Raw genomic sequence first — 56,673 nt, forward strand, 5'->3', positions numbered from 1 at the left:
TCATCCTGCTGACCGCCACCTTCTTCTGGCTGTCAGCGCGCCGCCATCTCGACAAATATCCGCTGCTTCTGAAGATCGCCGTGCTGGCGATCCCCCTTCCCTGGGTCGCCATCGAACTCGGCTGGGTCGTCGCCGAGTTCGGCCGCCAGCCCTGGGTGATCGAAGGCGTGCTGCCGACGGCAGCAGCCGTCTCCAGCCTCGGCGCCGGCACCGTGCTTCTGACGATCATCGGTTTTGCTGCACTCTACACGACGCTGATCGTCATCGAGATGGGCCTGATAATCAAGGCGATCAAGCAAGGACCGGAGCCGGACGACGAGCCGGAAGCGATTCTCATTTCCGAAACCCTCGTCCCGGCCGCGGAGTGACCTGCCATGATCCTTCACGAACTCATCGACTATGAAACCCTGCGTCTCATCTGGTGGCTGCTGCTCGGCGTCCTGCTGATCGCTTTTGCGACGACCGGCGGCTTCGATCTCGGCGTCGGCACGCTTCTGCCTTTCGTTGCGCGGACCGATACGGAACGGCGCGTGACGATCAACACCATTGGCGCCACCTGGGAGGGCAACCAGGTCTGGCTGATCCTCGGCGGCGGCGCCATCTTCGCGGCCTGGCCGCCGCTTTATGCGGTCTCCTTCTCGGGCTTCTATCTGGCGATGTTTGCGATCCTCTTCGCGCTCATCCTGCGCCCGGTCGGTTTCAAATACAGGTCGAAGCGGGAAAGCGCCAGCTGGCGGAGCAGCTGGGACTGGGCGCTCTTCGTCGGCGGCTTCGTGCCGTCGCTGATTTTCGGCGTTGCCGTCGGCAATGTGCTGCAGGGCGTGCCCTTCCGCTTTGCCGACGATATGCGGATCTTCTACGAAGGCTCGTTCTTCGCGCTGCTCAACCCCTATGCTCTGCTCTGCGGCCTGCTTTCCCTAGCCATGCTGACGATGCATGGTGCGGCCTGGCTGGTGTTGAAGTCGAGTGGCCCGGTCGCCGAGCGCGCCAGAAGCTATGGCAGCATCGCAGCCCTTGCCGTTATCGTGCTTTTCGCACTCGGCGGTCTCTTCCTGTGGATCGGCGTAGATGGCTATCGCATCACCAGCGATATCAGCCCGATCGGCCCCTCCAATCCGCTGCTGAAGACCGTGGCGCTGGAGAACGGCGCGTGGCTTACCAACTACACCGCCCATTCCTGGATGATCATCGCGCCCGTCCTCGGCTTCGTCGGCGCGGCACTGGCCTTCATTGCCATGCGGGCAAGGCGCGAGGTCATGACGCTGCTCTTCAGCAAGTTGGCGATCCTTGGCATCATCTCGACGGTCGGCCTGTCGATGTTCCCGTTCATCCTGCCCTCCTCGCTCGATCCGCGATCGAGCCTGACGGTCTGGGATGCATCCTCCAGCCACATGACGCTGTTCATTATGCTGGTCGTGACGGTGATCTTCCTACCGATCATCTTCGCCTACACGGCCTGGGTCTACAAGGTTCTGTGGGGCAAGGTCGATGAGAAGTCGATCACTGACAAGAACAGCCACGCTTACTAGAGCGATTCAGTAGAACCGCTCTAACCTTTTGTTTTTGCGTAATTCCGGCAAAAGCGCTTCGCACCTTTCCTGGAATTGCTCTGAGGGAGACCAAACGATGTGGTATTTTGCATGGATGCTCGGCCTGCCGCTGGCCGCTGCCTTCGCCGTCCTCAACGCTATGTGGTATGAGCTGATGGACGACGCGGCCAGGAAGAAAGCTTCCGAGCCGCGCAAGTAGAAAAACAAAAGGCGCGGTTCAAACCGCGCCCTCTCTATTACTTCAGCCTTCCAGCCACTTCACCTGCTCGGGCGTCAGCTTGATGTCGAGCGCCGAGAGGCTGTCTTCCAATTCGGCGACGGTGCGCGGCCCGATCAGCGGAATGACCGGGAAAGGCTGGGCGATCACATAGGCGAGCGCGATGTGGATCGGATTGCGGCCGAGTTTGTTGGCGAGCTCGATGGCGCGGTCGCGGCGTCCGAAGTTGCGCTCGGAATACCAGACCCGGACGATCTCCTCATCGTCTCGCTTGTCGCGGCCGGCGCGATCGGTAAAGAAGCCGCGGCCCTGGCTCGACCAGGCAAAGTTCGGGATCTGCTTCTCGTTCAGCCATTTCTTCCAGTCGTCATCGGAAGCGGCAACGCAGCCGGCCCAGATCGGATCGAGCATCTCGGCGAGCGAGAAGTTGTTGGAAAGTGCTGCCGGCGCCGTCTTGCCGGTCTTTTCGGCATAGGCGATCGCCTCGTCGAAGCGCGTCCGCGTCCAGTTCGAGCCACCGAATATGCCGCGGATGCGTCCACGCTTGACCTCGGCATCCATGGCATCGACGAACTCGCCGACGGGCACGTCGGTATTGTCGCGATGCATGAAATAGATGTCGACATAGTCGGTCTTCAGCCTCGAAAGCGACTGGTCGAGCTGCTTTGCGATCATATCGGGATAGCAGAGCGGCGAATGCGCGCCCTTGCCGATCAGCACGATCTCCTCGCGCGGCACTTTGCGGCTCGTGTGCCAGTCGCCGAAGATCGCTTCCGTCTTGCCGCCGCCATAGACATAGGCCGTGTCGAAGGCATTGCCGCCGGCCTCATAGAAGGCGTCGAGCGTCAGCGAGGCGGCGGCGAAGTTCGGGAAGAACTCGAAGCCGAGTGTGACGACCGAGGCCGGCTTGGAAATACCGGGAATTTGACGCTGCGGAACACTGTTGCCGCGCGCGATCGCGCCACCGGCAATGTTTGCCGTGCGCTTGCTGGCTTTTTCCACGCCGTATTCAAGACCGACCGAGGCACGCCACTGGTCGAGTACACGCAGGTTTCCGATCGAATCTGCCCAGTTCATGCCGGGAGAGCTGAATTCCGTCTTGCCGGCGCGGATGGCATCACCGGCCGCATCCGCCTCGAACGAATAGAGCCAGCGATCCTCCCTGAGTTCTACGGTTTCTCGGCTGCTGCCCTTGAAGATCTCGATCTTGCCGACGCCGCCCTTGTGGCCGGAGGCAAACCAGAAGTCCTGGACCTCGATCCGGCCCTCGGACCCGATGATGCGCAGCACATTGTCCTGCTGCGCCATGATCGAGCAGGAGACTTCGGCGATGATCTCGTTCGGGAACTTGAGCACCGCAGATGCCCATTCATCGACGCCGCTCTCTCCGAGATGGGCGACGCCAGAAACCTTCTCCGGTTCGAGGAAGGCCTTGCCCTCTGCGGCGCCGGCAATGAGCCTGGCCATCGAGACCGGATAACCGCCGACATCGAGAATGCCGCCGCCAGCGGTATCGTTGGCGAAAAGCCGGTGTTCCGGCTTGTAGCTGCCCATATTGAAGCCGAAGCTCGAGCGGATGATCCGAACGGTGCCGATGACGCCGCTTTTGACGAGTTCGACCAGCTTCTCTGTCTGCGGATGCACGCGGTACATGAAGGCTTCCCCGGCAAAGACGCCGGCCTTTTTAGCCTCGTAATAAACCGCTTCGGCATCATAGGCTGTGAGCGCGATCGGCTTTTCCACCAGGATGTGCTTGCCGGCACGTGCCGCCTTGATCGCCCATTCGGCATGGCCGGTGTGGGGGACGGCGATATAGATCGCATCGATCTCCTTATCGGAGAGCAGCGCCTCGTAACCATCGACGATGCGGGCGCCGGGGAAACCTTCGGCAAGGCCCGGCTTTGCCGGATTGCGGGTGGCGATCGCCACCAGTCTGCCGGTGCGCGAATGAGCGACGCCGTCTGCAAAGGTGCGGGCGATGGTACCGGGGCCGATGATGCCCCAGCGGATCGGTTGATCTGAAGTCATGGAAAATCCTCTTCCGTCTTTCTGTCCTGGGATTTGGTTCAGCGAAGCCGCTTACCGGCGCCGTCGAAAAGGAATGTGCGGATTGCGGGAAGGCCGACCGTCAGCGTTTCGCGATTGCCGGCGACGCGCGATTCCGGCCGCTCAATGATCAGTTGCTCGGGGCCTATGGTGGCGTAGATGTAACTGGTATTGCCGAGATGTTCGGCGACGTCGATGGTGACGGTGAGGTCGGCATCGCCCGTGCCGGCATCGACGAAATGTTCGGGACGGATGCCGAGCGTCACCTTTGCGCCGGCTTCGATGGGATCGGCGACCGGCAGCGTCAGGCGCGTATTGGCGTCGCTTTCCAGCGCGATCACCGCCCTGCCCGGCTGCGTCTCAACCACCACGGCCTTGAGGAAATTCATCTTCGGCGAGCCGACGAAGCCGGCGACGAACTGATTGGCGGGATCGTCGTAAAGGTCGAGCGGTGCGCCGATCTGCTCGATATTGCCGGCGCGCAGCACGACGATCCTGTCGGCGAGCGTCATCGCTTCCGTCTGATCATGGGTGACGTAGATCATCGTCGTCCCGAGCTTCTTGTGCAGCCTGGAGATCTCGACGCGCATCTGCACGCGCAGTTCCGCATCGAGGTTCGACAAAGGTTCGTCGAACAGGAAGACCTGTGGTTCGCGGACGATGGCGCGACCGATCGCGACACGCTGGCGCTGGCCGCCGGAAAGCTGCTTCGGCCGGCGCTTCATCAACTCGGTGATCTGCAGGATCTCGGCGACATGGCCCACGCGCCGCTCGGTGTCGGCCTTCGGATTGCCGTTCATGCGCAGGCCGAAGCTCAGATTTTCCTCGACGGTCAGGTGCGGATAGAGCGCATAGGACTGGAAGACCATGGCAATGCCGCGATCGGCCGGTTCGACGTCGTTAACGACCCTGCCGCCGATCTGAAGCTCGCCTGACGTAATGTCCTCGAGGCCGGCGATCATCCTGAGCAGCGTGGACTTGCCGCAGCCGGAGGGGCCGACGAAGACGACGAATTCGCCGTCCTTCACCTCCAGATTGGCGCCGTGGATGATCTCAAAGCCGCCGAAGCGCTTGACGATGTTGCTGAGTGAAAGCTCTGCCATGCAGCCTCCCGATTATTTAATTGCGCCGGCCGCGATGCCGGCGATGAAATGGCGCTGAAGAGCCACAAAGATGACGAGGATCGGCGCCGTCAGCAGTACCGCGCCGGCCATGATGCCGCCCCAGGAGACCTTGGTGAGGCCGATCAGCGTTCCCAATGCCACAGGCGCCGTCATCATCCCCGGTCTGGAATTGATCAGCAGCGGCCAGAGGTAATTGTTCCACGAGTGCAGGAAGAGAATGATCGCCAATGCCGCCATGGTCGGGCGCGCCAGCGGCAAGGCGATGCGCAGGAAGATCTGCCATTCCTTGACGCCCTCGACCCGGGCCGCATCGAAGAGCTCGCCCGGCATCATCGAGAAGGATTGCCGCATGAACAGCACGCCGAGCGAATTGAACAGCGGCGGCACGATCAGAGCCACCCAGGTGTTTGCCAGCTTGAACTCACGCGCCACCATGATGAATTGCGGGATGACGACCACGGAGAAGGGAAGCGTGATCGTGCCGAGGATGATGGCGATGACGACGGAGCGGCCGACGAAACGGTAACGTGCCAGTGCCCAGCCGGCCATCGAAGTCAGCAGCACCGAGAGCACTGTATAGATCAGCGCCACGCCGATGGAGATCACCATCGCGCCGATGAAATCGGTATCGGCCTGCAGGTTTTTGAAATTCTCGACGAAGTTGGTCGATGGCCAGAGCACGATGTCAGGGCTGAAGATGCCGTTGTCGGGCATGGTCGAGAAGACGAACATCATCCAGAGCGGAAACAACCAGATGAGAGCAAGGGGCGCCAGTGCAGCGTGCAACGCGATCTGGCGCAGCAGAAGCGATTGGGATTTGGATTTCATTTCGGATCCCTCCCGACCCAGAGATTGAGAAGCGAGATCGCCACGGCAAGGGCCGCCATCGTGTAGGCGATCGCCGAGGCATAGCCGAAGTTCAGCGAGGTGAAGCCCTGGCGATAAAGCAGCAGGCCGAGGGTCTCGGTGCCGCCGCCAGGACCGCCGCGATTGGTGATGAGGAAGGGCTCGGTGAAGAGCTGCATGGTGCCGATCACCGAGAGCACCACGCAAAATAGGATGATCGGTTTCAGGAGTGGCAGGGTGATGTGGAAGAACTGCTGGACCTTGCTCACCCGGTCGAGCGTCGCCGCCTCGTAGACATCATCGGGAATCGACTGCAGGCCGGCGAGGATGATGATGGCGTTGTAGCCTGCCCAGCGCCATGTGACGGCGAGGATGATCAGCGCCATGGCGGCATTGGCATTGTCGAACCAGGAGACCGGGCTGAGACCGACGGCCGAGATCAGCTTGTTGATGATGCCGAAATCGAGGCTGAACATCAGCCGGAAGACGGCAGCATAGGCGACCTCGCCGACGACGACAGGCGCAAAGAAGGCGAAGCGGAAGAGCGGCCGCGCTTTCAGCAGCGGCGAATTGAGCATGACGGCCATAACGGTCGCAAGCGCGATCATCACAGGCACCTGGATCACCAGGATGATCAGCGTATTGTAGAGAGCGTTGTAAAAAGCCGGGTCATAGAAGAGCCGGCCCCAATTGGCCTGGAAACTATATTTCCACGGGTTGATGCGGGTGTTCTGAAAGGAAATCAGGAACGAATTGATGATCGGCCAGACCCAGAAGGTGGCAAAGATCAGCAGATAAGGGGCGAGGAACGCATAAGCGCTCCGGGTTCTGAACGGCATCGAGCCTCCTCCTCACAAAAACCAATGAATGGTCGCCCGCCTCGCACGGCGGGGGGAAGCCGGGCGCGCCAAGCGCCCGGCTTCGTCATTCACTGCGCGATCGGAAGGCCGGTCGCCGAAGCGATCTGGTTGGCGGCATCGTCGAGAGCCGCCTTCGCATCGGGATAGCCGCCGGAGAAGAACTTCGTCTGCGTCGCCTTGAAGATGGCTTCGGCATCGCTCTGGAAGGCGGTGCCGCGGCTCGGCACGATCTTCGGCAGCGTCGCCAGGATATCGGCCCAGACCTTCTGACCGCCCCAATAAGGCTGCGGTTCGTTGACGAAGGGATCTTGTACGGCCGAGAGCAACGATGGCACCAGACCGAATTCCTTCAGCATGGTCACCTGACCCTCATTCGTGCCGAGGGCGTAGTTGACGAATTTCCAGGCCGCTTCCTTATTTGCGGAGGTCGCCGAAATAGCGAGCGACGAACCGCCGAGATTGGCGGCATGCGGGCCATCGGCCGTCAGGCTCGGCATTTTGTAGACGCCCCACTTGCCCTTGAGATCGGGCGAGGTCGAGCGGACGGTGCCCTCATACCAACCGCCATACAGCTGGCTCGCGGCCTTGCCGGCGGTATTGGCCTGGATCTTTTCGTCCCAATTGGCCGCCGTCAGCGTGCCGGCATCCTTCATTTCCTTCACCTTTTGCAGCGAGGAGACGCAGGCCGGCTGGTTGATGGTGATATTCTGGCCGTCGGCCGAGTAATAGCCGCAGCCCTGTTCATTGGCGATCATGCGAAACCATTCGCTGTCGCCATTGAAGTCCGCCTGCGCCATCACGGTGCCGGGGTTGGCGGCGGAAATCTTCTTGCCGGCGGCAATAAAGTCGTCCCAGGTATTGATCGTGCTCGGGTCGACGCCGGCCTTTTCGTAGAAATCGCGGCGATAGAAGACGGCGACAGGGCCGGAATCCCACGGCATGGCATAGGCGACGTCGCCGACCTCAAGCTCGGTGCGCTTGAATTCAGGGAATTTCGCCTGAATGTCGGCCGTGTAACCGAGCTCCTTCAGATTGGCGAAGCAATCCGGGAAACGGCTCCAGAAGATCTCGGCCTCGAAGTTTTCGATGGTGACGATGTCGGGCAAGCCGTCGCCGCCAGCGGCGCAGGCAGCCAGCGTCTTATCGAAGACCTGACTGTTGCCAAGATCCTCGACGGTGATCTTGATATCGGGAAACTGTTTGTTGAAGCCTGGAAGCGTGGACTTCAATGCCGACGCGGCGACATTCCAGCTCCAGATGGTGAGATTGGCCGACTGCGCGTATGCGGAGCCGGAAGCAAGCACTGCGACAGCTGCGGTCGCAGCGAGAAGTTTGAAGCGCATTGAAAATCCTCCCTTTTCAATTGCCGATCTTTCACGAACGCGGTTAGACTATCTGTAAGGGAGCGGGTGTCTCCTAAAAAGGGAACATGAATTTGGCGGAAAGTAAGGTCGGCACACGTGCAATCTATCAGCCCGGCGCGAGCAGCATCGAGGGTTTGCCGACAGCGCTGCAGATGTTTCATGCCCATCCGCCTGTTATGGCCATGCCGCACTGGCACGCGCAGGTCGAGGTCAACTACGTGATGCGCGGCACCGTGCATTACCGGATGAGCGATCACGAATTCCGGCTGAACGCCGGCGAAATGTGCCTCTTCTGGGGTGGCCAGCCGCATCAGATGGACGAATCCTCGGACGATTCGCTCTATGCCGGCGCTCATCTGCCGCTCGTCTATTTTTTTCGGCTGCGCCTGCCGATCAGCGTTTCCAGCCGGCTTATGAAGGGTGAGACGCTACTGACCTCGGCAACGGATGCCGCCGACAACGAAAACTTCACCCGCTGGTTCCGCTACGTCAACTCCGGCGAAGCCGCCAAGGCCCAGCATGCCGTCGACGAGCTGCTGCTGCGCATCGAACGGATCGCGCTCGAACCTTATTCGATGACGTCGCAGGCGACCATCAATCTCGAGGGCGATCACCCGCATCCGCATTCCTCGCGCAGCGTCGCGCGCATGTGCGATTTCATCGCCGCCAATTTCCTGCACGACATCGATTCGGTCGATATCGCCCGCGCCGCCGACCTGCATCCGAAATATGCGATGAACCTGTTCAAGCGATCGACCGGCATGACGCTCAGCAAATATGTGACGCTGCTGCGGCTGTCGCGCGCCCAGGCGATGCTGATGAGCGAGGGCGCCAACGTGCTGCAGGTGGCGATGGACAGCGGCTTCGGCTCGATCAGCGCCTTCAACAAGTCCTTCCGCCATATCGCCGGCATGTCGCCGTCGGATTTCCGCCGCGATATCCGGCTGGTGACGACGATCCCTTCCGGGACCTTTCGGAACTAGCTCCAGATAGAGTCGCAACGCGGTGTCTGCGTGGTCCGCCTGCTGCTTTTAACTGGGCAAAAAGAACCGCCGCCTAAGGTGGCGGCAGAATGCGCACATTTTCTGTGCAAGTGCATGCACTATGCGTTTGCTAGAGAATTGATGCCTTCGCACCCCTCAATGAAATCAATTGTTTATAGATTGGCACACCCTTTGCTTCGATATTTGTAGAGTTGGTGGCTAGGGTTCCGGCGTCGCAAAGCGTGACTGGTCCGAGAGCTGCCACCGGCGAGGGAGACATCCCGCCGGGTGCACGGCGGGACAAAAGCCCGGGAGACCTCGTAAGCCAAGGGATTGGCGGCACGATGGTCATTGCCGATCCCTTTTGAAGAAAAGCAAAAGGGGAATTTCAATGCAGACTTTTTCGAAGATTCTATCGATTGCCGCACTGACGGCGTCCCTGGCGCTCGGACTCGGCTCCATCGCCAAGGCCGAACAGAAGACCGACTTCAAGGTTGCCTGGTCGATCTATGTCGGCTGGATGCCCTGGGGCTATGCTGCTGATCACGGCATCGTCAAGAAATGGGCCGACAAATACGGCATCAAGATCGAGGTGACCCAGTTCAACGACTACGTCGAATCGATGAACCAGTATACGGCAGGCGCCTTCGATGCCGTGACGTTGACCAACATGGACGGCCTGTCGATCCCGGCCGCCGGCGGCGTCGATACCACAGCGGTCATCGTCGGCGACTTCTCGAATGGTAATGACGCCGTGATCCTCAAGGACAAAGCGAGCCTTGCCGACATCAAGGGCCAGAACGTCAATCTCGTCGAATTTTCCGTCTCGCACTACCTGCTCGCCCGCGCGCTCGAAAGCATCAAGCTGACCGAGCGCGACGTGAAAGTGGTCAACACCTCCGATGCCGATATGGTCGCCGCCTACAAGACGGCAGATGTCACCGCCGTCGTTACCTGGAATCCGCTGGTCTCGACCATTCTCGAGGATCCCACGGCCAAGAAGGTCTTCGACAGCTCGCAGGTGCCGGGCGAGATCATCGACCTGATGGTCGCCAACACAGGCGTGCTGAAGGACAATCCGAATTTCGGCAAGGCGCTCGCCGGCATCTGGTATGAGACGGCCGCTCTCCTGACGGCCGACAGCGCCGACGGCAAGGCCGCCCGCGAGGCGATGGGCTCGGCATCCGGCACCGATCTGAAGGGCTACGAGTCCCAGCTTGGTGTCACCAAGCTTTTCGACAAGCCGGCTGATGCCGTTGCCTTCACGTCTTCGGACGGCCTGCCGAAGACGATGGATCTGGTCCGCAACTTCCTGTTCGAAAAGGGCCTGCTCGGCAATGGCGCGCCGTCCGCCGACGTCATCGGCATCGAAATGCCCGACGGCAAGGTTCTCGGCGACAGCGGCAACGTCAAGCTGCGATTCACCGAGACCTACATGAAGGCGGCCGCCGACGGTTCGCTCTGAGCGATGTCAAAGCAGCGGTGCGGTCAGGACCGCGCCGCCATCCTTCATCAGCGGAGCTTTCCCTATGCGCTGGATCAACACGAGGCCGAGCCGGGGCGCGCAGCTTGCCTTGACGCTGCTGCCCTTCGTGCTGCTGATCGTTGCCTACACGTTCGGCTCGGCGGCGCGGCTGGCGGAAAACGCCAACGACAAGCTGCTGCCCGGTCTTGCCGGTTTTGCCGATGCGATCGACCGCCTGGCCTTCATCGCCGATCCGCGCACCGGTCAATATCTGCTCTGGTCCGATACGGGCGCGAGCCTCATCCGGCTGCTCGCCGGCCTCGGCATTTCGACCATCACGGCGCTCGTGATTGGCATGCTGATCGGCATGCTGCCTTATCTCCGGGCGCTGCTCTCCCCCTTCGTCGCCGTCATCTCGATGGTGCCGCCGCTGGCGCTGCTGCCGATCCTCTTCATTGCCATGGGGCTCGGAGAAGCCTCGAAGATTGCGCTGATCGTCATCGGCGTTGCGCCGACGATGATCCGCGACCTTGCGCTGAAGGCGCTGGAGCTGCCGCGCGAACAGATCGTCAAGGCTGAAACGCTCGGTGGTTCCTCCTGGCAGATCGGCCTTCGTGTGGTGCTGCCGCAGATCCTGCCGCGGCTGATCACTTGCCTCAGACTTCAGCTCGGCCCTGCCTGGCTGTTCCTGATCGCGGCCGAGGCGATCTCGTCGGATTCCGGTCTCGGCTACCGCATCTTCCTCGTCCGCCGCTATCTCTCGATGGACATCATCTTTCCCTATGTCGTCTGGATCACGCTGCTCGCTGTGATCATGAATTATATCCTCGATCGCATCCGCATTGCTGTCTTCCCCTGGTCTGAGCTGGAGAAGCAGGCATGAGCGAGCTGGTGATCGAAAAGGTCTGGAAGGAATATGGCGACCAGATCGTCCTCGAAGATGTGTCGCTGACCGTCGCTTCGCGCGCCTTCGTCGCCCTTGTCGGCCCGTCCGGCTGCGGCAAGTCGACGTTCCTGCGCATGCTGCTCGGCCAGGAGCGGCCGACGCGAGGAACGATCCTGCTCGACGGGCAAGCCCTACCCCAGGAGCCGGGGCCGGATCGCGGCGTCGTCTTCCAGCGCTACTCCGTCTTCCCGCATCTGACCGTCCTCGGAAACGTGCTGCTCGGGCGGGAACTCTCGGCGTCCCGTTACAAGGCCAAGCTTTTCGGCGCCGCCCGCCGCGACGCCATCGACGAAGCCCGGCGGCTGATTGCCGAAGTCGGCCTTTCCGGCGCCGAGGACAAATATCCGGCGCAACTATCAGGCGGCATGCAGCAGCGCCTGGCGCTGGCGCAGGCCCTGATCATGGAGCCGAAAGTGCTGCTGCTCGACGAGCCTTTCGGCGCGCTCGACCCCGGCATCCGCGCCGAAATCCACACCTTGATGAAGCGCCTCTGGCACGAAACGCAGATGACCGTCGTCATGGTGACGCACGACATGCGGGAGGCCTTCACGCTGGCAACGCGCGTCGTCGCCTTCGAGCGCAAGCGCGACCGCCCGGAGGAAAAGGAGCGCTATGGCGCGACGATCACCAAGGACATTTCCATCTGGCCGCCCAGGCTTGCCGGCGCGCCCTCCATCTTCAGCCCCGACCGGGACGGCCCGGTCATTTCTCTGGGCCTTTGCCGGGACGACCTGGCTTCCAGTCCGTCAGGAGAAAAACCATGATGCATGTCAGACGTTCGCCCGAAGAAATTGCCGCCAACCGGCAGCGCTACGAGGAACATCAGAAGAGGGGGCTGGAATTTGCCCCAAAGGCCCTGCCGGCGCCGAGCCCCCTTCCCGCCCCCGCCATCGATGCGGCTGCGATCATCCATCAGGAAACCATCCCCGGCGGCTGGTACTGGTCGACCGCGCTGAAGCGCGGCGAGGCTCTCCGCATCGATCAGGGCGAAGGCGGATCGACCGTGGCGCTCGTCGCCTGGAACTCTGCCGACACCAGCGAACGGCTCAATCTCGTCGATACGGTCAAGGTGCAGTGGACAACCGCCCTCGGCAAGGGCCGCGTCATCTTCTCGGATATGGGCCGGGTGATGTTTTCGCTGATCGAGGATAGTTCCGGCGCCCATGACTGCCTGATGGGCGGCTCGACGGCAGCTTCGAACGCTGCAAAATATCCTGGCGTCAAGACCCGCAACACCCGCGACAATTTCGTGCTCGTCGCCGGCAAGCTCGGCCTCACCAGGCGCGATATCCCTGGGATTCTCAATCTCTTCGCTCCCGTCCGCGTCGATGATGACGGTGGCTTCCACTGGCGCGGCAAGCTTTCCAACAGCGGTGATTATGCCGAGCTGCGCGCCGAGATGGACATGATCGTCGGCCTCTCGAATTGCCCGCATCCGCTCGATCCCGACCCGGTCTATGCGCCGAAGCCGGTGATCGTCACGCGCTTTCGTGCGCCTGCGCCTGCAGCCGACGACCTCTCGCACACGGCAACCGCCGAAGCCCTTCGCGGCTTCGAGAACAACGCTTCGATGCTGGCCTGAGGGGGATGACGATGACCGATTTCACCAAGACTTCAGCTTCGCGCAGCCTCAAAAACGCCGTGCAGGACCATTTCATCCCGGCCGAAGCGCCGTGGTCCGGCATCGTGCGCAAGGGCCAGACCATCCGCATCGAGGACAGCTACGGCCAGCAGGCAATCGATACGCTATTTTATCGCGCCGATGACTTTGCCGAGCGTTATTCCAACCAGGATACGATGCGGGCGCAAGGTGGCGCCTATATCGGCACCGGCACGAAGATCATCTCGAACGAAGGCAACGTCATGCTTGTCATGACGGCCGACAGCTGCGGCCGGCACGATACATCAGCCGGCGCCTGCTCCTGCGAAAGCAACACGGTGCGTTTCGGCCACGGCACGAAATACCTGCATGCCTGCCGCGACAATTTCGTGATCGAGGTGACCAAGCACGGCATGAGCAAGCGCGACATCGTGCCGAACATCAATTTCTTCATGAACGTGCCGATCAAGCCGAACGGCGAGATGACCATTGTCGACGGCATTTCCGCGCCGGGCGACTACGTCGAGCTGATGGCGGAGATGGACGTTCTCTGCGTCATCTCCAACTGCCCGCAGATCAACAATCCCTGTAACGGCTTCGATCCGACGCCGATCCGGGTGCTGATCTGGGACGGCGAGGACTGATCGATGTTCACCAAGGTCCTTATCGCCAATCGCGGCGAAATCGCCATTCGGGTTATCCGGACATTGAAGAGGATGGGCATCGCCTCGGTCGCCGTCTACTCCGATGCCGATCGCTTCTCGATGCCGGCGCTGACCGCCGACGAGGCCGTCCGCCTCGGTCCGGCGCCCGCTGCGGAAAGCTACTTGAACGTCGATGCCGTCATCGCCGCCTGCAAGGCGACGGGCGCTGAGGCCGTTCACCCAGGTTACGGCTTCCTGTCGGAGAATATCGGCTTTGCCGAGCGGCTCGCCGCCGAGGGTATCGCCTTCATCGGCCCGCGGCCGAAACATCTCTCGGCCTTCGGCCTGAAGCACACGGCGCGCGAACTGGCGAAAGCGAGCGGCGTGCCGCTGCTGCCCGGCACCGATCTCTTGCAAAGCGTCGAAGAGGCGCTTTCGGCCGCAGAAACCGTCGGTTATCCCGTCATGCTGAAGAGCACGGCTGGCGGCGGCGGGATCGGCATGCAGCTCTGCGCCGATGCAGCAGGCCTCACGGCCTCCTTTGAAAGCGTGCAGCGCACCGCGCGCGCCAGCTTCGGCGATGCGCGCGTCTATATCGAGCGCTTCGTTGCCGAAGCGCGCCATGTCGAGGTGCAGATCTTCGGCGACGGCAAGGGTGGAGTGATTGCGCTCGGCGAACGCGACTGCTCGCTGCAGCGGCGAAACCAGAAAGTGGTCGAGGAGACCCCTGCCCCTGGCCTTTCCGCGGAGATACGGGCGCGGCTGCACAAGGCGGCTGTCGATTTGGGACGCTCGGTCTCTTATGAATCGGCCGGCACCGTCGAATTCATCTATGATCCCCAGCGCGAGGAATTCTATTTCCTTGAGGTCAATACCCGCCTTCAGGTCGAGCATCCTGTCACGGAAGCCGTTTTCGGCATCGACATCGTCGAATGGATGATCCGGCAGGCGGCCGGCGAGGACGTGCTCTCGGGGGCTAGGGGCCTGACGCCGAAGGGTGCGGCGATCGAGGTGCGTGTTTATGCCGAGATGCCGCATGCCGATTTCCGCCCGAGTGCCGGCCTGCTGACCGAGGTCGTCTTCCCTGACAATGCTCGCGTCGACGGCTGGATCGAGACGGGAACCGAGGTGACGCCCTTCTACGATCCGATGCTTGCCAAGCTGATTGTGGCGGCGAAAGACCGGCCGGCAGCAATCGAGAAGCTGAAGGCAGCACTTGCCGAAACCTCGATATCGGGCATCGAGACCAATCTCGATTATTTGAGAACTATCGCCGCTTCCGAATTGCTTGCCGGCGCCAAGGTGGCGACGACGGCGCTACGCGACTTCGCCTTCATTCCGGATGTCGTCGAGATTCTCGCGCCTGGCGCGCAGTCAAGCATCCAGGAACTGCCGGGCCGGCTCGGCCTCTGGCATGTCGGCGTGCCGCCAAGCGGTCCGATGGACGAACGCTCCTTCCGCCATGCCAACCGGCTGGTCGGCAATGCCGACGTGACGGCTGCGCTCGAACTGACGGTTTCCGGCCCGACATTGCGGTTTTATGCCGACCAGACGATCGCGCTTGCCGGCGCCCGGATGGCGATGACATGCGACGGCATAAAGTTGCCGCACGATGCGCCAGTACTGATCCGCGCCGGTCAGGTTCTGTCGATTGGTACGATCGAAGGACCAGGACAGCGGGCCTACCTCGCCGTCGCCGGCGGTTTTGCCGCACCCGTTGTGCTCGGTTCACGCGCGACCTTCGGCCTCGGCCAGTTCGGCGGCAACGCCACCGGTACGCTGAAGACGGGACATGTGCTGCATTTTGCCCGCCACGTGCCGACCGAACCGGTGATACCCGCGACGGAGCCCGCCGCCTTGACGCGCGAATGGGATGTCGGCGTGCTCTACGGCCCGCACGGCGCGCCAGATTTCTTCGAGGATAACGATATCGAGACGCTGTTCTCGACGGCCTACGAAGTGCATTTCAACAGCGCCCGCACCGGTGTGCGGCTCATTGGTCCGGCCCCGGTTTGGGCGCGCAGCGACGGCGGCGAGGCGGGGCTGCACCCCTCCAACCTGCACGACAATGCCTATGCGATCGGGGCGATCGATTTCACCGGCGACATGCCGATTATTCTCGGTCCTGACGGTCCGAGCCTTGGCGGCTTCGTCTGCCCGGTGGTGATTGCCCGCGACGAGCAGTGGAAGATGGGCCAGTTCAAGCCCGGCGACCGCATCCGTTTTCATGCAGTCGTGCGGCCGGAAGACCCGGTCGCTGGTCCAGCGGTACGGCGGGTCGCGGAAGAGACGGGTTCGCCGATCGTCGGCACCAGCGAGGACGGACCGGTTGCGGTCGTCTATCGCCGCCAGGGCGACGACAACCTGCTCGTCGAATACGGGCCGATGACGCTTGATATCGCGCTTCGGCTGCGGGTGCATCTGCTGATGCAGGCGGTCATCGAGGCTCGCCTTCCCGGCATCGTCGACCTTACCCCCGGCATCCGTTCCCTGCAGATCCATTATGACGGCACGCAGTTGACGCGCCGGCGCCTGCTGGGGCTGCTCTGCGAGATCGAGGCGACGCTTCCGGCAGCCCAGGAGGTCACGGTGCCGAGCCGCATCGTGCATCTGCCGCTGTCCTGGAACGATCCGGATGCGGAACTTGCCATGCGCAAATATCAGGAGCTGGTGCGCCCGAATGCGCCCTGGTGCCCGTCGAATATCGAGTTCATCCGCCGCATCAACGGTCTTCCCGACGAACAGGCGGTCCGCGATATCGTCTTTGATGCCAGCTACCTCGTGCTGGGACTCGGCGATGTCTATCTCGGCGCGCCGGTTGCGACCCCGACCGATCCGCGCCACCGTCTCGTAACGACGAAATACAATCCCGCCCGCACCTGGACGCCGGAAAATGCGGTCGGCATCGGCGGCGCCTATATGTGCATCTATGGCATGGAAGGACCGGGCGGCTACCAGCTCTTTGGCCGCACTATTCAGGTCTGGAACACTTGGCGGGAGACGCCGGCCTTTGCCAAGGGAAAACCTTGGCTGCTGAACTTCTTCGACCAGATCCGTTTCTTCCCTGTTAGTAATCAGGAATTGACGGAGGCGCGCGCCGCCTTCCCGCATGGCGGCTATCCGATCAGGATCGAGGAAACGGAATTCTCCTATGCCGCCTATGAGAGGGAATTGCAGGCTAACGCGGCGTCGATCGGCCGTTTCAAGGCAACACAGCAGGCCGCCTTCGATACTGAGCGCCAGCGCTGGGAGGAAGCCGGGCTCGACAGCTTCGTCACCGACGAAGGCACGGGCGAAAGTCCGGATGGGGATATTCCCGACGGCTGCTTCGGGGTTGCCAGCGCCGTGCCCGGCAATATCTGGAAATTGCTGGTCGAGCCGGGTGCCTCGGTTGCGGCCGGCGATACACTTGCCATCATCGAATCGATGAAAATGGAAATCAACGTCACCGCCCATGCGGCAGGCCGCGTCCGCGATCTGCGCGCTGGCCCGGGAAGAAACGTCAAAGCCGGCGATATCATCGTCGTTCTGGAGGAATGCTGACATGCTGCCGACGATCCTCGATCTCTCAAGCCTTCGCGCCGCCTATCAATCCGGCCTGACGCCGCTCGACGCCATCGAAGAGGTGATCGCGCGGCGTGCCGTCTCGAAAGATCCGGCAATCTTCATCACGCCGGTGCCGGACGAGGAGCTGCGCGCTGCCGCAAAAGCCCTGATGGCACGCGCGCCTGAGGCAAACAGTCTGCCGCTCTGGGGGGTTCCCTTCGCCGTGAAAGACAATATCGATGCCACCGGCCTGCCGACGACCGCGGCCTGCCCGGCCTATGCGTATCGGCCGGAGGCGGACTCCACCGTCGTTGCCCGTTTGAAGGCGGCCGGCGCCATCATCATCGGCAAGACCAATCTCGACCAGTTTGCAACCGGCCTCAACGGCACGCGCTCGCCCTATGGCGCGCCGCGTTCGGTCTTCGATGCGGCCTATATCTCCGGCGGTTCGAGTTCCGGATCGGCGGTCACGGTCGCCTCCGGCCTCGCGGCCTTCGCGCTCGGCACCGATACGGCGGGCTCCGGCCGCGTGCCGGCCGCCTTCAATAATCTGGTCGGCATCAAGCCGACGCCGGGTCTCTTGCCGAATACCGGCGCCATACCGGCCTGCAAGAGCGTCGACTGCATCACGATCTTCGCCGCTACCGTCGGCGACGGCGTCGCGATCCGCAAGGTCGCCGAAGGCTTCGATGCCGCCGATGCTTTCTCGCGTCGCGCCAAACCGGCGAACCTGCCGGTGTCGGGCTTGCGCATCGGCGTCCTGACCGATGCCGAGCGGGAGTTCTTCGGCGACAAGGAGGTGGAGGCGCTCTACGATCAGGCGATCGAGCGGGCCAGAGCACTCGGCGCAACCATCGTGCCGTTCGACTACGCGCCATTCCGCGAGGCCGCCGCCCTTCTCTATGACGGGCCGTGGGTCGCCGAACGCCTGGCGGCGGTCGAGACCTTCCTCGCAACGAACGCGGCCGATTTCGACCCGACGGTGCGGGGGATTATCGAAGGCGCCAAGGGCAAGACCGCGGTCGAGGCTTTTAACGGCCGATACCGGCTGGAGGAGTTGCGCCGCAAGACCGAGGCCGAATGGGAAAAGGCCGACGTGCTTCTGCTACCGACCGCACCGACCACCTACACCGTTGCGGACATGCTGGCCAATCCCGTCGTGCTCAACGGCCGCCTCGGCCGCTACACCAATTTCGTCAACCTGCTCGATTGCGCAGCGATCGCCGTTCCGGCCGGTTTCGGCAAAGACGGCCTGCCGGGTGGCGTCACCGTCATCGCGCCCGCCTTCACCGACGATGCGCTGGCCCCACTTGCCGATGCGCTGCACCGCGCGGCAGGTTCCGGCATGGGCATCGATCGGCAGGCGGCGATCCCCGAAGCAAGTCGTGTCGTGCCTGGCGATGACGGTTTCATCGAAATCGCGGTCGTCGGTGCGCATCTGACCGGCATGCCGCTCAATCACGAACTGGCAGGCTCGGGCGGGCGTCTGGTCAAGACCTGCCGCACGGCCAGCGATTATCGCCTCTTCGTTCTGCCCAATACCACACCAGCGAAACCGGGGCTGCTGCGCGAACCCGGCCATAAGGGTCAGGGGCTGGAGGTCGAGGTCTGGGCACTGCCGGCCGATGCTTTCGGCAGGTTCGTCCAGAAGATTCCGGCACCCCTCGGCATCGGTAAGCTCACGCTCGAAGACGGTTCCAGCGTCTCCGGCTTCGTCTGCGAGGCCCATGCGGTGAAAGGTGCCGAGGAAATCACCGCGCTTGGCGGCTGGCGCAACTATATCAGCGCCAAGCTGGCGAGCTGAGGAGAGCCTTGCATGGCGGCAAAGCTCATCCGGCGCCTGATCGATCTGCTGCAGGACGGTCTGATCGCCCGCAGCGAAGCGATCGGCGGCGCCGGCGTCAGCCCTGGCGGCTCTGAGAGCGTTCGGCAAGCTCGACGATGATGCCGTCGGGATCGCGAACGAAGGCGATCTTGTTCAGCATCTCGGAGTGGACGGCGAAGCGCGGCCGCTCCTTGATCTCGACGCCCGCCTGTTCAAGGCGGGCGAAGGCCTCGTCGACACTGTCGAAATGAAAGGTGAGGTGGCGGACGCCGGCCGTATCGTCAGGCACGTCGACCGCTCTCGACGCGCCGCCGGGCGGCGCAAAGACCTCCAGCATGCCGCCGCCTGCATCGAGGAACGCGACCTGCATGCCATTCGCCATCGTCTTGCGCAGCACGAGGCTGAGGCCGAGCAGGCCACAGTAGAAATCGACGGTGCGGTCCATGTCGCTGACCGTCATGCCGACATGCTCGAAGGATTTCAGCATCGGAGCGCCCTTCCCGATTCAGACGGTGGCCGCAGCACGCCATTCCCCTGCCGGCAGCCAGGAGCGATAGAGCGGATGATCGGCGGCGATCGGCATCGGCGTCGGTTGTCCGGTTCGCTGCGAGAAATAGGCGGCCGTTACCAGTTCCAGCGAATTGCGGGCATCCTGCAATGTCACCGGTGGGTCGGTGTCCTCGACGATCGCCTTGTGGAAGAGCTCGAACTGACGGGTGTAGCCATCCTCGCCAGGCACATAGGCGGCGAGCACTTCGTCGATCCGCGCCTGGTGTTCCTCTGTCCCGGCGACGAACGTCCACGGATCACGGCCCATCGTATAAGGTTCGATGATGCTTTCGGCGACGAGGTCATTGAAGCAGAAGCGCAACCGCGAGATCTCCTTGCGCGAGCCGAGCGTCATCGACAGCGTCGCCAGCGAGCCATTCCGCATCTTCACCGAAAGGGCTGCTGTATCCTCGACCTCGATCGGATTAACCAGCGTGGCGCCATAGGAAAACACCTCGGCGCAGGGACCGTGTACATAATTCAGCACGTCATGGGCGTGGATGGCGTGGCCGAGAAGGCCGCCGCCGAGTTCGCTCGCCCAGTTGCCGCGCCATGGCACGGCATAATAATCCGGGCCGCGCCACCAATGTGTCTCGATCGTCGTCAGGAACGGCTTGCCGGCCAGGCCGCGCTCGATCAGCAGTTTCAGTTTCTGCAGGCCGGAACCGTAACGATACTGGAAGATCGGCATCAGCTTCCTGCCGGGGTAACGATCGAGGATGCGCCCCATCTCGTCGACCTCGGCGATCGAGCCGAAGAGCGGCTTCTCGCAGATCACGTGTTTGCCGGATTCGATGCCCTTGCGGCAAAGTTCGAAATGCGAGCTCGGCGGCGTCGAAATGTCGATGATGTCGAGATCGTCACGGGCAAACAGCGCATCCGCATCCTGCGTGTATTCGCCAATGTCGTACTCCTCGCACAGCGCCCTGCCGCGTTCCTCGTCGAGCGAGCAGAGCACGGGGACTTCGAAAAGCTCCTTGTTCCAGCCGAAGCCGGCCAGATGCCGCGCAGCGATGCCTGCGCCGATGACACCGACGCGCAATTTTCTGGTCATGATATCCTCCTCAGCGAGCGCCGATGCGCGCGGCTTTCGCCTGGGCTTCGAGCGAAAGACGGCAGACTTCAAAAACGTGATCCTGGGTCATCGCCGTCTGTGTGCGGTTGCCGACGTCGGCGGTGAAAGCGTCGAAATAATCGAGCTTTTCGCCGCTGCAATCGATATGGGTCATTTCCTTGCCGTTGACCAGGAAGAGGTGATCCTTGCCTGGCCGGCCGGCAATATCGATATATTTGCGCAGTTCGATGTAGCCTTCGGTGCCGAGGATGGTCAGGCGCCCGTCACCCCAGGTCGGCAGCGCCTCCGGCGTGAACCAGTCGACACGGACATAGCCCGCCGCCTTGTCGGAGCGCAGAAGCACTTCGCCGAAATCCTCGAAGGCGGGCTTGTCGGGCATGCCGAAATTGCCGATCGAGCTGGCAATGACCTCGCCTGTGGTCGAGCCGGTATAGAACAGGAACTGGTCGACCTGGTGCGAAGCGATATCGACGATGATGCCGCCGAAGGCTTCGGGATCGAAGAACCAGTCCGGCCGGGTCGGCAGTTGAAGCCGGTGCGGGCCGACGCCGAGCGTCTGGATCACTTTGCCGATTGCGCCTTCGGCGACGAGCTTGCCGGCCTTGACCGCGGAGCGCACGCAGTGGCGCTCGGAAAAGCAGATCGAGAAGATCTTGCCGGTCTCGGCAACGGTCTTCTTGACGTCCTCAAGCTGGGCGAAGGTCGTCACGCCGGGCTTGTCGGTCATCACGTCCTTGCCGGCCTTCATCGCACGGATGGCGAGACCGGCGCGATCGCGCGGGATCGCCGAGATGCAGATGGCGTCGATCGACGGATCGTCGAACAGCTTTTCCCGGTCGATCTGCGGCGCGTCGGGATAGGTCTTCTCGAAGGCCTCGCGCAATGCCGGCACCGAGGTCTGCGGGCAATAGCCGACAAACTCGCCGCCTGCGGCCAGCAATCCCTTCACGTGATCGAACGTATGCCCATGGTCGATTCCGACGACGGCAAATCTCAACATCGCTGCAATATCCTCCTGGGATTTTCGTGTGGCCGCCTGACGACAGCCTTCCTCCATGTTGGGCAAAACAGATAACGAAAGCCGGCTCCTGTCAAGGTGAGATGGAGGGCAAAATCGGCACGGCCTGTATATAAATATTTGAAATTTAACAGTAATTTTGTATCTAAATAGTTATTTTGTGGGCTTTTGCAATTGGATTCCCGAGGAAGACCGCCGCTTGACCCGATCAGGCGAAAGTCTTTTTCCCCGACGCATCTTGCCCCATCTCCATGAATGTGATCGATTTCGGCTGCCGCCGGGCTGGAGGGCGGCAACACCCCGCAATGTTTTGAAGAGCGCTCCCGCTCGCCTGTGACGGAAGATCACCATGTCTCAACCTCTGCTCGATGTCGCCACTTCGGATGGTCTTTTTGTCGGTCGTATCTGGAATCCCGAAGTGCAGGGACCGAGCATTGTGATGTTGCGCGAGGGTATGCTCGTCGACATCACGTCGCGCGAGGCGCCGACGCTGAGCGCCCTGCTCGAGCGGCAGGATGCCGCCGCCTTCGTCCGCGCCGCAAGTGGCAAGGCGGTTGGCTCGCTGGCGGACATCGCCGCCAACAGTACCGGAGCTCCGGATCAAACGCGCCCGTATCTCCTGGCGCCCGTCGACCTGCAGGCAGTCAAGGCCTGCGGCGTCACTTTCGCCCAGTCGATGATCGAGCGCGTCATCGAGGAGAAGGCGGCCGGCAGTCCGGAACGCGCCGCCTCGATCCGTGAGCGGGTCAGCACGCTGATCGGCGGCAGCCTCACCAATCTGAAGGCCGGTTCGCCGGAGGCGGCCAAGGTCAAGCAGGCGCTGATCGACGAAGGCATGTGGTCGCAATATCTCGAGGTCGGTATCGGGCCGGACGCCGAAGTCTTCACCAAGGCGCCGGTGCTCTCCTCCGTCGGCTGGGGTGCCGATGTCGGCCTGCATCCGATCTCGACCTGGAACAATCCCGAGCCGGAAGTCGTGCTCGCGGTCAATAGCCGCGGCGAAATCAAGGGCGCGACGCTCGGCAACGACGTCAATCTGCGCGACGTCGAGGGCCGCTCGGCACTGTTGCTCGGCAAGGCCAAGGATAACAACGCCTCCTGCTCGATCGGTCCTTTCATCCGCCTGTTCGATGCCGATTACAGCCTGGATGATGTACGCAAGGCCGAACTCGACCTAAAAGTTACCGGCCAGGACGGTTTCGTGCTGCATGGCAAGAGTTCGATGTCACAGATCAGCCGCGACCCGACCGATCTCGTCAAGCAGACGGTCGGCGCCCATCATCAATATCCTGACGGTTTCATGCTTTTCCTCGGCACGTTGTTTGCGCCGACGCAGGACCGCGACGCGCCGAAGCAAGGCTTCACCCACAAGATCGGCGATGTCGTCGAGATTTCCTCGGCAGGCCTCGGCGCCCTCGTCAACACCGTGCGCCTTTCCACCGAATGCCCGCCCTGGACCTTCGGCATTTCGGCGCTGATGAGCAATCTGGCAAAGCGCGGACTGCTCTAAACTACTGGTTTCGCCGCCTGCCCTGCAGCAGATCGAGGACGGAGTTTGCCGCCTCGAGAACGTTCGTTCCCGGGCCGAACACGGCTGCAACGCCGTGTTCATGCAGAAATTCATAGTCCTGACGCGGGATGACACCGCCGCAGACGACAATGATATCACCACCGCCCTGTTCCCTCAGCCTGTCGATCAGCTGTGGTAGCAACGTCCTGTGACCGGCCGCCAATGACGAGACGCCGACGACATTGACCTTTTCGCTGAGCGCGACGCCGGCGGCTTCCTCCGGTGTCTGGAAGAGAGGACCGGCGAGCACATCGAAGCCGATATCGCCGAAGGCCGAGGCGATCACCTTGGCGCCTCGGTCGTGTCCGTCCTGACCGAGCTTGGCGACCATGATCTTCGGCCGGTGCCCCATGGCTTCCGTCACCTCCGTCATACGAGTCTTGAGCACGGCGAGTTCCGGCTCATTTTCATACGCCTGGCCATAGACGCCCTTGATCACCACAGGCGTGGCGGCATGGTCGCCGAAGGCATCGCGCATCGCATCCGATATCTCGCCGACCGTGGCGCGGGCCCGCGCGGCCTCAATGGCGGCTTCCAGCAGGTTGCCCTTGCCGCTCTGTGCGATCTCGGCCAGGGCCGCCAGGGTCTCGCGCACGGTTCCGCCATCGCGGCGCCGCTTGGTTTCCTCGATACGTCTGATTTGCGCTTTGCGCACCGCGCTATTGTCGATCTCCAGAATGTCGATCGGCTGCTCGTTGTCCAGCCTGTAGCGGTTGACGCCGACGATGACCTCTTCGCCCTTGTCGACGGCTGCCTGGCGGCGCGCGGCCGCTTCCTCGATCAACCGTTTCGGTAGGCCGTCATTGACGGCCTTCGTCATGCCGCCGAGCGCTTCCACCTCCTCGATCAGCGCCCAGGCTTTGTCGGCAAGCTCCTTCGTCAGGCTCTCGAGGTAATAGGAGCCTGCCAGCGGATCGACCACCTTGGTGACGCCGGTTTCGTGGCTCAGGATCAGCTGCGTATTGCGGGCGATGCGCGCGGAAAATTCCGACGGCAGCGCGATTGCCTCGTCGAAGGAGTTGGTATGCAGCGACTGCGTGCCGCCGAGCACGGCCGACATCGCCTCGAAAGCGGTGCGGATGATGTTGTTATAAGGATCCTGTTCCTGCAACGAGACGCCGGAGGTTTGGCAATGGGTGCGCAGCATCAACGACGAGGCCTTCTTCGGCTGGAACTCCTCCATGATGCGGGTCCAAAGCAGGCGGGCGGCGCGAAGCTTTGCCGCCTCCATGAAGAAGTTCATGCCGATCGCGAAGAAGAAGGAGAGCCTGCCGGCGAAATCATCGACATTGAGGCCCTTGGCGATCGCCGCCCTGACATATTCGCGACCGTCGGCCAGCGTAAAGGCGAGTTCCTGCACCAGCGTCGCGCCGGCCTCCTGCATGTGATAGCCGGAGATCGAGATCGAGTTGAATTTCGGCATTTCCCTTGCGGTATATTCGATGATGTCGGCAACGATCCGCATCGATGGTTCGGGCGGATAGATATAGGTGTTGCGGACCATGAACTCCTTGAGGATGTCGTTCTGGATGGTCCCCGAGAGCTCGGCGCGTGAAACGCCCTGCTCCTCGCCGGCCACGATGAAGGAGGCGAGGATCGGGATGACGGCGCCGTTCATGGTCATCGACACCGACATTTCGCCGAGCGGAATGCCGTTGAACAGGATCTTCATGTCCTCGACGCTGTCGATTGCCACACCCGCCTTACCGACATCGCCCTCGACGCGCGGATGATCGCTGTCATAACCGCGGTGGGTGGCAAGATCGAAGGCGACCGACAGGCCCTTCTGGCCGGCGGCGAGATTGCGGCGATAGAAGGCGTTCGATTCCTCTGCCGTCGAGAATCCTGCATATTGGCGGATCGTCCAGGGCCGGCCGGCATACATCGTCGCGCGCGGGCCGCGGGTGAAAGGCGAAAAGCCGGGAAGCGAACCAAGGTGCCCGGCGCCATCGAGATCCTCGGCCGTATAGAGCGGCTTGACGGCAATGCCTTCCGGTGTCTGCCAGGTCAGCGTTTCGGGCGAGGTGCGCAGTTCCTTTTGCGCAAGCTCCGTCCAATCCGACAGCGTCTTCTTCGTCATGCGTTTCCTCCGGCTTTTTTCATCCCCACCCTACCATTTCACAGGCTCCTCATGCGATAGAGCCCGAAGAGGATGATTTTAGGCCGAGCCGGCCTAAAATCTGAATCCTGTTCTACATTATATAGTTAGAGCATGATGTCGTCCGAAAACCGCTCACCGTTTCGGCATCATGCTCCAGGATAATTAATGCGGCAAATCCTTGATTTCTATTGCCGGCTTTGGGAACCGCCTCATGAAGACCATGCAGATCTATGCCTTCGACATGAACTGCGTCGGGCATATCAACCACGGTCTGTGGACGCATCCGCGCGACCGCTCAGCGCATTATACCGATCTCGACTACTGGACGGAGTTTGCCACGACCGCCGAACGCGGCAAGCTGGACGGCATCTTCCTGGCCGACATCGTCGGTGTCTACGATGTCTACAAGGGTAGCCCGTCGCCTGTCATCGAGACGGGCGCGCAGATCCCGGTCAATGATCCGATGATCCCGATTTCGGCGATGGCCTATGTCACCAAACATCTGGGTTTCGGCGTCACCGTCAACACGACCTATGAGCCACCCTTCCTGCTGGCGCGGCGGATGTCGACGCTCGACCACCTGACCAAGGGACGGATCGGCTGGAACATCGTCACCGGTTATCTCGACAGTGCCGCCCGCAGCATGGGTTTCGACAAGCTGCCGGAACATGATGCGCGTTACGACGCAGCCGAAGAATATCTCGAGATCCTCTACAAGCTCTGGGAAGGGAGCTGGGACGACGATGCGGTGCTGCGCGACAAGGCGGGCGGCGTCTTTGCCGATCCCTCCAAAGTGCGCTCTGTTCGTCACGACGGCAAATATTACCGGATGGAGGGCATTCATCTTTCCGAGCCATCGCCGCAGCGCACGCCCCTGCTCTTCCAGGCCGGCGCCTCGGCACGCGGGCAGGATTTCGCTGCACGCCACGCCGAATGCGTCTTCATTGCCGGGCCGAATCCCAGGGCGGCCAAGCCGACCGTCGATGCGCTGCGGGCGAAGGCGGAGGAATTCGGCCGCGGCGCCGACGCATTGAAGATCCTGAGCCTGATCACCATCGTCGTCGGCCGGACGGAGAAGGAAGCACGGGACAGACTGGAGGATTATCGCCGTCATGCGAGCGTCGAGGCTTCGCTTGCGCACTACTCCGCTTCGACAGGCATCGACTTTTCCAAGTATGGATTGGACGACGTCATCGACCAGAGTTCGACCAACGCCAATCAGTCCGCACTTGCGGCCATCACGAAACAGGCGCCAAAGCCGGTGACGCTGCGTGACATCATCGACCAGATGGTGCTCGGCAGCCGGATGAAGCCGATGGTGGGTTCGCCGGAACAGATCGCCGATCGTCTCGCGACATGGATAGAAGAGGGTGGCATCGACGGCTTCAATCTGGCGCGGACAGTGGCGCCGGAAAGCCTGCGCGATTTCGTCGAGCTGGTGGTGCCGGTGCTGCAGGAGCGCGGCGTCTTCAAGACGGACTATGCTGCAGGATCCTTGCGGCAGAAGCTTTTCGGCGGCGGGAACGGCAGGTTGCCCGCCGCTCACCCCGCCGCCCAGTTCCGGCGCTGACTTATCGGTGGTCCAGCCCGGCGACGAGCCGGTCGCCAAGCCACTGGATGCTGCAGACGAGCACGATGAGGACGGCCACCACCGCGATCATCACACTGGTTTCGAAACGCTGATAGCCATAGCGGATGGCGAGATCGCCGAGGCCGCCAGCGCCGATCGCGCCGGCCATGGCCGAGGCGCCGATCAGCGTTACCAGCGTGACGGTGAAACCGGCGACGATGCCCGGCAGCGCTTCAGGCACCAGCACCTCTCGGATGATCGTCCAGCGGTTGCCGCCCATGGCGCGCACGGCGTCGATCAGCCCGCGGTCGACCTCGCGCAGCGATACTTCGGCGATGCGGGCGTAGTAGGGCGTTGCAGCGATGGCGAGCGGCACGATGGCCGCCCAGGTGCCGAGCGCGGTGCCGACGATCAGCCGCGTCAGCGGGATCAGCGCCACCAGCAGGATGATGAAGGGTATCGAGCGAAAGCCGTTGATGACTGCGCCGAGCACGCGATTGATCCAGATGTTTTCGGCGATGCCGCCGCGCGCCGTCGCAACCAGGGCCAGGCCGAGCGGCAGGCCGGCGACGAGCGAGATCAATCCCGAGGCGAGGGTCATCAGGATCGTCTCCCAAAGGGAGCGAACAAGCAGTTCAAGCATGATCGGTGTCACAACCAAGCACCTCCACCCGGGCGGACCGGGCCGTCAGGAATTGTTCGACCTTTCCGGCAAGCGCGGGGTCGCGCGCGGGAACGGCGATGAAGAACCGCGCCACCGGCTGGTTCTGGATATGGTCGATGCCGCCATGGACGAGGCGGAAGGAATGCGGCAATGCTGCCGAGAGTTCGGCAAACAGCGCGCCCTGCGCCTGTGGCCCGGCGAGATCGACGCTGAGGATCGCTTCGCTGCCCGCCGTCGCCGACAGCCGGCCGGCGATATGCTCAGGAAGCTGCGGGCGGATGCCGCCGAGCAGGCTCCCGGTGATCTCAGCCTGCGGATTGGCGAAGACCGACCAGACCTGCCCTTCCTCGACGATCCTCCCGGCATCGATGACCGCGACGCGATCGGCAATGCCGCGTACCACTTCCATCTCGTGGGTGATGAGCAGAATGGTCAGTCCGAGCTTACGGTTTATGTCCTTCAGCAACGCCAGGATCGACCGGGTCGTTTCCGGATCGAGCGCCGATGTTGCCTCGTCGGACAACAGCAGTGCCGGGCGTGCCGCCAGCGCCCGGGCGATGCCGACGCGTTGTTTCTGGCCGCCGGATAGCGATGCGGGATAGGCCTTCGCCTTGTCTGCAAGGCCAACGAGTTCGAGCAGCTCATGCGCCCGTTTCAGGCGCTCGCTCTTTGCAAGACCCTCGATCTTCAGAGGCAGTGCGACGTTTTCCTCGACGGTTTTGGCAGAAAGCAGATTGAAATGCTGGAAGATCATGCCGATGCGGCGGCGCAGTGGCTGCAATTCCTGTTCTGAAAGTTCGGTGATGTCTCGGCCTTCGATGAGGATCTCGCCGCTATCGGCGCGCTCCAGGCCGTTCAGGCAGCGGATCAACGTCGATTTGCCGGCACCGCTGCGACCGATGATGCCGAGGATCTCGCCTCTCTTCACCGTCAGCGAAATACCGTCGAGGGCTGCAGTGGCTCCGAACCGCCGCTTCACGTCGGTCAGTCTCACCACCTCTTCGGAAGCCGCCGCTTGCGACTGTGCTTCGATCACCGTGGTGGAAACAAGGGAATTCATGTGGTTTTCCTTACAAACACTGAAGGCGGTCCGGGCAGAGAACGCCCGGACCGCCTCTCGGCAGGCCTTAACCCCAGCCCTGCCTTTGATCAATAGGCGCTGAGACCGGTGCCCTTGTAGACCTTCTCGAATTCGGCCTTGACGGTGTCGTTCTGATAAGAAGACACAAGCGTCTTGACCCATTCGGCATCCTTGTTGTCGTCCTTGACGGCGATGAAGTTGCGGTACGGATTGTCGGCGACCGGCTCCTGGGCAATGCGTTCGGCCGGTGAAAGACCGCTCTTCAGCGCCCAGTCGGTGTTGACGATACCGGCATCCAGATCGTCGATCGAACGACCGACGATGCCGGCGTCGAGTTCCTTGATCTCGATCTTCTTCGGATTGTCGGTGACGTCGGCGACGGTTGCGAGAATTCCGGTGCCCTCCTTCAGTTTAATCAAGCCTTCGCTCTGGAGAACGCGCAGCGCACGGCCTTCGTTCGAGGGATCGTTCGGCACGCCGATGACGGCACCTTCCGGGATCTCTGCGACGGACTTGTATTTCTTGCTGTAAAGGCCGATCGGCCAGACCCCGGTATAACCGACGCGAACGATGTGATAGCCGTGCTGCTGGATCTGGTTGTCGAGATAGGGCTGGTGCTGGAAGGCGTTGGCATCGATTTCGCCGCGCTCCAGCGCTTCATTCGGCTGGGTGTAGTCGTTGAAGATGACGGTCTCGATCTTGAGACCCTTCTTGCCCGCTTCGCTCGCGACCACGCGCCAGATATCCTCCTCCTCGCCGGCCATGATGCCGACCTTGATCGACTTATCCTCGGCAAAGGAAGGAGCGGGAGCGGCAAAGGAAAAGACTGCGGCCACCGAAACGGCGACGGCGGCAAGAGCCGCCCGGCGCGAAAGGTGGAAGCCGTAAAGATTTTTGTTCTTGGTCATTGTATATCCCGTCTGACTGAATGAGGCCGAACGCCCCGAGCAGGCGATCATGGCAAATGCGGCGATCGGGAGCGAAGCACGAATGTCTGATGTGGAGGAAGGGCCGGAAAAACTCTTGCCCTGCCATCGATATCGGCAGGATAAATTTCCACCAAATTTATGGATTAATTGCGGCTTGAGAGCATGCTCCAGAAATGAAAACGGCGCCTCCTCGGCGCCGTCTCAAGCCCATTCCGGCATTGCTCATTCGGCAGCAATCAGGGCGTGATTTTGCGCGGGAAAGAACGCCTGGAGCTCGCCGATGACCTCCCCGATCCGCTTGGAAAGTGGATCGGATGAGACACGGTAATCGGTGAAGTCGCGGTCGGACGCGTAAACCGCGGTCGGCAGCGTGTAAGACATGAAAAAACCGAAGAGCGGACGGAGCTGGTGCTCGACCATCAGCGCATGGCGGTCGCCGCCGCCGGTCGCAGTGATGATGATTGGCTTGGCGCGCAGTTCATGCGGGTCGATCAGGTCGATCAGATGCTTGAAGAGGCCGGGATAGCTGCCTTTGTAAGTCGGCGCTCCGATGACCAGCACATCGGCATTGACGATGTCGTCGATAATTTCCCTGGCGCGACTGTCGAGGTCGTCACGGCGCAGCGCCTGCCCAAGCGAGGGGCCAACATCGGTCAGGTCATAGATGGTGTTGTCGAAGCCGTATTTCTCCCCAGCGAGACCGGCAATGTTTTCGACAAGCGCAAAGGTCTTCGAGGGGCGGTTGAAACTACCCGCAAGGCCGACCAGTTTGTGAGCAGACATGCCATTTCCCTTCCAATATCGTGCCGAGACCGACGTCATTATTGGACGAATATTATCTATAAAAATAGTGGATTAAAGGAATGGTGATCCCTCTTCCCCATAGGAGGAGAAAAATACGTTCGAGCCTGAGGGCGATGGTGACGTGCGAAACTGCATGAGGCATCGAGCCGGAGTGTGGGTGACATTCCGGCTCGAGCGATTGTCCGTAAGCGATGTCGCCTCAGACCGGTTTCTGCTTGGGAAGACGCGGCAGGAAGACCGTGAGGAGACCGAGCAGCGGCAGGTAGGAGCAGATGCGGTAGACGAAATCGATACCATGGGTATCGGCGAAATCGCCGAGCAGCGCGGCGCCAAGCCCCCCTGCCCCGAATGCGAAGCCGAAGAAGACCCCGGCAATCAGCCCGACGCGCCCAGGCACCAGTTCCTGCGCGAAGACGACGATTGCCGAGAAGGCCGAAGCGAAGATCAGGCCGATGACGATGCTGAGCACACCCGTCCAAAAGAGGTTCGCATAGGGAAGCAAGAGCGCGAAGGGAATGACGCCGAGGATCGAGAACCAGATGACGAAACGGGCGCCGAAGCGGTCACCGATGGGTCCACCGAGGAAGGTGCCGACGGCGACCGCGCCGAGGAACAGGAAGAGCATCAGCTGTGCCTGCTGCACGCTGAGTTCGAACTTGTCGATGACATAGAAGGTGAAGTAGCTCGACACGCTCGCCATGTAGACATTCTTCGTCGCCGTCAGCAGCACGAGAATCAGCAGCGCCCAGATGACCCGGTTCTGCGGCAGCGGCAGGGTCCGGCTTATAGCCGGCTTGCTGGCATTCTGGCGCCTGTGGCTCATGAACCAGTTGCCGACCCAGCTCAGCACGACCATGCCGACCATGGCGATGGCGGCGAACCAGGAGACGCTGTGCTGACCGAGCGGCAGCACGATGAAGGCGGCAAGCAGCGGACCGATCGCCTGGCCGGCATTGCCACCGACCTGGAAGAAGGATTGCGCGAAACCGTGGCGACCGCCGGAGGCAAGACGGGCAATGCGCGAAGATTCGGGGTGGAAGACCGCCGAGCCGAAGCCGATCAAGCTAGCGGCAACCAGCAGCAGTTCGAAGCTGCCGGCGTTGCCGAGCAGAATGAGGCCGCAAAAGGTACTCGCCATACCAACCGGCAGTGAATAGGGCATCGGCCAGCGGTCGGTGACGATGCCGACCAGCGGCTGCAGCAGCGAAGCAGTGACCTGGAAAGTCATGGTGAGGAGGCCGATCTGCACGAAATCGAGATTGTAGTTCGTCTTGAACAGCGGATAGAGCGAGGCGAGCAGTGACTGCATGATGTCGTTCAGCATATGGCAGAAGCTGACCGCCATGAGGATGGACATCGTTGTTTTTTCGAAACGGGGCGCGCGCTCGGCAACGGTTGCCATCAATACTTCTCCTGCACAGGCACGGCCGGTGCCGTGCGACGTCGCTTTTGTTCGATGGATTTTCGAGCGATCGGGGCTGGGAAGACTCTCGCGCGACGGTCGCTGAAGGGCATTTAGCGTAAGCCGGAACGCAATTACAGCCCAGTTTTATCCGTATTGGTACGGCTTTTGTTCGATTTGCGCTTCCGCCGAGTGATTTCTGCGTGATTTCGCGTCTTTCTGGACGGGGGCTTTCATATCACAGTCGGTCGCGATCGTCGCATATCCGCTGTGCTATATGAAAACAACCATGGAAAAGCCATGCGGGGGATACTACAGCTGCGCCGATTGAAAATGCGATCGAGGCTGAAAACACGCGATGAATGTCAAGACAGCGAATGCAATAGACAGCTATGTCGGAGCGCGCATCAGAATGCGCCGGCAGTTGCTCGGGATGAGCCAGGAACGGCTTGCCGAGCAGATCGGCGTGACCTTTCAGCAGGTTCAAAAATACGAGAAGGGCATCAACCGCATCGGCGCGAGCCGGCTGCAGCGGATCGCCGAGGTGCTACACACGTCGCCGAGCTTCTTCTTCGAACAGGAGAATTCCGAGCCGTTGACGCTGCAAGGGCTGGATCTATCCGCGAATATGGATCCGGTCGCCGAATTCCTGCGAACGAAAGAGGGATTGGTGCTCAATCGCGCCTTTCTAAAGATCGCCGACAGCAATATCCGCGAAACGGTCATCGCGCTGGTGAAGGCGATGGCGCAGGCGGAAAGTCGCGGCGTAACATTGGGAGCCCCGGTAGTGGATGTCACCCTTCCACTCGGAGAATAGCCAGGCGTATCGGCAGGCAATATCTGCATGAAGCTCAGGCGCGAGTCATTTTGTGAGTTGCGCCTGGCGAGCCAACCGGACAATCAGTGGCATTTCCCGAAAGGGTCTGCTTGCGATTTAGCACTTACTGGATCTCTATCTGAAGGACGGCGCCGAGCTGGGCGCTGAATTCTCCGCCTATTGCCTGGATCTTGCGCGGGGCGCTCTGCTGCAGGACCTCGACAGAAAGCGGCGTGTCCCTCCCCAGCCACGAACTGCCACTGACTGCCCAGGTGCTTTGCCCATTGCGGACGTACTTCAAAGAGCTGTTCACGCTCGATATCTCGATTCCGACGTATCCGATCGGCTATGATGCCGGTTGTGCGGCCTTGCGATTCGGCCGGCGAATGCGCGTTTGCCACGCTGGAAAGCGGCACCGGTCGGCATGTTCAAGCCTTTGAAAAAGATTGGACAACCTCGCGGTAGGGTCTTGTTAACCCTATTTGCCTTGCCACTCCTCCAGAATCGGCGCTAAATGCGGTTTCACAGCACGTAGGGCTTTTAAATCGCATTTTCGAGATTTCCATGAATATGGCACCGCAGATAGAAAAAGCAATTTCTGATGTCGACCAGCTGATTATTGGTCAGGCGCAGGAACTGTCGGACAAGCTGAAGCAGCATCGGCTCGAGATGTTTCCGCCGCGTGCATTGAAGGGTCTGAGGGAATTTCAGCTTGCCGAGGCGGCGCGGTTCCTCGGAGTCACCAGTGGCTATCTTCGCAACCTGTCGCTGGAAGGCAAAGGCGCCCTTCCCCAGGTCACGCCGTCGGGCCGTCGATCCTATACGGCGGAGCAAATGGAAGAGATGCGCAGCTTCCTGGAGCACAATGCCCGCGCCGGAACGCATTATATGCGTCATCGCCGCGGCAGCGAACATCTGCAGGTCGTTGCCGTCGTCAACTTCAAAGGTGGCAGCGGCAAGACGACGAGTGCAGCACACCTTGCCCAGCATCTTGCGCTGACGGGTCACCGTGTCCTTGCCGTCGACCTCGATCCGCAGGCCTCTCTCTCCGCCATTCACGGTTTTCAGCCGGAGTTCGACGTCAACGAAAATGAGACGCTCTACGCCGCCATTCGTTATGACGATCAGCGGCGTCCGCTGAGAGAGATCATCCGGCCGACGAATTTCCCGAACCTTCATCTGGTGCCGGGCAATCTCGAACTGATGGAATTCGAGCACGATACGCCGCGCGTCCTTGCTCAGGGCAAGGCGGGGGACTATGGACGCGTCTTCTTCGCGCGGCTGGACGAGGCGCTGTCCTCAGTCGCCGACGATTATGACGTGGTCATCATCGACTGCCCTCCCCAGCTCGGCTTTTTGACCATGAGCGCCATTTGCGGCGCAACGGCAGTTCTGATCACCGTTCATCCTCAGATGCTCGACGTCATGTCGATGTGCCAATTCCTGCAGATGCTCGGCGAGGTGCTCAACACACTGAAAGGCGCCGGCGGCAACATGAACCTCGACTGGCTGCGTTATCTCGTCACTCGCTACGATCCGCAGGACGGGCCGCAGACGCAAATGGTCGCCTTCATGCGCTCGATGTTCAAGAACCATGTGCTTACCAATCCGATGTTGCGCAGCGTCGCGATCTCCGATGCGGCGATGACCAATCAGACGCTTTACGAAGTCGAGCGGAACCAGTTTACCCGCGCGACCTATGACCGCGCCATGGAGGCGATGGATGCCGTCAACACCGAGATCGCCGATCTCATCCACAAGGCTTGGGGGCGGAAATGACCGAGAAGTTTACTGCGGTAAACTGGGACGAGGAGCTGGCTGATGGCGCGTAAGAATCTCCTTTCGGGTCTGATGGACGATTCCAAGAAGTTTACTGCGGTAAACAATGAGGACGAACCGCTCCACAGGGACGAGAAGCAGCAGATCACCTATAAGGGGATCGGCGCTCTCGGTGCCGTGACGCGCAGTATCGATGCGCTGGCTGCCAAGGCCGATGCGGCCAAAGCGATCGAGGAAAAGCTGGCGACCGGTGAGACGGTGATTGATCTCGACCCTGCCCTGATCGAAGATTCCTTCGTGACGGACCGGCTGGCGCATACCGACGAACAGTTTCGCGAATTGGTCGAGGCGATCCGCCTGCGCGGTCAGGATTCGCCGATCCTCGTCCGGCCGCATCCTGAGAAGGACGGCCGATATCAGATCGCCTTCGGCCACCGTCGCGCCCGGGCCGCCAAGGAACTTGGCCGACCTGTCCGCGCCGTCGTCAAGAAACTCGACGATCGCGACCATGTCATTGCGCAGGGCCAGGAGAATTCGGCACGCGCCGACCTCTCCTTCATCGAGAGGACGATGTTCGCCGACAAGCTCGACATGTTGGGCTTTGACAGGGAAACGATCATGTCCGCGCTCAGCGCCGACAAGACGACGGTTTCCAAGATGCTGTCCGTCACCAAGCGGATCCCAGCCGAAGTCCTGACCGCGATCGGTGCGGCCAAGACCACCGGACGTGATCGGTGGCACGATCTGTCGGTGAAGTTCGAGACTGAAAACATTGCCGCTCGGGCGACCGAGTTCGCCAAATCGGCGGAATTCGCGGCGGCGGAACCGGATGCCCGCTTCGACATGCTGGTTGCCTTCATCAGCAGGAGGCAACAACAGACATCATCCATGACGGCGCTTCAACCTGCGGCTCACGCCTGGCAGCGCAAGGACGGGGCGGTTAAGGCGAAGATCAAGGATGACGGGAAACAATTCACCATCGCGCTGAAGGCGGAGAAGGCGTCTGCCTTTGGAGCCTATATCGCCAGCAATCTGGATCGTCTCTACGAGGCGTTCGAGAAGACACAGGATTTGACGAAGAACGGAGATCAATAAGCAAAAGAAAAGGCCCCCGAACGTTGCCGTCGCGGAAGCCCTCTCTGATCTAGACACCCAGAGAATCACATTTCCGCGAATCATAGTCAAGAGTCTTTGGCACCGAATTTGGTGAGCTGTGATCTTTTGCCTTGAAGAAGGCGAAGAAAATGGAAAGCGGACATGTGACGACGCCTTTTGGGCGGCGGCCGATGACGTTTGGCATGTTAGCAAGCCAGGCGGCTGCTCGAGAAATCGAGCCCGACCAATCTATCGACAAGTGGAAACTCTATCGTGCCCTGTGCGAGGCCAAGCCGCTGCTCGGCATCACCGACCGGGCGCTCGCTATCCTGAACGCCTTGCTGAGCTTCTATCCCAAGGGGGAGCTCTCTGAGGAAAACGGGCTCGTGGTGTTCCCTTCCAATGCACAGCTCTCGCTGCGCGCACATGGAATGGCGGAGCAGACGATCCGTCGCCACCTGGCGACCCTCATCGAGGCTGGGCTGCTGATCCGCAAGGACAGCCCGAACGGCAAGCGCTACGCCCGCAAGGAGCAGGGTGGGGAGATCCGCGAGGCATTCGGTTTTTCACTGGCGCCGCTGCTCGTGCGCGCTGAGGAGATCGAGCGGTTGGCGGCGGAGGTGGTTGCGGAACGCTTGCACCTGCAGCGGCTCAGAGAACGCCTGACGCTTTGCCGGCGCGATGTCGCCAAGCTCATCGAGATGGCATTGGAGGAGGGCGCCGCCGGCGATTGGAGCCGGGTTCATCTGCATTTTCGCGATGTCATCGAGCGGCTGCCAAGGTCGCCTTCCGCCGAACAGGTCGCAGCCGCACTCGACGAATTGGAGCTGCTGCGCGAAGAAATCACCAATCAGTTGGAAATGCAGGTTAAAGCTCAAAATCATAGCGGCAATGCCCCACATTATGAGCGGCACATACAGAATTCAAACCCACAATCCATTACTGAACTTGAACCAGCTTCCGAAACGAAGCAGGGCGCAACGGCGGACGATCGATCGTCGGGCCGGGCCGAACCGACAGTCCGAATACAGAAAGATGAAGAGAAAAACGGGCGTGTGCCGGTCACAAGTTCTGCCACCGCTGCCAACGCCGCGCTCAAATCCTTCCCGCTGGGGCTGGTGCTGCAGGCCTGCCCGGAAATCGCAGCCTATGGACCGCAGGGCTCGGTCGGCACATGGCGCGAGCTGATGGCCGCGGCTGTGGTCGTTCGCTCGATGCTCGGCGTCAGCCCATCGGCCTATGAGCAGGCCTGCGAAATCATGGGACCTGAAAATGCAGCCACCGTCATGGCCTGCGTTCTCGAAAGGGCAGGGCACATCAACTCCGCCGGCGGTTATCTGCGCGATCTGACACGACGCGCCGAGAGAGGGGAATTCGCCATCGGACCGATGCTGATGGCCCTTGCCCGAACCAATTTGCCGTTAAAACAGAAGACAGGATGAAATTCGCTTCGTGTCTGCCTGACGCGAGCTGTTATGGTTAACGGAGTGTAACGGAAATGAAGGCCAAGATAACTTCTGACTGGGGGCTTCTTGCTTGTAGATCAGAGGGTTAGGTACCTGGCAAAAACCTGCGAGGCGATGCGGCACCTGCAAGTGGGGTGGACGACCACGTCGGTCGATGGAGACCCCCCACATCCCAGCAGTTGACGCGAAACGCTTTTTGACGATACGGCAACGCGATAGCGCGAATGGCGGATGGTCGGTCGGTAAGTCGGAAGAGCTGCGGACATGGGTTTGAAACGGGCGGTGGATTTTTTCTTGGCTTTGATTGCCTCAGTGATCCTGCTCGTTCCAATCCTTGTCGTCGCTCTTTGTGTTCGCCTTACCTCGCCGGGACCGATCCTCTATTGGTCAAAACGTGTCGGCCGTTTCAATCAGATCTTCCTGATGCCGAAATTTCGCAGCATGCGCATCGACACACCGACGGTTGCCACGCATCTGCTTGAAAATCCGGATCGGTTTCTGACGCCCATCGGCTCGTTTCTGCGCAAATCCAGCCTCGACGAACTGCCACAGCTCTGGTGCATTCTCGAGGGGAAGATGAGTTTCGTCGGCCCGCGGCCGGCACTCTACAATCAATATGATCTGATAGAGTTGCGGACGGCCCATGGTGTCGACAAGCTCCTGCCCGGACTGACGGGATGGGCGCAGATCAATGGCCGGGACGAATTGCCGATTCCGGAGAAGGTAAAATTCGATGTCGAATATCTCGAACGCCGCTCGTTCGGTTTCGACATAAGCATCCTGTTTATGACGGCCGAGAAGGTAATCCGCCGCAAGGGAATAAGGCATTAAGCTACCTACTTCTGATAGATAAGCGGCGCGGAAGACCTTACTTTCCGATTATTTCAGTTGCGCTCGTTGCAGAAAATGACAAGAAGGTGGTTGTCTGATTGATCCGCGAGACGCTGGTAAGCAATGCCCAAAAATACCTCCACTGAGACGCCGCGCTCAGGATGGTTCTTAATGCCGATGCAAGCGCTCGTCGCCCCTCTGCTGGCGATGCCGCGGGTTGCCAAACGCGCTCTGGCCTTGCTGCTGGATTCCAGCTTTTGTGTTCTGACGATCTGGCTGGCCTATTGTTTCCGCCTGAACGAATGGACGGTGCTGACAGGTGTGCAGTGGCTGCCGGTCTTCGTTTCACTGTGCATGGCCCTTCCCATCTTCATCGTCATGGGCATGTATCGGGCGATCTTCCGTTATGCCAATATGGCTGCTTTCATTACTGTTCTGAAGGCGATTGCGATCTACGGCGTCGCCTTCATGACGATATTTACAGCACTCAGCGTCCCCGGTGTTCCGAGAACCGTCGGCATCCTCCAGCCCTTCCTTCTGTTGATTGCGATCGGGCTGTCGAGGTTGAGTATCCGCTACTGGCTCGGGGATGCCTACCAGCGCATCCTTCACAAGAATATGCTCGCCAAGGTGCTGATCTATGGGGCAGGGACGGCCGGGCGGCAACTGGCCGGTGCCTTGATCAACAGTGCCGAACTCAATGTCGTCGGCTATCTGGATGATGATCCGCGTCTCAAGGGCGGCGTCATGGGTGGTTTGCCGATCTACGACCCCTCGGATCTTCCGGTGCTTGCCGAATCTCTCGGCGTGCACAACGTGCTTCTTGCTCTTCCCTCCGCATCGCGGCAGCGTCGCAACGAAATCCTGGAGCACATCCGTAAAGCCAGGGTCAATGTTCGAACGTTGCCGGATCTCACTGCCCTGGCTCAGGGACGCATCGCCGTCTCCGACATCCGAGAGCTGGAGATCGAAGATCTGCTGGGAAGAGAAGCGGTCGCGCCGCGCCAGGAGCTACTCGACAAGTCGATGCGCAACAAGGTGGTGATGGTCACCGGTGCTGGCGGCTCGATCGGCGGCGAGCTATGTCGTCAGATTCTGCGCACCGGGCCTTCCAGCCTCATCCTCATCGATCAGAACGAGTTTGCGCTTTATAATATCCATGCCGAATTGCAGAAGCTGGCCGAACTGTACAAACATGAAAATATGCAGATCGTCCCGATTCTGTGTTCCGTCCGCGATCAGGATCGCATGGAACATGTCATGCAGAGCTGGCGACCTCAGACGCTCTATCATGCAGCCGCTTACAAGCATGTTCCCCTTGTCGAACATAATGCCGTGGAAGGCATCAAGAACAATGTGATGGGTACGCTGGTCGCGGCACGCGCGGCGAATAAATGCGGCGTCTCGAATTTCGTGCTGATCAGCACAGACAAAGCCGTGCGTCCGACAAATGTGATGGGCGCCAGCAAGAGGCTGGCGGAGATGGTTCTGCAGGCGCTTGCGGCGGAATCGGCGACCGACAGAATGCGAACGAATTTCTCCATGGTCCGCTTCGGAAACGTCCTCGGCTCCTCCGGATCCGTCGTGCCGCTTTTCCGGCAGCAGATCAAGGACGGCGGCCCGGTGACGCTGACACATCCTGATATAACCCGCTATTTCATGACCATTTCGGAGGCTTCTCAACTCGTCATACAAGCCGGCGCGATGGCCGAGGGCGGAGATGTCTTCCTGCTCGACATGGGAGAGCCGGTTCGCATCGCCGATCTCGCCCGCAAGATGGTGGAGCTTTCCGGGCTGGCCGTCCGCGACGAAGACAATCCCGAAGGCGATATCGAGCTGTCCGTTACCGGGCTTCGGCCCGGCGAGAAGCTCTTTGAAGAGCTGTTGATCGGGGATAATCCTGAAACAACCGAACATCCTCGGATTATGAAGGCGCGCGAGGATTTCTTGTCCTGGCCGGAGCTGTCGCGAAGGCTCAACGCGCTCAACGCGGCATTGGACCGGAACGATATGATCGCTGCACGTGCGACATTGGCGGAGCTTGTTTCCGGCTATTCCTCAACGGGCGAGGTCTCGGACCTGGCTTTCACCGGCGCCGAGCCACTTAGGCTGCCCCAGACAATTCGAAGCACGCTGTAAGGGCTGCAGGCTCAAGGGGTGCCGGACGTCAGCTCCGAACGACCGGCGCAAAGCCCGTGCTGCCGCGATCCGCACAAATAAGGGCGACCATGTAGGCGAAGATCGGATCCAAAGCTTTCTGATTGAACATGATGCCAAAGCTGCCCGTTATGACGTAGCTGCTGACAAGCAGAAGAGCGAGCGCAATCGCTAAATCCCGGCCCGGTCCCGCTTCTTTTCTCCAAGCGCCTATCACGGGCGTCAGCAGCATCAGCGATAGCGCTGCAATGCCGAAAACGCCGGCGTCGATTCCCGCGGTCAGAAAGCCGTTATGGACATGCGAGTAAGGCAACTGCGGCCTTATATTATCGGGAAGCTCTGCCAAAACCGAACTCATCCGGTTCTGCGGGCCATAACCTGTCAACGGGTCCTTACTGATTGCTGATAGCGCGCCTTTGTACAAGGCGAACCGGGCACTCAGCGACGTGATCTCGCCGTCGGTGCGTTCGAGCGATGTCAGATTTTCCTGAAGCGCCTGGATGCGATGGAGGATCTGGCCGCTGCCCAGGGTGATAAGTCCCGCCAACAGCAAGGAGCCGGTAATAGCCAGGCTGCGCAAACTCAGATGGAAGCTGTGTTTGCGAAAGTACCAGAGGAAGATGACGATATGGATGGGAATGACCAGCCAGGCCGAGCGCGTTCCGGAAAGCAGGACGCAGCCTAGGCCCGCGGCATATCCCAATATCGCAATTCTTTGCTCCACGCTTCTGGGAGATTGAATGTTGAGAAGCGCAGTGCCGCCGAACAGAATACCTATCACGCCGAGGAGCGCAGCGTTGGACGTTCCAGCCTCTGCTCTGTCCATCAAAAACATGATCTGCAGGAGACTGAAAAGAAAGGTGACGATCATGCCGATGCCTGCGCCGAGGATAAAGAGCGGCACGAGACGGCCATCGGGAGATTGGCGCATCCGCGGCAATATCAGCCAGACCGAAAAGAAAGGCAGGAGCCGGAATATCCAGTCCGGTACTTCGGAGTAAGGCGGATTGATGAAAATGCTCGCGATCATCACCAGCGGGTAGATCGACATGCCAATGGCAACCAGACGGTCGGATTTCGACAGGTTCAAGACGAGGCGGCCCGTCGCCAGACAGTAGACGCCCCACACCATCGACGCGAGGAGGATGAAGGAGTTAAAGTTCGGCGAAAGCCCTGGAAGGATTGCAAAGAGAAAGACGGCAATGCGGTTGTTTCGGTCGAGTGCGCTTCCGGCCTCGTCCCCCGGAGAAAGCACTGCCATCTTGAGTTGTCTGAAATAATTCACTTTGCCGGTCCTGACCGTGTCGATGCTGCCTCGCCTAAGGATCGTGATCACAGCTGTCAAGCTGTGATCACGATGCAATCTATGGCTTTATTCGACGTGGCATTCCGGCAACAGGATGTCCGGACAGGCGTGGTTCTTCTCGATGATAGGCGGCAAACGGATGCGACGGTAAGGTCGCGTCAGCAGAAAACACGTTCTAGGTGCGTGCTTGACTTGAAGGTTCGATAGCAAGAAGCCGAGGGGTGTACCGAGAAAGGAGAAGGCGAGAGCATCGGGATGGCACGATGCGTGCGCCTCATTGAATTGAAGCGGCTACCGCTATCGCCAATATGCGCGTGTCGAACCTTCCGCCGATGATCGACCGAGGAGATAGCCAAGCCCGAATGCCAGAATGCCGGTGGCGAGCAGCAGTGCGCTTGCGGTGTGCGGGTGCTCTCTGGCACCGGAGGCGACGGCATAAGCCTCACGCTTCACTTCTTTGGCCGCCGACTTCGCAATCTTGGTCAATCCCTCCGGTTGCTCAGTGGGTGTACCGGTGAATCCGGCGTTCAAGTTCTGTTTGTCAGTCATGTCGGGGACCTTTCTGCGATTGACGCGAGGCGGAAAGTTCAATCCTGCTCGCGGGTGCCGGGGGAGGCTTCACGTTGGTCGGCGTCCTCGAGATCGGTCTTGACGAGGAATGCATCCGTATGTTCGCGCGAGGCCTCTCGCAATGCTGCGAGGTTTGGGGGATTGTCGGCTTCACCCTGCTGCGCATCGAGTTCATGTTCGGCCAGGGTCCAGTGATGCCCGTGCTTGCCTTCCGGCCTGCCTTCTTTCTCCCACAGGGAATATGCCCTTCTTCGGATCTCCTCCTCGCGGCTGGCTGCCGGCGATCCGCCGCTCGGCCTGTCGATTTCGTTTGCGGCTCGCCGAACCATCTTCCGTTTGCCTGCCTCCGCGGCAGGTGGAGTTTTCGGCCGTCCGCCGTCAGTCGTATTGTCGCTTGTCTTGCGTGGTGCTGGCTTTTTCATAGGGGTCTCCTTGCGGATCTCAACCAACTTGGCCGATCTAAGTTCCAAACAAAGAGTGCCTCGGCGCGGAGATCGGCTTTCCATTTCGGCGAGGTCTATGCCGTTCACCCGCGCTTTCGCACCGCAATTGCCCGTTTCATGTTTTTGCCTCGAGCCCGTGGGCCGCGGGTCGGCATGCTCAATTCGTGAAGCGCCGAACCTTGAGCGGCATGTCTTGGCATGGCGATTAAACTGATATACTAGTATGCCACGAGTTTCAGCGTTCCGGTATATCCCATGCGGCAAGCATCAGAAACCGAAGTTTTGGTCGTCCCGACGTTGCGGGAGGCCGGGGGCAGGCTGCGCCGTATCACCACGGCCGGCGCCATCTACGATCGCCTTTATATCGACATCTTGTCGCTGCGAATGCCGCCCGGCATGCTGCTGCAGGAAAAGCGGATCGCCGACGATTTCGGCGTCAGCCGGACGCCGGTGCGCGAAGCGCTGCTCAGGCTTTCCGAAGGCGGACTGGTCGATATCTATCCGCAGGCCGGTACCCTCGTGTCGCGCGTGCCGGTCTCGGCGATCCCCGAGGCGGTCGTGATGCGCAAGGCGCTCGAAGGCACGACCGTCGAGGCCGCGGCCTTGACCGCCACCGCTGCCGATATCGCCCGTCTCGACGCGATCATCGCCCGACAGCAGGCGCATGCCGCGATCGGCAATGCCGCCAGCTTCCATGAGGAAGACGAGGCCTTCCACGAGGCGATCGCGCAGATTGCAGGTTATCCCGGCATCTGGGCGGTGCTGAAAACGGTCAAGGTGCAGATCGACCGGGCGCGGCGGCTGACGCTGCCCGTGCTCGGGCGCGCGGGCAATGTGGTGCAGGAACACATGATCATCCGCGACGCGCTCGCCGCCCATGATGCGACTGCCGCACGCGCCGCGATGATCCATCATCTGAGCGCCGTCATTCCCGATGTCGACGAGCTGCGCCCGCGTTATCCCGATTATTTCTGCTGACGGCAGCACAATACGAAACGAAAAGGCCAGGGAAGGAAGAGGAATGCGGCAGGGTTGGAGATGGTTCGGACCGGAAGCGCCGGTAACATTGGACGAGGTCCGCCAGACGGGCGCGACCAATATCGTCTCGTCGCTGCATCAGGTGCCGATCGGCAGGGCCTGGACGCAGCAGGAAGTGCGCGAACGCCAGTCCCTGATCGAGACGACGCCTGATGATCGTTCGCCGCTCACCTGGTCGGTCGTGGAAAGCATCCCTATCCCCGACGCCGTCAAGCGCAAGGGCGGGGAGGCGAAGGCCGAAATCGAGGCGTGGATCGCCAGTCTCGAAGCGGTCGCCGCCTGCGGCATTCCGATCGTCTGCTATAATTTCATGCCGGTGGTGGACTGGACCCGCACCGAACTCGATTTCGTGACGCCGACCGGCGCCACTGCCATGCGTTTCGACCACGAGCGTTTTGCAGCCTTCGATCTCTTCATCCTGGAACGGCCGGATGCGGCGCAGCACTATTCCAGCGAAGACCGCGAACGGGCGCGTATCGTCTTCGAGGCGATGACGGACGACGAGGTCGCCGACATCACCCGCATCATCACCTCGGCTCTGCCGGGGTCGACCACCGAACCGCTGACCATTCCGGCCTTCCGAGAAAAGCTGGTCGCCTATAGTGGCATCGATGCTGCAAGACTGCGCCGGCACCTGATCGAATTCCTGGAGGCGGTGACGCCGGCTGCCGAAGCCCGTGGCGTCAAGCTGACGCTGCATCCCGATGATCCGCCGCGTTCGCTGTTCGGCCTGCCGCGCATCGCCTCGACGGCGGACGACTATGCCGCTCTCTTCGACGCGGTGCCGTCGGCGGCGAACGGCATGTGTTATTGCACCGGCAGCCTCGGCGTGCGCGCCGAAAACGACCTGCCGGCGATCGCCCGACGCTTTGCCTCGCGCATCCACTTCGCCCATCTGCGCGCCACGACGCGCGAGGGTGACGGCAGGACATTCCATGAAAGCGCGCATCTGGAAGGCGATGTCGATATGGTCGCGGTTCTCAGCGAACTGGTTGCGGAAGACCGCCGCCGCAGTCCCGAAGATACCATCGTGTTCCGATCGGACCATGGCCATCGTATGCTCGACGACCTCGACAAGGTCGTCACACCAGGCTACCCGGCCATCGGCCGCATGCGCGGCCTCGCCGAACTGCGCGGCATCCTGCATGCGCTGGGCGCGCCGCCGAACTGAGGTGTTGTCTCTGGCCGAGGAGGGGGCAAGACGTTGCCACTTGTCTCTTCTCCCCAGCGGGGAGAAGTGCCGGAGCGATAGCGAGGCGATGAGGGGGCTTCACGGCACGTCGCTCAATATTGCCCTTCGCTTGCGCTCAGTGCATTCGCTCCTAGCGTCGCTCACTCCCTCATCTGCCCTTCGGGCATCTGACCGGGGTCGAGCCGCGGGTCTCGACCCGTCCTCCGGACCCCGCTGGGGAGAAGGGAGAGCAAGTGCTCCCCCGTAAACAAAAATCATCGCGCTCTGAAGCCAGAGCGATGCTTCAGAGCGCGCAACCTTTCAGGAAAAGATCGGCGCACATCTTCGCCCGCGCCGCGATCGCCTCGATCTTTGGCGGCGGCTCCTGGCGCAGGATCGCCGCGCGCTGCGGCTCCATGGTCATCATGCCGCGCAGCATGCCGCAGGCCAGATGCGGATCGTCGAGCGCAATGAGGCCGCGGTCGACCTGCAGGCGCAGCCAGTCCTCCATTAGCGCATTGGTGCGCAGGATCGCCCGTTCGTAGAAGGATGTAGCGATCTCAGGAAAACGGTCCGACTCGCCGATGACGAGGCGCATGATGGTGACGGTATCTTCCGAAAGCGTCAGCATGCCGTAGGCCATCAGCATGCGCTCCAGCCCATCTCTCAGATCGGCAGCGGCAAGCATCGGGGGATCGAGCGCCAGCAGGAAGCGGCTGATACGCTCGGAGACCACGCTGGCGAAGAGATCGGCCTTGGTCGGGAACAGCCGGTAGAGGGTCTTTGTGGAAACACCAGCCTCCTGGGCGATCGTGGCGATGCTTGCCGCCGCGTAACCGTTCTCGTGAAACTGGGTGTCTGCCGCTTCGACGATGAGGCCCCTGGTGTCGTCGTCACAACGTATCTGCGGCCTTCCTCGCGGCCTCTTCTCGATTTGTTGATTTTGGACCATTACTATTTTCCAAATTCCCGTTGACATCCATTTTATAGAGCATATTTTGGAAAATATCAAGTTTCCTAAATGGGATTTCCCCTGAATTCATAGGCCGCAGCCCAAGAGACGGCGACCGTCATCCGGAGAAGACAATGACCAAGACGCTGCGTGCCCAGAACAACAATACCGCCCTCGAAACAACGGTCGAAGCCGCCCCGGCAAGCCTGGAGGCCGGCAAGCCGCCGCGCATAGCCGAGGCTGCCGCCCCCATTGCCGAGGAAAAGCCCGCCGCCCGCAGGCGCGGCGGTCGCTCCCTGCTTCTCGGCGCCACAGCCCTCGTGCTGATCGCCGCCGGCGCCTATTACGGCCATGATTACTGGACGGTCGGCCGCTTCCATATCTCGACCGACGATGCCTATGTGAAGGCCGACAACAGCACCATCGCCCCCAAGGTATCCGGCTATCTCGCCGAGGTCCTCGTCATGGACAACGAGACCGTCAAGGCCGGCCAGCCGCTCGCCCGCATCGACGACCGCGACTTCAAGGCGGCGCTCGATCAGGCCAAGGCCGATGTCGCCGCCGCGGAAGCCACCGTCAACGCCAAGCAGGCTTCGCTCGATATCCAGCAGTCGACGATTGCCGCGGCCCGCGCGACCGTCGACGTTGACCGCGCCAACGAGACCTTTGCCGAGCAGAACAACAAGCGTTACTCGAACCTCGCCACCAGCGGTTATGCCCCGGTCCAGACTGCGCAGCAGGCCGCCTCGCAAATCGCTGCCGCCCAGGCCTCGATCGTCCGCGACACCGCCTCGCTCGATGCCGCCGTCAAGCAGGTCGATCTACTGAACGCCGAGCTAGCCCAGGCAAAGGCGGCTCTTGCCCGCAGCCAGGCCGTCCAGCACCAGGCCGAGCTCAATCTTTCCTATGCGACGATCACAGCGCCCGTCGACGGCACCGTCGGCAACCGCACGCTGCGCGTCGGCCAATATGTCCAGGCCGGCACCCAGCTGATGTCGGTCGTACCGACGACGGCAGCCTATGTCATCGCCAACTACAAGGAAACCCAGCTGACCGACGTCAAGGCCGGCCAGCCGGTTGATATCGAGGTCGATATGTTCCCCGGCCGCACCTATCACGGCCATGTCGACAGCCTCGCTCCGGCAAGCGGCCAGGAATTCGCGCTGCTGCCGCCCGATAACGCCACCGGCAACTTCACCAAGGTCGTCCAGCGCATTCCTGTGAAGATCGTGCTCGACAGCGACGCCGCCGCAAATGGCGATCTCCGCCCCGGCATGTCCGTCCAGCCTGATATCAACACCAAGAACGACCGCAGCTAGGCCGGGGGACGAGGAGTTCGTGTCATGTCCACAATCGCAGCAACAGCCATCGCCCTCCCACAGCCGAAAACCGGCGCCAGCACCAGGGAATGGATCGCCGTTCTCGCCGGCATGATCGGCGCCTTCATGGCGATCCTCAACATCCAGATCACCAATGCCTCGCTGCTCGACATCGAGGGCGGCATCGGGACGGGCGTCGATAACGGCGCCTGGATCTCCACCTCCTATCTCATCGGCGAGATCGTCGTCATTCCGCTGACGGCCTATTTCAGCAGCGTCTTCTCGTTCCGCCGTTATATCCTCGTCAACTCAGTCCTCTTCCCGCTGTTTTCGATTGGCTGTGCCTTCGCCCATGATCTCGGCACGATGATCGTGCTGCGCGGCCTGCAGGGTTTTGCCGGCGGCGTGCTGATCCCCATGGCCTTCACCATGGTGCTGACCAAGCTGCCGAAGCACCAGCAGCCGCTAGGCCTTGCAGCCTTCGCGCTTTCGGTCACCTTCGCACCGGCGATCGGCCCGACCATCGGCGGTTATCTCACCGAAAATTACGGCTGGCAGACGATCTTCTTCATCAATGCCGTCCCGAGCGCCATCATGGCGGTCGCCCTTGCCCTGACGCTCGACAAGCAGCCGATGCAGCTTGGCCTGCTGCGGGAAGGCGATTGGGCGGGGATCTTCACCATGGCCATTGGTCTGTCGGCGCTGCAGACCGTACTCGAGGAAGGCAATAAAGAGGATTGGTTCTCTTCGCCCTTCATCGTCAAGCTCAGTATCCTCGCCTTTGCCTTCCTCGTCGCCTTCATTTGGATCGAGCTCACGGTGAAGAAGCCGCTGGTCAAGCTCAGCCTGCTGAGGCAGCGCAACTTCGGCATCGGCGTTGCCGTCAACGTGCTGGTCGGCGTCGCCCTCTTCGGCACCGTATACATCCTGCCGCAATACCTCGGCCAGGTGCAGCGCTACAATGCCGAGCAGATCGGTTACGTGTTGGCCTGGACCGGCCTGCCGCAGCTGCTTTTGATCCCGCTCGTCCCGATGATGATGAAGCGCTTCGATGCGCGGTATATCGGCTTTCTCGGCATCTCGATCTTCGCGATCAGCTGCTTCATGAACATCACGCTTTCGGCCGACACGGCAGGTGACCAGTTCTGGATTCCGAACATCGTCCGCGCCATCGGCCAGGCCCTGGTGCTGACGCCGATCACCGCCATTACCACTGCCGGCATTGCGCCTTCCGATGCGGCCGCCGCCTCGGGCCTGACCAACATGCTGCGCAACCTCGGCGGCGCCGTCGGCACGGCGACGCTCGGCACGGTCCTGACCAAACGCGAGCAGTTCCACTCGAACATCATCGGCCAGTCGGTGACGCTCGGCCGCGATGAAGTCCGCACCCGTCTCGACCAATTGACAGCCTACTTCGTGCAGCATGGTGTCTCCGACCATGCCGTCGCAGCCCAGAAGGCCGTCGTGGCGCTGGGCCAGGTTGTCAAACGCCAGGCCCTCATCCTGGGCTTCGCCGATACATTCGCCGTCATCGGCGTGGTTCTTGCCATTGCCGCCGTCGCCCTGCTGCTCACCCAAAAACCGCGGGCCGGCGGTGGCGCCGGCGCTCATTGAAACAGCGGCACTCGCCGGCTTCCAGGCGAGTGCTCTCTCTATTCCGGAATTTCGACCGTAAAGGCGAAGCTCGCCACAGCGCCCGGCGCCAGGATCGTGGTCGACGGCCTCTTGGAAAGCTCGCTCGAACTCCCGGCTTCCGCAGCCGTCCCGTGCCAGGGCTCGATGCAGAGGAAGGGCGCGCCCGGTTTGGTCCATAACGCAAGGTTGGGCAGATTTTCGAAATGGAACCGCATGGCCGGCCCGCCTTCGGCGCCGTAACTCAAGCCGGCGCCCACACCATCAGGGAAAATCATCGCATCCTGCTCGAACATCGCGTGATCGAGCACCAGCCGGCCGCCATCGAACGGCGAGGGCAGGGGCGCGGGATTGATCAGGCCGCCTTCCAGCCGCACAAGACCCGGCTCGCCTTGATTGTCGAGCGTGACGATATGGTCGCGGCCGGAAGCATCGGGTAGCGGCCAGGCGAAGGCCGAATGGAATCCGAGGCCGAACGGCATCGCCTTCTGGTCGCGATTGGTGACCTCCGCCGTGACAGTCAACGCGCGGCCCTCGACCGCATGCACCACAGCCAGCTGAAATTCGAACGGATAGACCGCCCGGGTCGCATCCGAGGCGGCCAGTTCGAACCGGCACATCGTCTCAGTGGAGGCCGCAAGCACGAATTCGCTGCGGCGGGCAAAACCATGCTGGGCCATCGGATAGACCGTACCGTCGACTGCGATCTTGTCATCCGGCGCCTTGCCGACGATCGGAAACAGGACCGGAGACCGCCCGGTCCAGAAGGCTGCGTCGCCGGTCCATAACCAAGAGCGTCCGTCGCTTGACGTGAGCGCCTGCATCTCGGCGCCGAGGGAGGAGACATCGACGGTGAGATCCTGATTCCCGATCCGGATGGAGATTGGCATCGCGTTTCCTTTCGTATTGGTTAGGCAGCTAGCCATACCGTTCCGAACCGGGGATTTCCACCCAATAGAGGGCGCGACGGCAGCACACCAGCCATCGCCCTCGTCATTTCCGCATTGCGCCCAATCTGGCGATCACTTCGTTCGGGATGCCGTAGCGCTGAATGGCATCGCGGTTATTCCGCAACCCGCAGATCTCACGCTGGATGAAGAACGCCCAGACGGCATCGGACGCTTCGTTGAGAAGCCTTTCGCGGTCTTCGGCGCTTTGGTGGTCAAGAGTCGATGCCTTCAGAGCGGCAAGCGCCGCCTCCACCTTCAGCCCGTGACGTCCAAGCGAATCCGCGCGTTCCGACATCAGCTCATATTCGAGGACGTTGAAGCCGTTTCTATCCTCCTCGGATTGTCTGAAGGACTGCGGCGGACGAACGCTCATTGGCACAGGTCTCCGTTGGCGTGAGCCGCGATATTATCCAATCCTGTTCCAAATTAAAGAAGGTGAGCATGATGTCGTTCGAAAACCGCTCACGCCTTTCGGCATCATACTCTTGATCGAGAGGGTGGGAAACAGGGCTATCCTGCCGTGTCGACGCATGGCATAAGCGCGCCAAAATCTCCTTCTCCAGGCGCCGCGCAAACCATGATCCGTATCGAAAACATCAGCAAGCAGCTCAGCCACCGCATCCTCTTCATCGAGGCGTCCGCAGCGCTCAACAGAGGCGAGAAGATCGGTCTCGTCGGCCCGAACGGTGCCGGTAAGACGACGATCTTCCGGATGATCAATGGCGAAGAGCAGCCCGATGAAGGCCAGGTCTCCTGCGAGAAGGGCGTCACCATCGGCTACTTCAATCAGGACGTCGGCGAGATGGCCGGCCACAGCGCCGTCGCCGAGGTGATGAACGGCGCCGGGCCGGTCAGTATCGTTGCTGCGGAATTGCGCGAGCTCGAAGCCGCCATGTCCGATCCCGAGCAGGCCGATGACATGGACAAGATCATAGAGCGCTACGGCGAGGTACAGGCGCGCTACGAGGAGCTGGACGGTTACGCGCTCGATGGGCGCGCCCGCGAAGTGCTCGCGGGCCTGAGCTTCAGCCAGGAGATGATGGACGGCGATGTCGGCGCGCTGTCGGGCGGCTGGAAGATGCGCGTGGCGCTTGCCCGCATTCTGCTGATGCGTCCCGACGTCATGCTGCTCGACGAACCGAGCAACCATCTGGATCTCGAAAGCCTGATCTGGCTGGAAGAATTCCTGAAAGGCTATGAAGGCGCGCTGCTGATGACCTCGCACGACCGCGAGTTCATGAACCGCATCGTCACCAAGATCATCGAGATCGACGGCGGCACCTTGACGACCTATTCCGGCGACTATGAATTCTACGAGCAGCAGCGGGCGCAGAACGAGAAGCAGCAGCAGGCCCAGTTCGAACGCCAGCAGGCGATGCTCGCCAAGGAAATCAAGTTCATCGAGCGCTTCAAGGCGCGCGCCTCTCATGCCTCGCAGGTGCAGAGCCGGGTGAAGAAGCTTGAGAAGATCGACAGGGTGGAGCCGCCCAAGCGCCGCCAGATCGTTTCCTTCGAGTTCCAGCCGGCGCCGCGCTCCGGCGAGGACGTGGTCAACCTGAAGAACGTCCACAAGAAGTACGGCAGCCGCAGCATCTATGAGGGGCTCGACTTCGTCGTCCGGCGTCGGGAACGCTGGTGCATCATGGGCATCAACGGCGCCGGCAAATCCACGCTGCTGAAGCTGGTGACCGGCTCCACCGCGCCGGACCAGGGCAGCGTTGCGCTGGGCGCCAGCGTCAAGATGGGCTATTTCGCCCAGCACGCCATGGATATTCTCGACGGCGAGCGCACCGTCTTCCAGATGCTGGAAGACCAGTTTCCCCAGGCGGGGCAGGGGCCTCTGCGCGCGCTGGCCGGATGCTTCGGTTTTTCCGGCGACGACGTTGAGAAGCGCTGCCGGGTCCTATCAGGCGGCGAGAAGGCGCGGCTGGTCATGGCGATCATGCTGTTCGACCCGCCGAACCTGCTCGTGCTCGACGAGCCGACGAACCATCTCGACCTCGACACCAAGGAAATGCTGATCAAGGCGCTGTCGCAATATGAGGGCACCATGCTCTTCGTCTCGCACGACCGGCATTTCCTGGCTGCGCTCTCCAACCGGGTGCTGGAACTGACGCCCGACGGCATCCATCAATATGGCGGCGGCTATACCGAATATGTGGCGCGCACCGGCCAGGAGGCGCCCGGCCTGAGAAGCTGACGATTATCGTTGCGGGGCAAGTCGAAACCGTCAGTGTCGAAGCGACCAGTGGAGAGCCGGCCAGCGATATCGGTTGGCCGCTCGAAGCAACGGAGGAGAAAATACCATGCTGTTGGATCGAATCGAGGTCGTCACTCTGTTCGTCGATGATATCGAGGCGGCCAAAGCGTTCTACCAAAATGTCTTTGCGCCAGAGGTCGTCTATCAGGACGCGGTATCGGCGGTCCTGAAATTCTCGGGAACGATGATCAACCTGCTCGATGCAGCGCAGGCGCCTCAACTGGTCGAGCCGGTCGCAGTGTCAGCGCCCGGTTCGGGCGCACGCGTGCTGCTGACGATCAAGGTCGACGACGTCGATGCGGTTTGTGCAGAACTGCGCAAACTCGGGGTCACGCTGCTCAACGGTCCGATCGATCGTCCATGGGGCCGCCGCACCGCAGCCTTTCCGGATCCGTCGGGCCATGTCTGGGAGGTCGCGCAGGAATTGCGCTAACCCGTCGCGCGCGCTCTGGAGCTGCGTTTAAATCTTGCCGTCATCGGCCTCACGGACGGGCCGCTTCTTCCGAGCGAAGAGCGAATTCGGCGGTTATTGCCACGATGATGACCAAATTCCGTGGTGTTCGGAGGCCTCTTCATGCAATCGGGGACGGGCGCATCGGCATGGACTGGATCAATCGTTATATCGATCAGCCGCTACTGCACGGCGCGGCGGGTTTGCTGCGGAGTTGGCATCTCCGCACGCGGCAACCGCCGGAGTTGCTGGAGCCGACATGGAACCTCGTTGTGCTCTCCTTTCTCCTGATCGCGAGCGGGCAGGTCATGGCCGGCGAGACTTTCACGCTCAGTGTTGCCGCGCTGGTCATGCTGGCGCTGCCGTCCGCGCGAAAGCTGCTTTCGGCTGTGAAGGCAGGGCAAGGCGGTTACGGCGCCCGGGAGTACAAGTCGCTGAGAGCGTGCGCCATCGCCAAACGTGAGGCAGAGTGGTCGGTGCGGATCATCGTCCTCTTCGCATCGGCCTGCCTTCCGTTCATCGCCCGCATCGACGATCCGGTGGGAGCCTATTTCATGCTGGGAGCCAGCATCTGGTTCGTCCTGACCGGGCCGCTCAAGGCCTATCTCGACGCAGCCGAACCTCCCGAGCCGAATGAAGGCGACCGGATGTACAGCGGCGTCTTTCACGTCGGCTGAATGAAGCTGATGCGACGTTGCATGTCCCGGCCATCAGACGGACGGGAACCAAATGGGGCGGCCTCCGTTATCTCCGCAGCAACGTACAAGGAGATTGCGATGCTTTACTACGCTCTGGTATTTCTCGTCGTGGCCTTGATTGCCGGCGTCCTCGGATTTGGCGGCATCGCAGGGGCGTCAGCTTCCATTGCCCAGGTTCTGTTCTTCATTTTCCTGGTTCTGTTCGTCGTATCGCTCGTCATGCGACTGATGCGAAACGTATAACGCGGACAGATTAAAGTATAAAAACCCGGTGAAACATATCGCCGGGTTTTTTCTTTTACGGGAAATGCGCGAATCCGGCATTTCCGACTTCATGAACTCGCCCGGGCTGATGCGGCCGGTCGGACCGGGCCGAGATCAATGTGCCTTTCTGGCAACCATTCCGGATAAGATCGTGAAATAATCGAATGCCGCGAAAATGGTGCCTTCGAAATGTCCCAATGGGAGCTGAACCGTAAGCGTGTTTGTTGCTTGCGCCCCTCCCAGGCGCGTTGACATGCGATGCGTAAATGATGCCGGTTCGGGATCGTTTTGCGGTTCCGTCCGTTATCTGTTGCCGAATCTGGTGGCGAGTAGCCGGGTATGCTCCCGTCACGATTTGAGAAGGAGAGACTTATGAACAAAATTCTTGCGACGGCGTTTGCCGCGGTATCGTTGACGTTTGTCGGCGCTGGGGCGGTCAATGCCGCCGATCTCGGCACCAGGACATATGAAGAGCCGGACCTGCGCAACGGCGTGAAGATCGGTTACCTCACCTGCGATATCGGCGGCGGCACGGGTTACGTGCTCGGTTCCTCCAAAGAGGCAGACTGCATCTTCCAGTCGACCGTCGGCAACGAACTTTCGGATCGTTATACGGGTGAAATGAGAAAGCTCGGCATCGACCTTGGCTTCACCACGCGCAGCCGTCTGATCTGGGCCGTGTTCGCTCCGACGGCCGGCTATCACCGCGGATCGCTCGCCGGCCTCTACGTCGGCGCCACCGCCGAAGCGACGCTCGGCGCCGGTGTCGGCGCCAATCTCCTGGTTGGCGGCACCTCCGGTTCGATCCATCTGCAGACGGTCAGCCTGACCGGTCAGCTCGGCCTCAACGTTGCGGCCGGCAGCGCCTCGATGACGCTCACACCAGCGAATTGATATGACCTTTTGACGTCCCCTGCCGCGTCGCGGCAGGGGACGTTATTTCGTCTGAGACACGATTTTGCACCCTCGCATGCCCAAGCCGGATCACGACATGATGGATATTCGAATGGCAACGCCCGGCGAGGACGAGATCCTTGTTGGGCACTATCTGAAGATCTGGGACAGCTACGGCACACCACTGGAACACTACAGGCCTGATGCGGCGGCGCAGATCTTGTCTTTCATCAGAAGCGGTCGCGAAGAGCGCCGCCTGACCTCGTTCCTTGCCATCGTCGACGGCGACATCGCCGGTTCCGCATCCTGCCAGCTGCACCAATCGCCGTTTCCGGAGGTCATCCGGCCGGAACGGCGGCTGCACGGTTACATCTGGTCCGTCTATGTTGCCGACGCCTTCCGCCGGCGCAGCATCGCACTGGCGTTGACCAACAAGGCTGTCGACTATCTGAAATCGATCGGCTGCACGACTGCTGTCATTCATGCCTCCGACGCCGGCGAACCCGTCTATCGTGCCGCTGGTTTCGAACTGGCGAAGGAAATGCGACTGAAGTTTTCAGCGGAGTAGCGACCGGCGATCGCCGGAGCCCAGCTTTCCGCCTACGCTTTCGCTCGGCCGGGTGCGATAAAAGTAGCGATCGTCGCCTCGTCATGGCCGGCCTCGCGCAGGAAGCGGCTTGCGAATTCTATGGCAGGGCTTCTCAGGGCCTCGTCCGGTCTAATCAGATGAAAGGCCACATGATAGTCGAGCGTCCGCTCCGACACCGCGACGACGCGCCCGGTGGCCAGCGCGGCATCCGACAGCGGCGGCCGCGCGAGCGCGATCCCGAGGCCCTGGGCGCAGGCATCGATCACCAAATTGTAGTCCTCGAAGCGCCGATCGTGGCCGCGCGGTATATAGTCGACGCCCTCACGAGAGAGCCAACGCCGCCAGCCTTCAATATTCGAATCGTGCAGGATCGGCAGATCGAGCAGCGCCAAGGCATCGGAGCGTTGCCCGAGCCGCTCCGCCAGCGCCGGGGCGGCGATCGGAAACGATTTCTCCTGCCAGAGCGGCAGGGCGCGCACGCCGGCCCATGGTCCCTTGCCGCAGCGAATGGCAAGATCCGTGCCTTCGCCGAAATCCGCCAGCCGGTGTTCGAGCGTCAGCTCGACATGCAGCTCGTTTCCTTCGAGCTTCGGCAGGCGTTGAAACAGCCATAGAGAGGCGACGGAGGGCGTCACCGAAAGGCGCACCACCGCCTTGTTGCGGCGAGGCAGCCAGCGTTCGCCGCTATTGCCGAGCAGCGTAAGTGCTTCTTCCGCCCGCGCGAAAAACCGCATGCCTTCCGGCGTCAGGCGCACGCCTCGGGCTTCGCGCGCAAACAGGCGAACGCCCATCCAGCGTTCCAGCCGCGAGACCTGGCGCGACACTGCGCCGTGGGTGATGCCGCTTTCCTCGGCCGCGGCGGAAAACGATCCGAGCCGGGCGGCGCGGGCAAAGGTCTCGAGCGTATCGAGCGGCGGAAGAACGGGCGAGCTGTGAACCATACGCACATTTGATCATCGATTGCGATGCTTTTCAAGCACGCATCGAAGGCCTAATCCACTGTCGCAGGAACATATGGAGGCGAAAATGAGCATGGCGGCAAGCGCACCGGTTACGACGAAACAGCAAGGCGGGTTCGATCTGGTCGCCTTTGCGGCGATCGTCGTTACCATCCTCTCCTGGGCTTCCTCCTTCGTGGTGATCCGCATCTGTCTCGGGCCACTGACGCCGATCGAACTGGCGACGGCGCGCTATGTGGCAGCCGGCGTCATTGCCCTCGTCTATCTCGTCATCTATCGGCCGATGCCGGAAAGGCGCGATTTTTTCCGTCTGGCCGTTGCCGCCGTGCTTTTCATCGCCGCCTATGCGGTTCTGCTGAACACTGGCGAGCAGACCGTTGAGGCGGGACCGGCAAGCTTCATCATCAACACCATGCCGGTCTTCACCGCTCTCATCGCCACATTCGCGCTCGGCGAGCGATTCGGCCGCTGGGGCTGGGTGGGCACGGCGATTTCCTTCGGGGGCGTGGCGCTGATCGCGGTCGCCTCCGATGGCGGCTTCAAGCTCGATCCGAATGCAGTCCTCATCCTTGGCGCGGCGCTCTGCTCGGCAGTCGCCAGCGTGCTGCAGAAGCCGCTGCTCGGACGGCTGCCGGCGCTGGCCGTCACTGCCTGGATCCTGCTCATCGGTTCGGTGCCACTGTTTCCGGCCGTCCCGGCGACGATTCAGGCGCTGGCCGCTGCACCGGCGGAGGTGAACTGGGGCGTTGCCTATCTCGTTATCTTCCCGACCGCGATCGGCTATCTCACCTGGGCAATCGCCCTGAAGCGGCTGACGGCCGCCCGCGCCTCGAATTTCCTCTACGGTGTTCCCCCGGTCGCCACGCTGATCGGGTTCGTCTGGCTGGGCGAAACGCCGACGGTGCTCGGCGCGGTCGGTGGCGTCATGGCGATCCTCGGTGTGCTCGTCGTCAACGTGATGCGGAAGCGGTAGAGTCGAATTCGGGCCGTGAAGGCGGCCCAGTAACAGATAGGCATTGCGCTGCGGTTCGCTTTCTTTAAAACGAAAGCAGATCGAAAGGCGCACGCTCATGTTCTTGACCGACCGGCAAATTGAAATCGTGGCGATTGCGAAATCGAGCGGCAGGGTTCTGGTCGAGGAGCTCGCCTCCCGCTTTTCGGTGACGCCCCAGACGATCCGCAAGGACCTGAACGATCTCTGCGATGCGCAGGTGCTGACGCGCATCCATGGCGGCGCCACATTCCCGAGTGGG

At 61.3% G+C, this 56,673-nt stretch carries 53 protein-coding genes and 1 riboswitch (2 of these 54 only partly in view); of the genes, 31 read left to right on the plus strand and 22 right to left on the minus strand.

What is annotated here, in order from left to right:
- The 3 genes from V8P77_RS22590 to cydX all read left to right on the plus strand — a co-directional run.
- Positions 1 to 368: the 3' portion of a cytochrome ubiquinol oxidase subunit I gene (locus V8P77_RS22590; protein WP_335914347.1), read on the plus strand. The gene continues 1,213 nt to the left of window position 1, outside the view; 368 of the gene's 1,581 nt are visible here — the last part of the coding sequence; the start codon falls outside the window, past its left edge; the stop codon is at positions 366 to 368.
- Positions 369 to 374: 6 nt separating this feature from the next.
- On the plus strand, positions 375 to 1,529 hold the full coding sequence (gene cydB, locus V8P77_RS22595) for a cytochrome d ubiquinol oxidase subunit II (protein WP_335914348.1): 1,155 nt from the start codon (positions 375 to 377) through the stop codon (positions 1,527 to 1,529).
- 97 nt (positions 1,530 to 1,626) lie between these two features.
- A complete protein-coding gene (gene cydX / locus V8P77_RS22600; protein ID WP_024320108.1) occupies positions 1,627 to 1,749 on the plus strand; it encodes a cytochrome bd-I oxidase subunit CydX in 123 nt (40 codons plus the stop codon).
- A 42-nt stretch (positions 1,750 to 1,791) separates the two neighbouring features.
- On the opposite strand, the gene V8P77_RS22605 is transcribed toward cydX, so the two are convergent.
- The 5 genes from V8P77_RS22605 to V8P77_RS22625 all read right to left on the minus strand — a co-directional run bounded on the left by V8P77_RS22605 (position 1,792) and on the right by V8P77_RS22625 (position 7,986).
- A complete protein-coding gene (locus tag V8P77_RS22605) occupies positions 1,792 to 3,795 on the minus strand; it encodes an aldo/keto reductase (RefSeq protein WP_335914349.1) in 2,004 nt (667 codons plus the stop codon).
- Between the two features lie 38 nt (positions 3,796 to 3,833).
- Entirely contained in the window at positions 3,834 to 4,916 is a 1,083-nt protein-coding gene (locus V8P77_RS22610) for an ABC transporter ATP-binding protein (protein ID WP_335914350.1), read from the minus strand.
- 12 nt (positions 4,917 to 4,928) lie between these two features.
- The gene (locus tag V8P77_RS22615; protein WP_011649800.1) at positions 4,929 to 5,765 is read right to left on the minus strand and encodes a carbohydrate ABC transporter permease; all 837 of its coding nucleotides are present in this window, start codon (positions 5,763 to 5,765) and stop codon (positions 4,929 to 4,931) included.
- Positions 5,762 to 6,622, minus strand: coding sequence for a carbohydrate ABC transporter permease (locus tag V8P77_RS22620; RefSeq protein ID WP_020047639.1), 861 nt, complete (start codon positions 6,620 to 6,622; stop codon positions 5,762 to 5,764). Before V8P77_RS22620 ends, V8P77_RS22615 begins: the two co-directional genes overlap by 4 nt.
- An 89-nt stretch (positions 6,623 to 6,711) precedes the next feature.
- Positions 6,712 to 7,986 carry an extracellular solute-binding protein gene (locus V8P77_RS22625; protein ID WP_003549193.1) on the minus strand — a complete coding sequence of 425 codons (1,275 nt, stop codon included), beginning with the start codon at positions 7,984 to 7,986 and terminating at the stop codon, positions 6,712 to 6,714.
- Positions 7,987 to 8,072: 86 nt separating this feature from the next.
- On the opposite strand from V8P77_RS22625, the gene V8P77_RS22630 reads away from it, so the two are divergent.
- The 8 genes from V8P77_RS22630 (at position 8,073) to atzF (ending at position 18,995) form a co-directional block, all read left to right on the plus strand.
- The gene (locus V8P77_RS22630) at positions 8,073 to 8,990 is read left to right on the plus strand and encodes a helix-turn-helix domain-containing protein (protein ID WP_335914351.1); all 918 of its coding nucleotides are present in this window, start codon (positions 8,073 to 8,075) and stop codon (positions 8,988 to 8,990) included.
- 208 nt (positions 8,991 to 9,198) lie between these two features.
- Positions 9,199 to 9,307, plus strand: a riboswitch (guanidine-I (ykkC/yxkD leader).
- Positions 9,308 to 9,381: 74 nt separating this feature from the next.
- The gene (locus V8P77_RS22635) at positions 9,382 to 10,455 is read left to right on the plus strand and encodes a putative urea ABC transporter substrate-binding protein (protein ID WP_335914352.1); all 1,074 of its coding nucleotides are present in this window, start codon (positions 9,382 to 9,384) and stop codon (positions 10,453 to 10,455) included.
- A gap of 64 nt (positions 10,456 to 10,519) precedes the next feature.
- A complete protein-coding gene (locus V8P77_RS22640) occupies positions 10,520 to 11,338 on the plus strand; it encodes an ABC transporter permease (RefSeq protein WP_128440153.1) in 819 nt (272 codons plus the stop codon).
- Positions 11,335 to 12,165, plus strand: a complete 831-nt coding sequence (locus V8P77_RS22645) for an ABC transporter ATP-binding protein (protein ID WP_335914353.1) — start codon at positions 11,335 to 11,337, stop codon at positions 12,163 to 12,165. The genes V8P77_RS22640 and V8P77_RS22645 overlap by 4 nt, the downstream gene beginning before the upstream one ends.
- Entirely contained in the window at positions 12,162 to 12,983 is an 822-nt protein-coding gene (locus V8P77_RS22650) for an urea amidolyase associated protein UAAP1 (RefSeq protein WP_335914354.1), read from the plus strand. Before V8P77_RS22645 ends, V8P77_RS22650 begins: the two co-directional genes overlap by 4 nt.
- An 11-nt stretch (positions 12,984 to 12,994) precedes the next feature.
- The gene (locus V8P77_RS22655; RefSeq protein WP_335914355.1) at positions 12,995 to 13,645 is read left to right on the plus strand and encodes an urea amidolyase associated protein UAAP2; all 651 of its coding nucleotides are present in this window, start codon (positions 12,995 to 12,997) and stop codon (positions 13,643 to 13,645) included.
- A 3-nt stretch (positions 13,646 to 13,648) separates the two neighbouring features.
- Positions 13,649 to 17,188, plus strand: a complete 3,540-nt coding sequence (gene uca, locus V8P77_RS22660) for an urea carboxylase (RefSeq protein ID WP_335914356.1) — start codon at positions 13,649 to 13,651, stop codon at positions 17,186 to 17,188.
- A 1-nt stretch (position 17,189) separates the two neighbouring features.
- On the plus strand, positions 17,190 to 18,995 hold the full coding sequence (gene atzF, locus V8P77_RS22665; protein WP_335914357.1) for an allophanate hydrolase: 1,806 nt from the start codon (positions 17,190 to 17,192) through the stop codon (positions 18,993 to 18,995).
- Positions 18,996 to 19,092: 97 nt separating this feature from the next.
- Here atzF and V8P77_RS22670 read toward each other — a convergent pair whose 3' ends face one another.
- From V8P77_RS22670 to V8P77_RS22680, 3 genes are read right to left on the minus strand one after another with little or no spacing between them, the layout of a single operon-like run.
- Positions 19,093 to 19,503, minus strand: a complete 411-nt coding sequence (locus V8P77_RS22670) for a VOC family protein (protein WP_335914358.1) — start codon at positions 19,501 to 19,503, stop codon at positions 19,093 to 19,095.
- A gap of 18 nt (positions 19,504 to 19,521) precedes the next feature.
- Positions 19,522 to 20,619, minus strand: a complete 1,098-nt coding sequence (locus V8P77_RS22675) for a Gfo/Idh/MocA family protein (protein ID WP_335914359.1) — start codon at positions 20,617 to 20,619, stop codon at positions 19,522 to 19,524.
- 10 nt (positions 20,620 to 20,629) lie between these two features.
- Entirely contained in the window at positions 20,630 to 21,640 is a 1,011-nt protein-coding gene (locus tag V8P77_RS22680) for a Gfo/Idh/MocA family protein (RefSeq protein ID WP_335914360.1), read from the minus strand.
- Positions 21,641 to 22,007: 367 nt separating this feature from the next.
- Between V8P77_RS22680 and V8P77_RS22685 the strand changes: the two genes are divergently transcribed.
- Positions 22,008 to 23,168 (plus strand): fumarylacetoacetate hydrolase family protein, encoded by a 1,161-nt coding sequence (locus tag V8P77_RS22685; RefSeq protein ID WP_335914361.1) that lies wholly within the window; start codon positions 22,008 to 22,010, stop codon positions 23,166 to 23,168.
- A 1-nt stretch (position 23,169) separates the two neighbouring features.
- Here the strand turns inward: V8P77_RS22685 and scpA are convergent, their stop codons facing one another.
- The gene (gene scpA / locus V8P77_RS22690) at positions 23,170 to 25,308 is read right to left on the minus strand and encodes a methylmalonyl-CoA mutase (protein ID WP_335914362.1); all 2,139 of its coding nucleotides are present in this window, start codon (positions 25,306 to 25,308) and stop codon (positions 23,170 to 23,172) included.
- Between the two features lie 232 nt (positions 25,309 to 25,540).
- Between scpA and V8P77_RS22695 the strand changes: the two genes are divergently transcribed.
- Positions 25,541 to 26,899, plus strand: coding sequence for an LLM class flavin-dependent oxidoreductase (locus V8P77_RS22695; protein ID WP_335914363.1), 1,359 nt, complete (start codon positions 25,541 to 25,543; stop codon positions 26,897 to 26,899).
- 1 nt (position 26,900) lies between these two features.
- Here the strand turns inward: V8P77_RS22695 and V8P77_RS22700 are convergent, their stop codons facing one another.
- The 5 genes from V8P77_RS22700 to V8P77_RS22720 all read right to left on the minus strand — a co-directional run bounded on the left by V8P77_RS22700 (position 26,901) and on the right by V8P77_RS22720 (position 31,779).
- Entirely contained in the window at positions 26,901 to 27,554 is a 654-nt protein-coding gene (locus V8P77_RS22700) for a methionine ABC transporter permease (RefSeq protein WP_335914364.1), read from the minus strand.
- Positions 27,535 to 28,623, minus strand: coding sequence for a methionine ABC transporter ATP-binding protein (locus tag V8P77_RS22705; RefSeq protein WP_335914365.1), 1,089 nt, complete (start codon positions 28,621 to 28,623; stop codon positions 27,535 to 27,537). Before V8P77_RS22705 ends, V8P77_RS22700 begins: the two co-directional genes overlap by 20 nt.
- Positions 28,624 to 28,712: 89 nt before the next feature.
- Positions 28,713 to 29,552 (minus strand): MetQ/NlpA family lipoprotein, encoded by an 840-nt coding sequence (locus tag V8P77_RS22710; RefSeq protein ID WP_335914366.1) that lies wholly within the window; start codon positions 29,550 to 29,552, stop codon positions 28,713 to 28,715.
- 243 nt (positions 29,553 to 29,795) lie between these two features.
- Positions 29,796 to 30,356, minus strand: coding sequence for an FMN reductase (gene msuE, locus V8P77_RS22715; protein WP_335914367.1), 561 nt, complete (start codon positions 30,354 to 30,356; stop codon positions 29,796 to 29,798).
- 220 nt (positions 30,357 to 30,576) lie between these two features.
- Entirely contained in the window at positions 30,577 to 31,779 is a 1,203-nt protein-coding gene (locus V8P77_RS22720; protein WP_335914368.1) for an MFS transporter, read from the minus strand.
- A gap of 358 nt (positions 31,780 to 32,137) precedes the next feature.
- Here V8P77_RS22720 and V8P77_RS22725 point away from each other — a divergent pair, with 358 nt between their 5' ends.
- On the plus strand, positions 32,138 to 32,596 hold the full coding sequence (locus V8P77_RS22725) for a helix-turn-helix domain-containing protein (protein WP_335914369.1): 459 nt from the start codon (positions 32,138 to 32,140) through the stop codon (positions 32,594 to 32,596).
- Between the two features lie 124 nt (positions 32,597 to 32,720).
- Here V8P77_RS22725 and V8P77_RS22730 read toward each other — a convergent pair whose 3' ends face one another.
- On the minus strand, positions 32,721 to 32,909 hold the full coding sequence (locus V8P77_RS22730) for a hypothetical protein (RefSeq protein WP_335914370.1): 189 nt from the start codon (positions 32,907 to 32,909) through the stop codon (positions 32,721 to 32,723).
- A gap of 251 nt (positions 32,910 to 33,160) precedes the next feature.
- Between V8P77_RS22730 and repA the strand changes: the two genes are divergently transcribed.
- The 5 genes from repA to V8P77_RS22755 all read left to right on the plus strand — a co-directional run bounded on the left by repA (position 33,161) and on the right by V8P77_RS22755 (position 39,906).
- On the plus strand, positions 33,161 to 34,375 hold the full coding sequence (repA, locus tag V8P77_RS22735) for a plasmid partitioning protein RepA (RefSeq protein WP_335914371.1): 1,215 nt from the start codon (positions 33,161 to 33,163) through the stop codon (positions 34,373 to 34,375).
- Positions 34,376 to 34,417: 42 nt separating this feature from the next.
- Positions 34,418 to 35,470: a plasmid partitioning protein RepB gene (gene repB / locus V8P77_RS22740; RefSeq protein WP_335914372.1), complete on the plus strand. Its 1,053-nt coding sequence runs from the start codon at positions 34,418 to 34,420 to the stop codon at positions 35,468 to 35,470.
- Between the two features lie 149 nt (positions 35,471 to 35,619).
- Positions 35,620 to 36,912, plus strand: a complete 1,293-nt coding sequence (repC, locus tag V8P77_RS22745) for a plasmid replication protein RepC (RefSeq protein WP_335914373.1) — start codon at positions 35,620 to 35,622, stop codon at positions 36,910 to 36,912.
- 288 nt (positions 36,913 to 37,200) lie between these two features.
- Positions 37,201 to 37,767 carry a sugar transferase gene (locus V8P77_RS22750; RefSeq protein ID WP_335914374.1) on the plus strand — a complete coding sequence of 189 codons (567 nt, stop codon included), beginning with the start codon at positions 37,201 to 37,203 and terminating at the stop codon, positions 37,765 to 37,767.
- A gap of 123 nt (positions 37,768 to 37,890) precedes the next feature.
- On the plus strand, positions 37,891 to 39,906 hold the full coding sequence (locus V8P77_RS22755; RefSeq protein ID WP_335914375.1) for a polysaccharide biosynthesis protein: 2,016 nt from the start codon (positions 37,891 to 37,893) through the stop codon (positions 39,904 to 39,906).
- 28 nt (positions 39,907 to 39,934) lie between these two features.
- On the opposite strand, the gene V8P77_RS22760 is transcribed toward V8P77_RS22755, so the two are convergent.
- From V8P77_RS22760 to V8P77_RS22770, 3 genes are all read right to left on the minus strand, one after another.
- Positions 39,935 to 41,209, minus strand: a complete 1,275-nt coding sequence (locus V8P77_RS22760; protein ID WP_335914435.1) for an O-antigen ligase family protein — start codon at positions 41,207 to 41,209, stop codon at positions 39,935 to 39,937.
- Positions 41,210 to 41,527: 318 nt separating this feature from the next.
- Positions 41,528 to 41,779, minus strand: coding sequence for a hypothetical protein (locus tag V8P77_RS22765; protein WP_335914376.1), 252 nt, complete (start codon positions 41,777 to 41,779; stop codon positions 41,528 to 41,530).
- A gap of 38 nt (positions 41,780 to 41,817) precedes the next feature.
- Positions 41,818 to 42,222, minus strand: coding sequence for a DUF2934 domain-containing protein (locus V8P77_RS22770; RefSeq protein ID WP_335914377.1), 405 nt, complete (start codon positions 42,220 to 42,222; stop codon positions 41,818 to 41,820).
- 276 nt (positions 42,223 to 42,498) lie between these two features.
- Here V8P77_RS22770 and V8P77_RS22775 point away from each other — a divergent pair, with 276 nt between their 5' ends.
- On the plus strand, positions 42,499 to 43,221 hold the full coding sequence (locus V8P77_RS22775; RefSeq protein ID WP_335914378.1) for a GntR family transcriptional regulator: 723 nt from the start codon (positions 42,499 to 42,501) through the stop codon (positions 43,219 to 43,221).
- Between the two features lie 43 nt (positions 43,222 to 43,264).
- Positions 43,265 to 44,452 (plus strand): mannonate dehydratase, encoded by a 1,188-nt coding sequence (gene uxuA / locus V8P77_RS22780; RefSeq protein WP_335914379.1) that lies wholly within the window; start codon positions 43,265 to 43,267, stop codon positions 44,450 to 44,452.
- Between the two features lie 304 nt (positions 44,453 to 44,756).
- Here uxuA and V8P77_RS22785 read toward each other — a convergent pair whose 3' ends face one another.
- Complete coding sequence (locus V8P77_RS22785; protein WP_335914380.1) at positions 44,757 to 45,404, minus strand: TetR/AcrR family transcriptional regulator; 648 nt, start codon at positions 45,402 to 45,404, stop codon at positions 44,757 to 44,759.
- A gap of 134 nt (positions 45,405 to 45,538) precedes the next feature.
- Here V8P77_RS22785 and V8P77_RS22790 point away from each other — a divergent pair, with 134 nt between their 5' ends.
- Both V8P77_RS22790 and V8P77_RS22795 read left to right on the plus strand, forming a co-directional pair.
- The gene (locus tag V8P77_RS22790) at positions 45,539 to 46,723 is read left to right on the plus strand and encodes an HlyD family secretion protein (protein WP_335914381.1); all 1,185 of its coding nucleotides are present in this window, start codon (positions 45,539 to 45,541) and stop codon (positions 46,721 to 46,723) included.
- 24 nt (positions 46,724 to 46,747) lie between these two features.
- Positions 46,748 to 48,337: an MDR family MFS transporter gene (locus V8P77_RS22795; RefSeq protein WP_335914382.1), complete on the plus strand. Its 1,590-nt coding sequence runs from the start codon at positions 46,748 to 46,750 to the stop codon at positions 48,335 to 48,337.
- A gap of 38 nt (positions 48,338 to 48,375) precedes the next feature.
- Here V8P77_RS22795 and V8P77_RS22800 read toward each other — a convergent pair whose 3' ends face one another.
- Both V8P77_RS22800 and V8P77_RS22805 read right to left on the minus strand, forming a co-directional pair.
- The gene (locus tag V8P77_RS22800; RefSeq protein WP_335914383.1) at positions 48,376 to 49,245 is read right to left on the minus strand and encodes an aldose 1-epimerase family protein; all 870 of its coding nucleotides are present in this window, start codon (positions 49,243 to 49,245) and stop codon (positions 48,376 to 48,378) included.
- Between the two features lie 103 nt (positions 49,246 to 49,348).
- The gene (locus V8P77_RS22805; RefSeq protein ID WP_335914384.1) at positions 49,349 to 49,678 is read right to left on the minus strand and encodes a DUF6665 family protein; all 330 of its coding nucleotides are present in this window, start codon (positions 49,676 to 49,678) and stop codon (positions 49,349 to 49,351) included.
- Between the two features lie 204 nt (positions 49,679 to 49,882).
- Between V8P77_RS22805 and V8P77_RS22810 the strand changes: the two genes are divergently transcribed.
- From V8P77_RS22810 to V8P77_RS22835, 6 genes are all read left to right on the plus strand, one after another.
- A complete protein-coding gene (locus V8P77_RS22810) occupies positions 49,883 to 51,505 on the plus strand; it encodes an ABC-F family ATP-binding cassette domain-containing protein (protein WP_335914385.1) in 1,623 nt (540 codons plus the stop codon).
- Positions 51,506 to 51,611: 106 nt separating this feature from the next.
- Positions 51,612 to 51,998 carry a VOC family protein gene (locus tag V8P77_RS22815; protein ID WP_335914386.1) on the plus strand — a complete coding sequence of 129 codons (387 nt, stop codon included), beginning with the start codon at positions 51,612 to 51,614 and terminating at the stop codon, positions 51,996 to 51,998.
- 104 nt (positions 51,999 to 52,102) lie between these two features.
- Positions 52,103 to 52,693 carry a hypothetical protein gene (locus V8P77_RS22820; RefSeq protein ID WP_335914387.1) on the plus strand — a complete coding sequence of 197 codons (591 nt, stop codon included), beginning with the start codon at positions 52,103 to 52,105 and terminating at the stop codon, positions 52,691 to 52,693.
- A 99-nt stretch (positions 52,694 to 52,792) separates the two neighbouring features.
- Positions 52,793 to 52,957, plus strand: a complete 165-nt coding sequence (locus V8P77_RS22825; RefSeq protein ID WP_335914388.1) for a DUF1328 domain-containing protein — start codon at positions 52,793 to 52,795, stop codon at positions 52,955 to 52,957.
- Positions 52,958 to 53,350: 393 nt separating this feature from the next.
- A complete protein-coding gene (locus tag V8P77_RS22830) occupies positions 53,351 to 53,872 on the plus strand; it encodes a DUF992 domain-containing protein (protein WP_017957594.1) in 522 nt (173 codons plus the stop codon).
- 100 nt (positions 53,873 to 53,972) lie between these two features.
- Positions 53,973 to 54,440, plus strand: a complete 468-nt coding sequence (locus tag V8P77_RS22835) for a GNAT family N-acetyltransferase (protein ID WP_335914436.1) — start codon at positions 53,973 to 53,975, stop codon at positions 54,438 to 54,440.
- Between the two features lie 32 nt (positions 54,441 to 54,472).
- Here the strand turns inward: V8P77_RS22835 and V8P77_RS22840 are convergent, their stop codons facing one another.
- Positions 54,473 to 55,402, minus strand: coding sequence for a LysR family transcriptional regulator (locus tag V8P77_RS22840; protein ID WP_130785568.1), 930 nt, complete (start codon positions 55,400 to 55,402; stop codon positions 54,473 to 54,475).
- Between the two features lie 73 nt (positions 55,403 to 55,475).
- On the opposite strand from V8P77_RS22840, the gene V8P77_RS22845 reads away from it, so the two are divergent.
- Both V8P77_RS22845 and V8P77_RS22850 read left to right on the plus strand, forming a co-directional pair.
- Positions 55,476 to 56,393 (plus strand): DMT family transporter, encoded by a 918-nt coding sequence (locus V8P77_RS22845; RefSeq protein ID WP_335914389.1) that lies wholly within the window; start codon positions 55,476 to 55,478, stop codon positions 56,391 to 56,393.
- 97 nt (positions 56,394 to 56,490) lie between these two features.
- On the plus strand, positions 56,491 to 56,673 hold the beginning of the coding sequence (locus V8P77_RS22850) for a DeoR/GlpR family DNA-binding transcription regulator (RefSeq protein ID WP_335914390.1). Its footprint extends 591 nt past the window's final position; 183 of the gene's 774 nt are visible here — the first part of the coding sequence; the start codon lies at positions 56,491 to 56,493; the stop codon falls past the right edge of the window.

Source organism: Rhizobium aouanii (assembly GCF_037002925.1).
GTDB lineage: Bacteria > Pseudomonadota > Alphaproteobacteria > Rhizobiales > Rhizobiaceae > Rhizobium > Rhizobium aouanii.

Bases quoted from the DNA above. Each gene is read 5' to 3' on its own strand.
- cydB (WP_335914348.1), top strand. From the start codon at position 375: ATGATCCTTCACGAACTCATCGACTATGAAACCCTGCGTCTCATCTGG.
- cydX (WP_024320108.1), top strand. From the start codon at position 1,627: ATGTGGTATTTTGCATGGATGCTCGGCCTGCCGCTGGCCGCTGCCTTC.
- V8P77_RS22605 (WP_335914349.1), bottom strand. From the start codon at position 3,795: ATGACTTCAGATCAACCGATCCGCTGGGGCATCATCGGCCCCGGTACC.
- V8P77_RS22610 (WP_335914350.1), bottom strand. From the start codon at position 4,916: ATGGCAGAGCTTTCACTCAGCAACATCGTCAAGCGCTTCGGCGGCTTT.
- V8P77_RS22615 (WP_011649800.1), bottom strand. From the start codon at position 5,765: ATGAAATCCAAATCCCAATCGCTTCTGCTGCGCCAGATCGCGTTGCAC.
- V8P77_RS22620 (WP_020047639.1), bottom strand. From the start codon at position 6,622: ATGCCGTTCAGAACCCGGAGCGCTTATGCGTTCCTCGCCCCTTATCTG.
- V8P77_RS22625 (WP_003549193.1), bottom strand. From the start codon at position 7,986: ATGCGCTTCAAACTTCTCGCTGCGACCGCAGCTGTCGCAGTGCTTGCT.
- V8P77_RS22630 (WP_335914351.1), top strand. From the start codon at position 8,073: ATGAATTTGGCGGAAAGTAAGGTCGGCACACGTGCAATCTATCAGCCC.
- V8P77_RS22635 (WP_335914352.1), top strand. From the start codon at position 9,382: ATGCAGACTTTTTCGAAGATTCTATCGATTGCCGCACTGACGGCGTCC.
- V8P77_RS22640 (WP_128440153.1), top strand. From the start codon at position 10,520: ATGCGCTGGATCAACACGAGGCCGAGCCGGGGCGCGCAGCTTGCCTTG.
- V8P77_RS22645 (WP_335914353.1), top strand. From the start codon at position 11,335: ATGAGCGAGCTGGTGATCGAAAAGGTCTGGAAGGAATATGGCGACCAG.
- V8P77_RS22650 (WP_335914354.1), top strand. From the start codon at position 12,162: ATGATGCATGTCAGACGTTCGCCCGAAGAAATTGCCGCCAACCGGCAG.
- V8P77_RS22655 (WP_335914355.1), top strand. From the start codon at position 12,995: ATGACCGATTTCACCAAGACTTCAGCTTCGCGCAGCCTCAAAAACGCC.
- uca (WP_335914356.1), top strand. From the start codon at position 13,649: ATGTTCACCAAGGTCCTTATCGCCAATCGCGGCGAAATCGCCATTCGG.
- atzF (WP_335914357.1), top strand. From the start codon at position 17,190: ATGCTGCCGACGATCCTCGATCTCTCAAGCCTTCGCGCCGCCTATCAA.
- V8P77_RS22670 (WP_335914358.1), bottom strand. From the start codon at position 19,503: ATGCTGAAATCCTTCGAGCATGTCGGCATGACGGTCAGCGACATGGAC.
- V8P77_RS22675 (WP_335914359.1), bottom strand. From the start codon at position 20,619: ATGACCAGAAAATTGCGCGTCGGTGTCATCGGCGCAGGCATCGCTGCG.
- V8P77_RS22680 (WP_335914360.1), bottom strand. From the start codon at position 21,640: ATGTTGAGATTTGCCGTCGTCGGAATCGACCATGGGCATACGTTCGAT.
- V8P77_RS22685 (WP_335914361.1), top strand. From the start codon at position 22,008: ATGTCTCAACCTCTGCTCGATGTCGCCACTTCGGATGGTCTTTTTGTC.
- scpA (WP_335914362.1), bottom strand. From the start codon at position 25,308: ATGACGAAGAAGACGCTGTCGGATTGGACGGAGCTTGCGCAAAAGGAA.
- V8P77_RS22695 (WP_335914363.1), top strand. From the start codon at position 25,541: ATGAAGACCATGCAGATCTATGCCTTCGACATGAACTGCGTCGGGCAT.
- V8P77_RS22705 (WP_335914365.1), bottom strand. From the start codon at position 28,623: ATGAATTCCCTTGTTTCCACCACGGTGATCGAAGCACAGTCGCAAGCG.
- V8P77_RS22710 (WP_335914366.1), bottom strand. From the start codon at position 29,552: ATGACCAAGAACAAAAATCTTTACGGCTTCCACCTTTCGCGCCGGGCG.
- msuE (WP_335914367.1), bottom strand. From the start codon at position 30,356: ATGTCTGCTCACAAACTGGTCGGCCTTGCGGGTAGTTTCAACCGCCCC.
- V8P77_RS22720 (WP_335914368.1), bottom strand. From the start codon at position 31,779: ATGGCAACCGTTGCCGAGCGCGCGCCCCGTTTCGAAAAAACAACGATG.
- V8P77_RS22725 (WP_335914369.1), top strand. From the start codon at position 32,138: ATGAATGTCAAGACAGCGAATGCAATAGACAGCTATGTCGGAGCGCGC.
- repA (WP_335914371.1), top strand. From the start codon at position 33,161: ATGAATATGGCACCGCAGATAGAAAAAGCAATTTCTGATGTCGACCAG.
- repB (WP_335914372.1), top strand. From the start codon at position 34,418: ATGGCGCGTAAGAATCTCCTTTCGGGTCTGATGGACGATTCCAAGAAG.
- repC (WP_335914373.1), top strand. From the start codon at position 35,620: ATGGAAAGCGGACATGTGACGACGCCTTTTGGGCGGCGGCCGATGACG.
- V8P77_RS22750 (WP_335914374.1), top strand. From the start codon at position 37,201: ATGGGTTTGAAACGGGCGGTGGATTTTTTCTTGGCTTTGATTGCCTCA.
- V8P77_RS22755 (WP_335914375.1), top strand. From the start codon at position 37,891: ATGCCCAAAAATACCTCCACTGAGACGCCGCGCTCAGGATGGTTCTTA.
- V8P77_RS22765 (WP_335914376.1), bottom strand. From the start codon at position 41,779: ATGACTGACAAACAGAACTTGAACGCCGGATTCACCGGTACACCCACT.
- V8P77_RS22770 (WP_335914377.1), bottom strand. From the start codon at position 42,222: ATGAAAAAGCCAGCACCACGCAAGACAAGCGACAATACGACTGACGGC.
- V8P77_RS22775 (WP_335914378.1), top strand. From the start codon at position 42,499: ATGCGGCAAGCATCAGAAACCGAAGTTTTGGTCGTCCCGACGTTGCGG.
- uxuA (WP_335914379.1), top strand. From the start codon at position 43,265: ATGCGGCAGGGTTGGAGATGGTTCGGACCGGAAGCGCCGGTAACATTG.
- V8P77_RS22785 (WP_335914380.1), bottom strand. From the start codon at position 45,404: ATGGTCCAAAATCAACAAATCGAGAAGAGGCCGCGAGGAAGGCCGCAG.
- V8P77_RS22790 (WP_335914381.1), top strand. From the start codon at position 45,539: ATGACCAAGACGCTGCGTGCCCAGAACAACAATACCGCCCTCGAAACA.
- V8P77_RS22795 (WP_335914382.1), top strand. From the start codon at position 46,748: ATGTCCACAATCGCAGCAACAGCCATCGCCCTCCCACAGCCGAAAACC.
- V8P77_RS22800 (WP_335914383.1), bottom strand. From the start codon at position 49,245: ATGCCAATCTCCATCCGGATCGGGAATCAGGATCTCACCGTCGATGTC.
- V8P77_RS22805 (WP_335914384.1), bottom strand. From the start codon at position 49,678: ATGAGCGTTCGTCCGCCGCAGTCCTTCAGACAATCCGAGGAGGATAGA.
- V8P77_RS22810 (WP_335914385.1), top strand. From the start codon at position 49,883: ATGATCCGTATCGAAAACATCAGCAAGCAGCTCAGCCACCGCATCCTC.
- V8P77_RS22815 (WP_335914386.1), top strand. From the start codon at position 51,612: ATGCTGTTGGATCGAATCGAGGTCGTCACTCTGTTCGTCGATGATATC.
- V8P77_RS22820 (WP_335914387.1), top strand. From the start codon at position 52,103: ATGATGACCAAATTCCGTGGTGTTCGGAGGCCTCTTCATGCAATCGGG.
- V8P77_RS22825 (WP_335914388.1), top strand. From the start codon at position 52,793: ATGCTTTACTACGCTCTGGTATTTCTCGTCGTGGCCTTGATTGCCGGC.
- V8P77_RS22830 (WP_017957594.1), top strand. From the start codon at position 53,351: ATGAACAAAATTCTTGCGACGGCGTTTGCCGCGGTATCGTTGACGTTT.
- V8P77_RS22835 (WP_335914436.1), top strand. From the start codon at position 53,973: ATGGATATTCGAATGGCAACGCCCGGCGAGGACGAGATCCTTGTTGGG.
- V8P77_RS22840 (WP_130785568.1), bottom strand. From the start codon at position 55,402: ATGGTTCACAGCTCGCCCGTTCTTCCGCCGCTCGATACGCTCGAGACC.
- V8P77_RS22845 (WP_335914389.1), top strand. From the start codon at position 55,476: ATGGAGGCGAAAATGAGCATGGCGGCAAGCGCACCGGTTACGACGAAA.